Raw genomic sequence first — 57,671 nt, forward strand, 5'->3', positions numbered from 1 at the left:
CGATTGTAGCCAAAGCCGAAGCTGAATGGGGACAGAGAGAGCTGCTCCCAACCGAGCAAGTGCAGGCACTCACCGGATGGGGGATGGAAGGCATCATAGGCGGGGTGAAGTGGAAAATCGGTCGTACAAATGTACTGGATGGACCTAGTCCTCTGGCAGAGCCACAGTGGATGGAGAGTCGGGCCCGGCTGGAAGCTGAGGGCAAAACCGTATCCATTATCCTCGCGGATGATCGGATTGCCGGGATGCTGGCACTACGCGACGAGCTGCGTCCGCAGGCCCAAGAGTCCGTGAAACGCCTGCAAGCGCAGGGGATCTGGGTCGTCATGCTGACCGGAGACCGCCCAGAAACGGCTGCTGTGATCGCGGAGCAGGCCGGAGTCGACGCCGTATATGCTGGCTTAATGCCGGAGGACAAAGTCAGCCATATTCGCATGCTGCGGGAGCAGTACGGGCATGTCGTCATGGTCGGCGACGGTGTGAATGACGCTCCAGCGTTGACTGCGGCAACCGTAGGACTAGGCATGGGGATGCATGGCAGCGGAGCAGCGCTAGAGGTCGCTGACGTGGTACTGATGAACGATGGAATCGAGGAGATTGCTCCGACGATAGCACTGGCGCGCAAGGCGCAGCGGGTGGTCAAACAAAATATGATCTTCGCGGTAAGTGTTATTTTGCTGCTTGTGATCAGCAACTTTGTGCAAGATATAGCCCTGCCATTTGGGGTTATTGGGCATGAAGGCAGCACATTACTTGTCATTTTGAATGGCCTGCGCTTATTGCGGTCATAGGACTAATAATTACAAGATGACAAACAGGAAGGAGCATTCATACCTCTTAAAATCCAGGGGGATGAATGCTCCTTCTTTTGCAGTGCCAGCCTATCTGTCTGAAAGGCAAGTTCATCTCATACCTCTAGTTCGCTAACGCTGTACGTCTATCTTCGTCGCGGTGTAGACCGTCGCAAGAACAGGGAAAACAATAGCCCTGCAAGTGCAATCCCTGTAGCAATGATGAAGGCATCATTAATGCCATGGATCGTCGATTCCGTAACGGCACTTCGGTACACCTGTTGTAGCGCCAATGCTGAACCACTTTCTGTTGAAACACCCGCCGTTTGCGCGAGGGTTTGTCCCAACTGTGCTACTCCTTCGGTTAAAGGAACATTGGCGGTGGTAGCGACATTCGCATAATCCGCTACATGAATCGTGGTCCGGCTGCTCATTACAGTAATGAGCCAAGCGGTACCGATAGACCCAGCGATTTGCCGTACTGTGTTGGACATGGCTGTACCGTGGCTACCGAGATGGGCAGGTAGCTGGTTTAGCCCTTCCGTCTGGACGGACATCATCAGCAATGACATTCCGAAGCTGCGAATCGTATAGATGATCATAATATGTCCGTAGGTGGTGGCATCGGTCAGCAGACTGAATTCCCATGTCGTGACTGCCGTAATGATCAGTCCAATGATCGCCAACGGCCTCGCGCCGATACGGTCAAATACTGCCCCTGATATCGGTGACATCACACCCATCAGCAGTGCACCCGGCAACAGCAGCAGACCGGATTGCAGCGGTGTAAAGCCGCGTATATTTTGCAAATAGATCGGCAGCAGCAGCATCCCGCCGAACATTGTCATGTTGACGGTAGCACCGACTAAGGTCGATACAGTGAAAATATCATATTTAAACACACGGAACTCCAGCATCGGTTGTATCATGTTCAGCTCACGTACGATAAACATTACAATAAACACAATCCCGGCAGCGAGTGTAAGTATTACCGTATTGCTACTCCAGCCTTTGTCTCCAGCTGAACTAAAGCCATACAGCAGAAAGCCAAAACCAAGGGTGGAAAAGATGGTTCCCAACAGGTCAAAGTTCGGTTTTGTTAGCTTGGATACATTTTTGAGCCAGCGTATGGCGAACAGAATATCAATGATCGCCAGCGGAATAACCAGCAAAAATAGCAGCCGCCAGCTGTAATGCTCCACAATCCAGCCAGATAAAGTCGGTCCAATCGCCGGGGCAAACATCATGGCGATCCCCATGGTACCCATGGCAGCGCCCCGTTTTTCCGGAGGAAACACAGTCAGGAACACGTTCATGACCACAGGCATGATGATGCCCGCTCCGCTGGCCTGGATAACGCGTCCAACCAGCATAGGCGCAAAGCCGGTACTGGCAGCACAGACGACAGACCCGGCAGTAAATAACCCCATCGCGGATATGAACAGCGCACGTGTTCCGAATGACTCAATCAGAAAAGCGGTGATTGGAATCAAAATCCCGTTGGTTAGCATATATCCGGTGGATAGCCATTGAACGGTCGTTGCAGATACATTGAAATCATTCATCAAGTGTGGAATGGCTACGTTAAGCAGCGTTTGATTCAAAATAGAAATGAAGGCGCCTAGCAGCAGCACGGACAGAATACGTCCGACGGACATTTTTTGATCCATGACAGCCTCCTACTTGTGAACTCTGATGGTCGCACTCATTCCCGGGATAATACCCAGCCCTTTATAACCTTGAATGGAAATGTTGACAGGCACGACCTGTGTCACCTTGGTATAGTTGGCAGTGGTGTTAGAAGTGGGCAGTAGTGAAAAAGTTGATGCGGTCGCCAGACCGATCTTTTCGAGTTTACCGCTCAGGGACGTATCCGGGTAAGCATCAATATATACATCTACGGTCTGTCCTACTTGAAGATCCTGTACAGCCGTTTCGTCTATATTGGCGGTAATCCATAAATTGTTTAGATCAAAAGCCTTCGCTAAAGGCGTGCCTGCCCCAACAATCGAGTTATTGACCGCAGATTGCTGCACGATGGTACCATCGGTTGGAATCGTAACGGTAATTCGGCTTCCGCCTCCTTCTATATTCCCAAGCGTGCTTCCAGCGGTGTAGGTTTTACCAACTTCAGCATTCCAGCCTGTGAGCTTGCCCGCGCTTGGAGAGGCAACGGTAACCCCTTGTCCGCTCACTTGGGCATTATCGGTTTTTATGTAGTTGGCGGATTGATTATAGTAATAGGCGGCGGCTCCACCTCCTGCCAGAATAATGATAATAACTAGCAGGTTGACTAATATGGCGCGTGAATTCATGTGTAACATGCCTCCCTAGTTCTTGGATTTTCAAAGTATGCGTCAAACGATTCATAATATTCAGATGGATTTTGGGCAAGGTTAAGAGCGCATGCGAAAAGGATGATTTTGCTGACAAAGGATGATGCGCATAATGACGACCAGAATCATGATTGTATATGACAGTGAAAATGGGCATACCGAACGTCTCGCTCGCTCCATCGCAGAAGGCGCGCGCCTTGAGCACACGGAAGTGTTGCTAAAGCATGTGAACGAGGCCGATGTGAATGAGCTAGTGAGTGTGGACGCGATCATATGGGGTTGCCCGGGCCATTTTGGTACCATTAGTAGCGGTCTGAAAATCTGGATTGATAAGCTGGGGTATCTGTGGGCACAGGGCAAGCTGGTGGATAAAATCGGCGCTGTGTTTTGCACAACCGCTACCGTTCATGGTGGATTAGAATCCACACTTCTGAATTTGATTACTCCGATGCTTCATCAAGGCATGATTGTTGTAGGACTGCCAGCTAATATTACGGAAAATGCGTTATACGGCTCCTATTACGGCGTAGGGATAACATGTCCGGTGGAGACAGACCCCAATGGACCGCCTAATCTTCCAACGGGTGATGATCTTGCACTAGGTCGCTCTTTGGGCAAACGGGTCGCTGAGATAGCGGGACGGTACCGTAGCGCTGAAAGAGAATAGGAGGCCGCCGATGACCATTGCTTTTATCGTAGTAGCTGCGGTTGCCTTTATTTTTTTGCTGGTATTTAATACGAAGATGACACGCAAGTCTTCTCCCAAGACTCACCCCACCGAAGAGGATACACGGCAAAGAAGCAAACGTCCTTATCCTGTGCAGGTGGAACCCGAGGTGCGTGAATTGACAGATCATACGCGAGAGATGCAGCATAAAAATCTCGACGTCGAAGAACATCATGCGCAGGAACAACATAAGGTGCCTGATATCCAAACGGATAAGAAGGTAGAAAAGGATCGCGAGAACATCAAAGATGCTTACGGAGATCAGGATTATCGTGCGGCTTTACGTGGTTTTGCTGGAAAAGACGAAGAAAAGGATGGACGTTCCCAAATATCTAATGGAGAGAAGGAGACTCACAAAAGTGAGGATGAGCAGTACCGTGAAGCACTGCGCTCCATGAACCAAAAAAAATGAGGTATCTCTATGTGAACATACCAAAAAGGCTGCTTATCTGTCTGGATTACAGGCAGAAGGCAGCTTTTTTGTGTTGCTCGGCTATAGCCATTCGGTTAGCCCAATCATTGTAATCAAGCCGAGAATAAAAGAGAATGTGGCGATCCGCTGGTTGCCATCCCCGTGACTCTCGGGAATCAGTTCCTTGTAGACGATAAACATCATGGCTCCGGCGGCAAAAGCAAGCCCGTAAGGTACCAGTCCGTTCACCCAGCTACTCAAATAAAACCCGATTAGACTCGTTATGATTTCCACGGCTCCGGTGAGGGTAGCAATGCCCAATGCCTTGAAACGGCCAATGTTTTGATTCACAAGGAATAATGCTACGATAAAGCCTTCCGGGGCATTTTGCAGGCCGATAGAGAAGGCGATCAGATTGCCGAGATTGTGAGTCTCACTTGCATAGCTGACTCCAACGGAAAGCCCTTCTGGCAAATTGTGCAATGTAATAGCTGCGATAATGAGAAAAGATTTGGACTCCAGATGAAAGGTCTTGGAGTCCGGGTCCTCCAAATCCGCATGGGGAATGTACATTTCCATCACCAGTAATACGAGACAGCCGAGCAGGATTCCCGCAGTCAGCACGAACCAATTGGAATGCTCGATCGCTTCGGGAATGAGGTTATACACGGATGCAGAGGTCATAATTCCTGCGGCATAAGCCAACAAAACATCGCGAAGCCGATGCGTGATATTACGCATAAATAGTATGGGCACGGCGCCGAGTCCAGTGGACAGGGCAGAAATAAAGCTACCTACAAAAACGTCATTCATAATCGGGATAATCCCTCCATACCTGATTTATCTTTAAGCTTCGCTTCATGAAAACTTCATTTGACTGTTTACAGCTATTTCCGCATAATGAAATTAGGATTTAGAATCAGTCTAAGTCATAAGAACCTACAAAACAAGTGATTCGTTTTTGCAATATCCGGGTGTCCACATTTTGGGATAAGCTTCTGGTGGAATTACTTTTAGAGTATATGCAGCTGCCCAGCGCCCGGTACCGAAAACTCGTTATATAATACTTATGATATTTTAGGAGGAACCAAGATATGTACAAGTCCATTATTATAGGTACCGGCCCTGCCGGTTTGACCGCTGCAATTTATCTGGCACGCGCTAACATGAGCCCACTGGTGATCGAAGGACCACAGCCAGGCGGACAATTAACCACGACTACGGAAGTCGAAAATTTCCCAGGTTTTCCTGAAGGAATCATGGGGCCCGATTTGATGGATAATATGCGTAAGCAAGCAGAGCGTTTTGGCGCTGAATTCCGCACAGGTTGGGTAAACAAGGTAGACACAACTGCTCGTCCATTTACACTGGATGTAGAAGGGTTGGGTGAACTGGTTACCGACACACTGATTATTTCCACAGGGGCGACTGCCAAATATCTGGGTATTCCCGGTGAACAGGATAATATCGGACGTGGCGTAAGCACTTGCGCAACATGCGACGGCTTCTTTTTCCGTGGCAAAGAAATTGTTGTCATCGGCGGTGGAGACTCTGCATTGGAGGAAGCCAATTTCCTGACTCGTTTTGCTTCCAAAGTAACGTTGGTGCATCGTCGTGAAGAAATGCGCGCCTCCAAAATTATGCAGGATCGTGCTCGTGCGAACAACAAAATTGAATGGGCGCTTAATCGTACTCCTGTAGAAGTGATCGCTGACGAGAACGGAGTCACTGGCTTGAAAGTGCTGAATAATGCAACAGGCGAAGAGGAGATCATTACAGTTAGCGGCGTATTCGTGGCGATTGGTCACCATCCGAATACAGGCTTCCTCGAGGGGCAAATTACAACGGATGCGAACGGTTATATCGTCGTAAATCCGGGGACTTCCGAAACAAACGTGCCAGGCGTATTCGCTTGTGGCGACGTACAGGATACACGCTACAGACAAGCAATTACCGCAGCAGGTAGTGGCTGCATGGCTGCTATGGACAGCGAGAAATACATCGAAAGCTTGGAGCACAGCGCACTGGCCCTGTAATGATCTTCGCAAGGTTGAATAAATATGATGTAACAAAATAAATGATGAGGTGATATTCATGGAAAAAGCAATTGTATACACATCTACAAACTGCCCGCATTGCCGTCAAGTAAAAAGCTATTTGAGTGAAAAAGGCGTGGAGTACGAAGAACGCAACATTGAAACCAATGAAGCTTTTGCTCAAGAGGTTTGGGATATGGGCATTCGTGCCGTTCCATTGACTTTGATCGGGGAAGAACGTATTTCCGGTATGAACAAAACCAAGTTTGAAAAAGTGCTGAACGCTTAATCCAACCAACAGCAGATGACGGTCCTATGATCGTTATATGGTTTAATAAGACCCTCATTGCAGTTACATGCTGCGATGGAGGTCTTTTTACTTCTTTTTACAAAGAGAGAATTTTGTCGAAAAGTATTGCATCTGTAGATAATCGGTGCTATATTTTAATTGTAAGCGCTTAAAACCCGGGTTGCTTCTATGTAACAATTCATCAATGCACCATTAATTATGACTTCTAATTAACTAAATAGCACAATATCCAATAAAGGCGTGTTACTGTTCGGCAGGCAAGACCTAGATTGGGTAGGATATTTTTCCCTACCCTTTTTAGGTCTTTTTTTGTTCCTTATTTTAAGAAGGTAGGTGTAACTCATGAATTACAAAGATATCGCACAAGCCATTTTTAACAAAGTGGGCGGGAACGATAATATTAACAGTGTTATTCATTGCTCTACTCGATTACGGATGACGCTTCGTAAGCCGGAATTGGCACAAACAGATGAAATTAAAGCTTTGGACGGAGTTATGGGAGCCGTGAATAGCGGTGGACAATATCAGGTCATTATAGGAAATGATGTAGGCTATGTCTACAATGAGCTAGTCAAATTGCTGGACCCGAATCAATCGTCTTCCGATGAAGCCGAAAAAGTGAAGATGGATCGAAGCTTTAAGGGATTGTTCAATAGTTTTGCGAGCATGATTGCAGGTATTTTCCAGCCCATTATTCCGGCCATTGCTGCATCAGGGATGTTAAAAGCACTGCTCTTGCTATGCACAGTAACCGGAATCATGAGCAAAGAAAGCCAAACGTATATGATCCTAAGTGTAATCTCGGATGCGGCATTTTATTTTCTGCCTATGCTGCTGGCTTTCTCCAGCGCGCAGAAATTCAAGACTAATCCATTCGTATCCGTACTCCTAGGGGGTGTGCTACTTCATCCGAACTTAATCAGTTTGCTAGGAGGTGAGAAAGCTGTCACATTTGCGGGCCTGCCCGTAGCATCGGTACAATACGCTACCTCCGTTATTCCTATTATTTTGACCATATGGCTCATGTCATATATTGAGAAATTTGCTGATAAAATCTCTCCCGGACCTGTGAAAATATTTCTAAAACCATTAATCGTCATTCTGATTGTTGCACCTGTTTCTCTCATTGCCTTAGGACCTCTAGGTACGTATTTGGGCTTAGGTATGTCCAACGGTGTATTCTGGATTCAGGAACGAATCGGCTGGCTTACAGTCGTATTGATGTCTATCGTGATGCCGCTAATCGTCATGTTCGGCATGCACAAAGTATTCTATCCTATTATTTTTGCTGCGCTGGCTTCACCAGGATATGAAACATTGGTACTGGTTGCCATGTTGGCTTCCAATATGGCCCAAGGCGCGGGTGCATTTGCCGTCGCGCTGAAAACGAAAGATCCCAAGTTCAAACAAATTGCTTTGTCCGCAGGTATTTCAGGGGTATTCGGCATTACGGAACCCGCTTTGTATGGCGTACATTTACGCCTGAAAAAAACACTGTTCGCCTGTATGATTGGAGCCGGGGTTGCCGGATTGTTTGCAGGTCTTATGAATTTAAAAGCTTATGCAGCTGTGGGTCCAGGTTTTGCATCACTGCCGATGTTTATCAGTGAAGATCACTCTAACCTGGTATATGCGCTTATTACGATGGCCATTTCGATCATTGTGACGTTTATTGCAGTTTATATGATCGGCTTTCAAGATACGGTTACCGAACCGGCTAAAAAAGAAGCTCGTCCCGAGCCTGCTAAAGCACAAAGTATAAGTAAAAGCTTCAAATCTAAAACCGTTATTTTCGCACCTATGGAGGGCACCGTAATTCCCTTACAGCAGGTCAAAGATGAAGCATTCTCTCAGGAAGCAATGGGTAAAGGGATGGCTATTCAACCAAGTAGCGGAAAAGTGGTCGCACCTTTTGACGGCATCGTAGCAAATGTATTCCGCACCAAGCATTCCATAGCCTTAAAATCAGTTGAAGGCGTAGAACTGCTCATTCACATCGGTTTGGATACCGTTAAGCTGAAAGGCCAGCATTTTACTGTGCATGTACAGGAAGGGGACGAAATTAAGCATGGGCAGCTTCTGATTGAATTTGAACTTGAAGCCATACAAAGGGCGGGGTATGATACGATAACTCCGATTATTGTGACCAACACGGCGGACTATCTGGAAATCATGGGTCATGAAAGTTCAGAAAAGACAGGGCCGGAGAAGCCTCTAATTACTGTACTTTAACAGTGTGTTTGTTGGGGGAATCAAGCCTGGAAAGTGAGATGTCGCTGGATATGAAAGTAATTAAAGTTCTCAATACGAGTATTGTTCTTGCCAAACGTGAGGATCACAAAGAAATTATCGTGATGGGGAAAGGGATCGGCTTTAAAAGCAAACCTGGTGACTTCGTCGATGAGAACGAGATTGAAAAGATATATGTTCTTGAAAATGAAAGCATGTCTTCTGATCTGACGGCGCTAATGAAGGAAACACCCAAAGAGTATTTGATTCTGGCAGACGAAATCATATCTTATGCCAAAAATACACTATCCAGTCACTTGAACGAGCATTTATATGTATCCCTGACAGACCATCTGTATATGGCAACCAAACGATTTAAAGAAAATATGAAGATTCAGAATCGGATGCTGTGGGAGGTCAAAAAGTTTTATCCGGAAGAGTTCGGTATTGGCTTGTATGCGCTCTCCTTGATTGAAAAGCGTATCGGTCTAGAACTGCCTGAAGAGGAAGCGGCGAATATCGCCTTTCATTTGGTTAATGCTCAACAAACCGATAACAATATGAACCAGGTTTTATTGATGACCAATACGGTCAAAGACATTTTGAACATCATTAAACTGCATTACCAAATCGAACTGGATACCCACAGCATCAACTATTCGCGTTTTCTAACGCACCTTCAATTTTTTGTTCAGAGATTACTTGAGCATAAAATGTTAGATTCTCAAGATCCAGAATTAATGAGCCAAATTGTGAACAAGTATCCTGAAGAAGAGAAGTGTGCATTATCGATTCAACAATATATTGAAGCCAAATTCGAACTTTTGATCCCGGATGAAGAACTCATGTATCTGATCATTCACTTAAAACGAGTCATAAGCAGAAATTAAAGAGGAGGAGCTAGAGATGACAGAAATAAAAAGAACATTTCCGAAAGGCTTTTTATGGGGAGGAGCGATAGCCGCAAATCAGGTAGAGGGCGCCTGGAATGTCGATGGTAAAGGGATATCTACAGCAGATATGGCTATTTACAAAAAGAATGTGAGCAAAGCTGATTATAAAAAGCACAATTCAATGACTGAGGAGCATATCCAAAAGGCGATGCAGGACACGTCAGATCATGATTATCCCAAACGTCAGGGAATTGATTTTTATCACCGCTATCCCGAAGATTTAGCATTGTTTGGTGAAATGGGATTTAAAACGTTGCGAGTTTCTATTGCTTGGACGCGTATTTTCCCCAACGGAGATGAGGACAAGCCCAACGAGGCTGGACTGCAATTTTATGATCGGCTGTTTGATGAAATGCATAAAAACGGGATAGAGCCACTTGTCACCCTGTCCCATTACGAAATGCCGATGTATCTTGTAAACCATTACGGGGGCTGGACCCAACGGAAAGTTGTAGATTTCTTTATCCATTTTTGTAAGACTGTATTTAAAAGATACCAAAATAAAGTAAAGCACTGGATCACTTTTAATGAAATAGATAGTATCGTGCGCCATCCGTTTACGAGCGGTGGTATTTTACCGGAGCGCTTTGAAAATGTAGAGCTAGCGGTTTATCAGGGTCTGCATCATCAATTTATAGCTAGTGCTCTGGCCGTAAAATACTGTCACGAAATCATTCCAGATTCTAAAATCGGCTGTATGTTAACCCGGCTAACGACGTATCCGCACACCTGTAATCCGCAAGATATTCTGGCAGCGTTTAAAGATAATCAGTTCAACTATTTTTTCACGGATGTACAGGTTCGCGGAGCGTATCCCCATTATATGAAACGCTTCTTCCGTGAAAAGGAAATCGTGATTGAAAAGCTCGAGGGTGACGATGAAATTTTGAAGACGCATCCGGTGGATTTCATTTCCTTTAGTTACTATATGTCGTTGGTTGCTAGTGCGGATAGTGAAGGCATGGAAAAAGTCAGTGGGAATACGATTGGCGGCGTTAAAAATCCTTATCTGGAAACGAGTGATTGGGGCTGGCAGGTTGACCCGGTCGGCTTGAGACTTTCTCTGAGTGAGTTGTACAGCCGCTATGAAGTACCATTGTTCATTGTAGAAAATGGTTTGGGAGCATATGACAAGGTAGAGGAAGATGGTAGTATTCAGGATGATTACCGTATTGATTACTTCCGTGCACATTTTGAACAAATGCATGAAGCGATTCTAGACGGGGTTGAACTCATGGGTTACACCAGCTGGGGAGCGATCGACTTGGTCAGTTATTCCTCATCTGAAATGGAAAAAAGATACGGATTTATATATGTGGACAAAGACAATGACGGTAACGGGACACTAGAAAGAAAACGAAAAAAGAGCTTCTACTGGTATAAGGATGTTATCTCCAATAACGGGTTGTAAGAAGAGGATTTTGCAAAATCTCGAGAAAAGTGGGCGTACAGGAACTTGAGTGTTCCCGTACGCTTTTTTTCTTATAAAGATACGCGTACACGCCCGAGAAAAGGAGCTGTTGCTGCATAGGCGGCACCTAGCATCGTCGAACGGCTGCCAAGCGTGGAGAAACGAATCTGTAGTTGCCGACGGTGATAGGGCAGGGCACGTTCGTCAATCACTTCACGCATACTTTGCTCCAACCAAGGTCTGGCTTCCGCCAGTGGACCGCCGATGATAAGCATTCCGGGGTTGAGGCTGTTCACAATGTTGGTAATACCCACACCCAAATATCGCCCAATATCACTAAGGACGCTTAATGTACTCGCTTCACCTTGCTGAGCAAACGGCAGTAATTCCGCTGTATTATGTGCAGGCAGTTTCAATGTGGATGCTGCGTACGCCTTCTCCGAAGCATACAGCTCCCAGCAGCCGCGACTACCGCAAGAGCAGAGCCGTCCGTTCCAATCAATGGTCATATGACCCGTCTCTCCGGCGTACCCCCAAGCTCCTTGATACGGCTTGCCGTCAATGATAATCCCGGCCCCGATCCCGGACCCTGCACTGATGTAGACCAGATCCCGCACCAGCTGTCGGTGATCACCGTCCATACCATAGTACAACTCGCCCTGTGCGCCGACGTTGGCTTCGTTATCCACTACGACGGGCAGACCTAGCTCGGCCTCAAGCTGCCGCCGCAGCGGAACCTCTTCCCAGCCCAGATTGGGTGCGAACAAAACGGTTCCGGTTTCATCCACCATACCCGGTACCCCCAGCCCAATGCCGACGATACCATGAGGGGAGGGAGGAGTGACCTGCATGAGCTCCTGAACGAGCTTTCGAATCTGTTCCATAACAAAGGCGGGGTCATGCTGAGTTAGGGAAAAGGTAAGCTCGGTTTCAATGGTACCTGCCAGATCGGTCAGAGCGCCCTTGATGTACTGTACACTGACCTCAATACCGAGTACAAAGCCTGCACGGCTGTTGAACAGTAGCATCAAAGGCTTACGCCCGCCGCTGGATTCCCCTAATCCCGTCTCATACACAAGTCCATCGGTGATGAGCTCTGCCACCAGATTGGAAACGGTGGCCTTGTTTAATCCAGTTTGACTGGATAACTGTGCCCGGGATAGCGGAGCATGAAGGCGAATACGCTCCAGCACAATGGATTTATTCAGCTTTTTGACAAGCGCCTGATCGCCAGTGACATTCATGTTAATTCACTTCCTGTTGGTGTAATTCCTGATATTATATCATAAAAATAAACTTAGTTTAAGCAATAGACAAAGTCTTTTAGCTGTGCTAGAATCGTTTTTGTAAACGTTTACTATAAAGGAGGAACTTATAATGGCTTATTTCGAACAGGTATCTAAAATTAACTTTGAGGGCAAGCAATCCGACAATCCTTTTGCGTTCAAATTTTATAATCCACAGGAAATTGTAGCGGGAAAAACGATGGAGGAGCATTTGCGTTTTAGCATGGCCTATTGGCATACACTGGTTGCAGGCGGCTCTGATCCTTTTGGTGTAGAAACAGCGGAACGTCCATGGTCCAAGTTTACCGGGCTGGATTTGGCGAAGGCACGTGTGGAAGCTGCCTTTGAGCTGCTGGATAAGCTGAATTTACCTTATTTTGCTTTCCACGATGTGGATATTGCACCAGAAGGCGCGTCATTGAAGGAATTTTACAGCAATCTGGATACCATCGTGGATCTGATTGAGGAACATATGAAAGCTACGGGGAAAAAACTGCTGTGGAATACGGCGAACATGTTTAGCCATCCACGTTATTTGCATGGAGCTGCCTCGACTTGCAATGCAGATGTATACGCACACGCAGCTGCTCAGATTAAAAAAGGGTTGGAAGTGGGCAAACGTCTGGGCGCGGATAACTATGTTTTCTGGGGAGGCCGTGAAGGCTACGAAACACTGCTGAACACGGATTTGAAGCTGGAGCAGGACAATTTGGGACGTATGTTCCATATGGCCGTAGACTATGCGCGTGAAATTGGCTTTGACGCTCAGTTCCTGATTGAGCCAAAACCGAAGGAGCCAACTAAGCATCAGTATGATTTTGATGCGGCGACGACGATTGCCTTCCTGCAAAAATATGATCTGGATCAGCATTTCAAGCTTAATCTGGAAGCTAATCATGCAACTTTGGCGGGGCATACTTTTGATCATGAAGTACGTGTAGCACGGATTAACGGCATGCTGGGATCACTGGATGCAAATCAGGGAGATTTGCTGCTGGGCTGGGATACGGACGAATTCCCGGTTGATCTGTATGATGCCACACTGACCATGTATGAAGTGCTGCAAAATGAAGGCTTGGGCCGTGGCGGTATCAACTTTGATGCCAAGGTGCGCAGAGCATCATTTGAGCCAGAAGACTTGTTCCTTGCGCACATCGCAGGTATGGATACGTATGCGAAGGGACTGAAGGTAGCCGCCAAACTGATCGAAGATCGTGTGTTTGAAGACTTTATTGAGAAGCGCTACAGCAGCTTTAAAGAAGGTATTGGAGCAGACATCGTATCCGGAAAAGCAACGCTTGCTTCTCTGGCTGAATATGCTTTGGCGAACGAAACACCACGCAAAAACGTATCCGGTCGTCAGGAATATCTGAAAGCAACATTAAATCAATACATTTTAGCTGACTAATGCCAGAACTTATAAGGGTAGTACGATAACAGGGAAGGAGGAACTCCAATGCAGGAGAAGCTAAATCAGGAGCAGGAACGCTATGTCATCGGCGTAGATTTGGGTACCAGCGCGGTCAAAACGGTGCTGGTTAACCGCAAGGGGCAGGTGTCTTATGAAACCTCTCAGTCTTATCCGCTCCATCAGCCGAAGGCAGGGTATAGCGAACAGCACCCTGAGGACTGGGTCAGTGGCACGTTAGCATCACTGAAACAGCTTGTGGAGAAGGCCGGAATCGGCGGCACACATGCCGTAGACGGTATTAGCTTTTCGGGACAGATGCATGGGCTTGTGCTGACTGACAAGGAAGGCCAAGTGCTTCGTCCGGCTATTCTGTGGAATGACACGCGTACAACAGCACAATGCCGTCGTATTGAAGAAAAGCTCGGATCGGAGCTGCTGAACATCGCACGTAATCGCGCGCTGGAAGGCTTCACGCTGCCCAAGCTGCTGTGGGTGCAGGAGCATGAGCCAGACGTGCTGGCCCGTGCGGCACATTTTATGCTGCCCAAGGATTATGTGCGCTACTGTCTGACAGGAGAGCTGGCGACGGAGTATTCGGATGCGGCGGGCACGCTGCTGCTGGATATTGCGAACAAGCAGTGGAGCGAAGAGATTGCTGCCGCGTTTGACCTACCGTTGTCGCTGTTCCCGCCGCTGGTGGAATCCTTTGATCAGACGGGTACGCTACTGCCGGAGATTGCGGAGCAGAGCGGGCTTTCGCCTGAAACGAAGGTCTTTGCAGGTGGTGCGGACAACGCATGTGGCGCGATTGGCGCCGGCATTTTGAGCGAAGGCCGCACCCTGTGCAGCATCGGCACCTCAGGGGTTGTACTTTCTTATGAGGAACGCAAGGATATTGATGTGCAGGGGCGGGCGCATTTTTTTAATCATAGTGAGCAGGATGCTTATTATATTATGGGGGTTACACTCGCGGCCGGATACAGCTTGACCTGGTTTAAGGATACCTTTGCACCAGGGCATTCTTTTGATGCACTGTTGGCAGATGTGAACTCTATTGAGCCGGGCAGCCAAGGGCTGCTGTTCACGCCTTATATCGTCGGCGAACGTACACCTCATCCAGATGCAACCATTCGAGGCAGCTTTATCGGGATGGATGCGGGGCATAAGTTTGCGCATTTTACACGGGCGGTACTGGAGGGAATTACGTTTTCGCTCAAGGAATCCATTGATATTCTCAGAGGAACGGGCAAAACGGTGAACGAAGTCATTTCCATCGGCGGCGGTGCGCGTAATGAGGCATGGCTGCAAATGCAGGCAGATATTTTTAATGCGGATATCATCAAGCTGGAAAGCGAGCAGGGACCTGCCTTGGGGGCGGCCATGCTGGCTGCTTATGGTAGTGGCTGGTTTGAATCTCTGCAAGCGTGTGCTGAAGCTTTTTTGCGTGAAGCAGCGAGATATTCGCCAAACCCGGAACATGTGGCACGGTATGAAGGCCTATACGAACTGTACCGTGAAGTTTACCTGCATACGCGAGAGCTAAGTGAGCATTTGGCAGTATATCGGTGAATACGGTGAGTTTTGAGCGTAAATGAAAAGCGGCTTCGGGTGTAAGAAACCCCCGGAGCCGCTTTTTTTTCATGTGATGATGAGTTTGAATTAAATACTTTTCTCGATTTTCGCATGATCTTCATTCATAGAACTCCCGGCACAGCCAGGACATGACTTGCTCGACGAACACCCCGCACAGGCGCCTTGACGGCTTTTTCGCAAAAATCGTACCAGCACCCACGCACTATAACCGAGGATCGCCAATAAAATGATGATATTGATCATGGAATCCACTTCCTTTTATTTACTGTAGGGCCTGACTTAACCCCAACCTAATAATCTGCCACATTGATAGATCAAGACGGCGATGATATATGCGACGGTCAAAGGATAGATCACAGAAAATGCGGTCCAACGCCACGAAAGGGTTTCTTTACGAATGACCGCTACCGTAGCCAGACACGGAACATACAACAGAATGAACACCATAAAGCTAAAAGAGGCAAGCGGTGTAAAGGCCTGTCTGACTTGTAGTTCAAGTCCCTGCATATCGGGAACGTGGTAAATAATATTCATCGTTGATACGACAACTTCCTTGGCCATAAAGCCTGTGAGCAGGGAAGCTCCTGCTTGCCAGGTGCCAAAACCGAGAGGGGCCAGTAATGGAGCGAACCAACCCCCAACGGTGGCAAGCAGGCTGTCATCCATGTCTGCCCCGAAGCCCTGCGGACCGAAATTGGACAAGAGCCAGATGCCAACGGAACCTGCAAGAATAATGGTTCCGGCTTTACGGACGAAGCCTTTGACCTTCTCCCATGTGCTGCGGAATAGTGTAAGAGCCTGCGGCACTCGATAGGGAGGAAGTTCCACGATGAAGAGGGAGGGCTCACCCGACAAAATGGATACTTTGGAAAAAATTTTGGCAAGCATAAGTGAAACGATGATTCCTAACACATACATCAGCATGATGATGCTTGCCGCATGTGTTGGGAAAAACACACCCGCAAACAACGCATATACCGGCAGGCGGGCCGAACATGACATAAAGGGCACCAACAATGTTGTAATGAGACGTTCTCTGGGCTGTTCAATGGTGCGTGCTGCCATAATCGCAGGGACATTGCAGCCAAATCCGATGATGAAGGGAATGAAGCTTTTCCCGTTCAAGCCAACGGCTTGCATCAGGCGATCCATTAGTATCGTGACCCTTGCCATATACCCGGAGTCTTCGATCACTGAAATTATCAGAAATAAAATAGCAATTTGAGGCAGAAAAACAAGCACACCCCCGACTCCAGCCACGATGCCGTCCACGACTAGGCTTTGCGTAAAAGCGGACGCGTTCAAGTGAACGAGTAACTCAGAAATCCAAGTGCTGAGTGTCCCTGAAAAAAATCCATCCAGCATATCTGAAAGGATCGTACCCGCCCAATCGAAGGTGAACTTGAAGGTAGCGTACATCAGCAGCAAAAAGATCGGAATCCCCAGATACCGGTGAGTTAATAGTGCATCCAGCCTATCCGTCAGGCTGTGCGGTCTGAGTTTGGAGGTGTCGAGTGCCTTGGTGCACAGATCAGCAATCCATGCTGTTCGTACAGAACGAATATGCTGAGCAGGGGTGATGGCATGGCCTTCACCGAGAAGTTCTTCCTCGCAACGGTGGATGCGCACAGTTACTTGTTCACGCTGTACCTCATTCGTCATCCATTCCATGACGACAGGATTACCTTCCAGACATTGCAGTGCGGCCCACCGCAGTTGCGGCACAGGTGCATTTGGCAGCAAGTCGCAAATATCCGTAATAGCAGCTTCAACGGCAGGGCCGTAGTCCAATTGAAAAGTATTGGATGTACGTCTTACCTCCCGAAGAGAAGCGAGCATTTGCTTACTTCCACTGCCTGTACGCGCCACCATAGGAATGATGGGAACGTTCAACTGATCGGCTAACAATTCCTTGTTTACACGAAGACCCGTGGCATCGGCTACGTCAGTCATGTTTAAGCCAAGTACAAGCGGACGGCCATACTCCAGTAGTTGTACGGTTAGATAGAGATTACGCTGGAGCTGGGAGGCATCCACAATGTTGATCAGGGCCGTAGGTGGTTCTTCCAGCAAATATCGGGTTGCGACACCTTCATCCAGCGAAAGAGGGAGTAAAGAATAGGCGCCCGGCAAATCCACCAATACGGCGGACTTGTCACGCAGGATTCCTGTTTTCTTTTCCACTGTAACGCCGGACCAGTTTCCTACTTCTGCATACGTACGAGTCAGCTTGTTGAATAATGAGGTTTTTCCTGTGTTGGGATTACCGAATAGAGCGATCATGTCCATGTTGGAACAACCTCCAGTTGCTTCACTTGATTTTGACGGAGGCCAACCAGCTGGCCGTTGCATTCAATGACGATAGGACCGCCCAATAAACTGATTTTCTTTAATCGTATGATGGAACCTTCGTTGATACCCATATCTGTTAAGCGACGGCGCAATGAGGGATGAAGAGGGGCAAGAGATTGCAAACGCACAGTTTGACCTAATGGTGTACGAAGGAGTGAGATACATTCTGGCATGGTGCTCAGCCTTTCTGATCTAGAATGAGAATCAATATCATTTACTTCCGATGCCAGTACCATATCATGAGGAAACCTAGATTGCTGTGATAAAACTCTCTGCGAACGACAAGTCTGCTCGTTGTCCCATCTGTTATATAGGCGTGTATAATGTCACAACCTGTCTTGAACTGCTCCCTTACTCGTCTGCAACCGACAAAACTAGAGCGTTTGGGGCAACTGTTTTTATGGTAAGATATAGCTGTTTACAACTATGCTAAGAAGGGCAGGAACGCTCTGTATGAACAGAAAAATCGGGGTTAGGCTTGTAAAATGTCTGGTTGCGGGTGCAGCGCTGGCTGTGTTGCTGCCGCAGGCTGTGGAGTGGGGCAGCAATGTGTATGCGGCATCGACCAAGCCGGCTCCATCCGTATCATCGCAGCAGCTTCAGAACAAGCTTTTACAGGCAATGGCTACGCGGAGTGAAACGCTGACCTTTACATATCAAGGGCGAGTGAACGGTCTCAAGCAACAATTACAGACGGCCATCCAACAGGCCATGGAGAGTGATCCGTATGTGAATTATACGATCAAAAGCTACGCATTCAGCTATACAGGCACAACGACCTCCGCTCAGGTTACGATTCGTTTAAGCTACCGGGAGACTAAGGAACAGACAGCATATGTGGATAGCACAGTTAAAGCAGTGCTGGGGGATATTATTACGAAGGGAATGACGGATCATGAGAAGGTAAAGGCCATTCATGATTGGATCGTCGTTCGCCTGAAGTATGATGAAGCACAACAAAAGTACACAGCCTATGATGGCCTGAAAACGGGAAGCACGGTCTGTCAGGGTTATTCACTGCTGGCCTATAAAATGCTGGAACGTGCAGGCATTACGAACCGGATTGTGGAAGGAAGAGCAGGGGGCCAGCTGCATGCCTGGAATCTTGTTTTATTAGATGATCGATGGTATCACATGGATACGACATGGGATGATCCAATCCCGGATCGCGCGAACGAGGTAAGCACTTCATATTATCTGTTGACGGATACCGAAATGCGTCGGGATCACTCATGGGTTAAGCCGTATCCTCAGGCGAATACATCGTATCGTGAAACCTTATCAGTTCTGGTGGCTACCGGAGGATCAAAGGCTGCTGTGTATCAAAAACTGTACAATACCCTCGAATATCCGCTGCAAGACGGCAAGGGTCTGGTTAAAACATCCGCTGACATTAAGGAACAGGTGCGTAAGATTGTAAATAAGGGAGGGACGACACTTACCTTTGCCTATCAGGGAACGGAGCGAAGTCTCAAGGAGGATTTACAATCCTTATATCAACTCGGTTTGAAATCCATTTCCTATCAGATTACGGATCTAGGAAGTACCGGCAATCTTCGTGTAACCCTGAAGTGGACCTAATCATCTTGCTGTAAAAAGCTACATTAACAAAGGAGTATTCTATTTATATGCACAAGCGTTCCTTTACCTACTTGCTTGGCACGCAGACTATGTCCAATGCGGCCGACATTCTTTACATTATGGCACTTGTGTCTCTGGTTTTTCATGAAACGGACTCGATCTTCTCTTCGGTACTCGTCCCGTTGCTGCGAATGGGGGCACAGATGATCAGCGGCTTTTTAGCACCGCTCATTTTGGTCCGATTCCAGCTTCCTTTTATTTTATTCGTTTCTCAGTTCGGGCAATTGGCTTTCTTTGCTGTTCTGCTGGGCCACTTGTGGTCAGCGGGTACGGAGCCGATATGGGTGATGGTGTTTACGTTGGTGGCAGCCATGTCCTTTCTGGACGGATGGACCACGCCTGCGCGTAATGCGCTGATTCCCCGCCTTGCGTCTGGGGAAGGACTCATGCGGGCAAACAGTCTGGTATCGGTCAGCGATCAGACGGTGCAATTAGCGGGGTGGGGGCTTAGTGGTGTGCTCGTAGCCATGCTAGGCTCAGAAAAAACACTACTGGTGGCCGGCGGGCTGTATATGGTAGCAATGATCTTCACCAGTCTGATTCGAGATCCACTAGAGGGCAAAGCCCATTATTTGCTGCAACCTGGAACACGGGTGCGAGGTGGAGATGTCTCAGTTTCCGAAGCTGTAACTGAGTCCGGGCAAGGGCATCATGACTTGCCTCCTGCACGGTTGGAAGATACACTGTATGGCCCGGAATCAGAGAGCACCGCACTACCTCCCAAACGTAAAAAGGAAATACTCCGTGAAGGCTGGAGCCTCATCGGAGCCAGTCGCAGACTGAAAGCTCTTATTTTTATGGATATGATTGATCTTCTAGGAGGTTCGGTTTGGGTAGGCGCGTTCACGCTTGCTTTCGCTCAGCAGGTTTTGCACAAGAGCGAGGCATGGTGGGGATACATCAATGCAGCGTATTTTGCAGGAGCGATTGGCGGCGGCATCGTTGTTCTCGCCTGCGTCAAGCATTTGCAGCGCAGACTGCTGCCCGCCATGCTGGCGGGGATGGTAGGCTACGGGCTGCTGACAGCGTGGTATGCACTGAACACATTACCGCCGCTGACACTGCTTATCGTGTTGTTGATGGGACTACCTGCGGAAATGTCCGTCGTATCCCGCCGCACGATGATGCAAATGAGTGTGTCCGTACATGATTTGCCCAAGGTGCTGTCTGCCCAGGCCACACTGACAAGTTTGACCTTTTGTATATCGCTGCTGTTAATGGGCTGGATTGCAGATCATCTGGGCATCGTTAATTTGTACTTGTTTTCTGCAGTGCTGACGCTGATTGCTGTTATATACGGTATTTTTAGTCGTCGTGCCTTATCCATGTCTTTGTCAGCTTCTTCTTCCAAATAAACAGAAAAAGCCCGTCTCCGGGCATATACAGGTGAAAATGCGGATAAACGGTCTTGGACCAGGTTTACCAGCGTGTTTTTCCTGATATGTGGAGACGGGCTTTTTTTACTGTTTTCTATTATTTATCCGAAGAAGCATCTGGACTCAAATCACATTCTTTTAACGGAACGATTTTAGTACGTTTGGTCCATTTGTAGCCGAGCCACAGCAAAAGGAACAGCGGCACACTCATGTACGTAGCGATCATCGTTTTCCAGTCAATCTCCTGTCCGGTGAAGGCATCCGCCCCTTGCCCGATAATGACAATGATACACAGAGCGAAGGCGAACAACGGCCCAAACGGGAACCAGCGGGCTTTGTATGGCAGCTCACTTAGACTGTGACCCTGTGCAGTAAAGGCACGGCGGAAACGATAATGGCTGACCGCAATCCCGACCCACGTAATAAATCCACACATTCCGGAGGCATTCAGCAGCCAGTTATAGACTACACCGTCTCCATACAGAGAGGCGAGAAAGGCCAGCATACCGACAGCGGTCGTGATCAGCAGCGCGTTCATAGGAATGCCGCGTCTATTGATATGTCCGAGGAAACGCGGGGCTTTACCTTCCCGTGCCAAAGCGTACAGTACCCGAGTTGCCGCGTACATACCCGAGTTACCTGCCGACAATACGGAAGTCAGAATAACGGCGTTCATAACAGAAGCAGCAATCGCAAGCCCTGCTTTTTCAAATACGAGCGTGAACGGGCTGACCCCGATGTCACTGATATCTCCCCGCAGCAGATTCGGATTGGTGTACGGAATGATCAATCCAATCACGAGAATCGCGAGAATATAAAAGAACAGGATGCGCCAAAAGATTTGACGGATGGCGCGCGGCACATTTTCACGCGGATTTTCGCTCTCTCCAGCGGCTACCCCAATCAGCTCCGTTCCCTGAAAGGAAAAGCCCGCTGCCATGAATACGCCCAATACAGCAAAGAATCCGCCATGGAATGGGGCGTCTCCTACCGTGAAGTTGGCAAAGCCGATCGCAGGACCACCCATAATGCCAAAGATCATCAGCACACCTACAGTCAAAAAGATGACGACGGTCACAATTTTAATCATGGCGAACCAGTATTCAGACTCACCGTAGCCTTTGACGGTCAACGCGTTGAGCGCGAAGATTACGGCTAGGAATAACAGGCTCCACCAGGCAGAGTGGCTTTCCGGGAACCAGTATTTGATGAGCACGGTCGCTGCTGCCAATTCGGCAGCAATCGTCACTGCCCAGTTGTACCAGAAGTTCCAGCCCATGGCGAAACCAAAAGCCGGATCGACGAAGCGACCTGCATAGGTGTTAAAAGAGCCAGATTCAGGCATAAATGTAGCCAACTCACCGAGGCTGGTCATAAGGAAGTAGACCATGAGACCAACTGCTGCATAAGCCAGCAGGGCACCACCGGGTCCAGCTTCGGCAACCGCGCCTCCACTGGCGAGGAACAGACCTGTTCCGATAGAGCCGCCGAGGGCGATCATTGTCATATGGCGGGCTTTGAGACTTTTACGCAAGGTTGCGTCAGGTGTTGCTTTGTGTTGCACGTTCAAACACTCCTTCATGAAATTGTATTTCATGTCAGGGCAAGAGCCAGAAGGAGGGGGAGTATATAAATCAAAAAACCGCAGGGAATACGCCTGCGGTCTTGTCTATGCATTCCGCACCATACCTTCTTCTATAACAAGATAGCTCAACACACGTGTCTGTGTTAGGACAGCGTGTGACAGTTCTGCTCCTTTCGGTTAGCAGCCCCAGCATTCGGAGTATTTACAAAGAGTCAGCTCCGCATACTTCGGCGGGTGTACCTTTCCACTGGAATCTCAGACGGCTCTTATCGTCTCCTCCGGTGTACTGATTACATCCGCGACCTCTACCTCATCATAAAACAGGGTTGATGAGGTGTATGACATGATATTTTATTGTATAGCGAACTACAGTATATCGTACCTGTACATCTTCTGACAATCTACAATTTTTTGAAAATCACTCGTAGAATCTTAAATTAAGAGTTCCGCTTGGCCATCTGCTGCCAAACTGTTCCCGCGGCTTGTTCGCCTGATTCGATGCGCTCCAGCGCCATTTTAGCCTGTAGACTAACCTCGAATTCGGGATCATCGACGGCCTTCTCCAGCGCATCACGCGCATCCTCGGTTCCAACCTCGTATAAAAAACGTGCCGCCCGCCAGCGCACCAACTTGCTGCTATCCGATAGGGCTCCGATCATTGCGCTGGTAGCGACCGGGTCGCCGATGTCCGACAACGTGTCGCCTGCGGTGCGGCGTACTGCCGCTGAAGGATCGCGCAGTGCCTCGGCTAGCAGATCCATCGCCTCCGGTGAGCGAATATCGCCCAGATAGACGACGCCCAGCCGCCGCAGCTGCATTTTGTCGTCATGCAGCGCTTGCCGGATAAGCGGCAAATGCTCGGGCGTCGGTTCCAGCCGATCCAGCGCAGCGTAGCGTGTGCGCCAATCCTCGTGTTGCAGGGCCTGCCCCAACTCGGCATCGCTCCACTCGCGGCGTTCCTCCACGAATTCGCTGTTGTTTGCGCCGTGGGCAATCGCCTGTTGGATAATCTGCTCCAGCCGCTCTTGCGGAAAGGCAGCTTCCAGTTCCTGCTCGACCTCGCGTGCAATGTCCGGCAGTTCACCATAGCGGACGCCGTAATCACTCAGCTTGCGTTCCTTAATCAGCGTTGCACTCGCTACACGGGTAACGGCTTGCACAAAGCGGTCGGACAAGGAAATTCGTTCCTCCTGCTGCCCCGCCTTGACTCGAATTTGCATAGGAATGCCGCGAAAAAATTGCACAAAGACCTGTGCCTCGCCAAATGCTTCTCCAGAGGTTTCCTCTGGCAAATCCCAATTGGCGTCAGCGCCTTCCTCGCCTAGCCGATCCCGGACTTGACCCAAAATAGTGGACCAGTCTGCATTCCCTTTGCGGTCAAGGGCCACAAAGTCGGTCGTGTGAAACACGCTTTTGACCCCTTCAATGCCCAGCATGCGCCGGATAAATGGAGGAGCGGAACGCTCATTGTCCCGTGTATATGTTCTGCGGATACCCGCTTCCAGTCGCTCATCCAGATGCAGCATCATGGTGTTCGGACTGGGAGTTGGCTCGATAGATGTTATTTTCATAGCTCAGTACAGCCTCCTGTCAAAAGTTCTCCATATATAGCTTATCTGTATTGTAACTCATTCTGCGAATGTCTCCAAAGAGAAGTTCGTGTTTCTGAGGAAAACACAATGACATATCTCACACTAACTCACGTAAACATGGCTGATGAATATGGAGGTTTTTTTAATAAAAACAGGATGCTATATAAGCCGAACTCGAAAAATTAACATGAAAACGGAGTAGGTGGAATGGTGCTGTACAAGCGTAGCGGTGGCGATGGGAAGCACCATCCGACTGCGCAGTGGCGCTATAGGTAGCTTTTAAGTTTGGTTTATAGTTTGATGCTGTCTATGCATTCCGCTTCAGCGGATCGTTCTGGTGGCTGCGAATGAGCAGGGAGGCGATAAAGCCTAGAGACAGAACAGCTGCCAGCAGCATAAATGTAGTCGTCTGATTACCGCCATTATCCATCAAGCGAATGGAAAGCACAGGAGCTAGACTTGTACCAGCAAACAGGATGAAGGTATATAGTGAGACAGCTATAGCCCTCGCTGCACCGCCGAGCTGGCCGACGATTGCTATGAGTGAAGGAACACTCAGGGCAATGCCGCTGACAAAGCATACACTCAACACCACGATAGTCATAAGAGAGTGTGTCATTCCCATCAGCGCCAAACTCAGAATGGAAAGAATAAGAGCTGTACGTAATATAAGGTGCACACCGTATTTCTGGGCTAGCTTTCCGGCGAATGGTGAAAGGAGCATGCCGATGATACCAGCGGATCTGACATAAAGCATCTGTCGGCTATTCAGGCCAAATTCAGGGCCGCCAAGATAGCTACCCAAAACCGTATACATGCTCACAAAGGACATCAGGAGAACAAAAGCAACCGTATAGCTTAACCATAAAGGATACGAGCGCAGAACGGTCCCCAACTGACTGAAAGCTGCCCAAATGCGAACACCTCGTTGAGGGGAGGGGGTTTTAGGCAGGAAAAAAAGGACGATTAGGAAGGTAATTGCATACAAAATGCCTAGCATCCGAAATACCGTATTCCACCCCATTTGTTCGCTAATGACAATACTAAATACCTGACCAGCGATACCTGCTACTAGAAAACCGGTGCTGATAAAGCCGATAGCCGTTACCCGTTTTTCGGTCGGGAACATATCGACAGCGTATGCAAGAGCAACGGGAGAAAAGGTGGCCGCAGCTAAACCCTGAAGCAAGCGCAGTGTAACTAATACAGAATATTGACTGGTTAAGCTGATGGATAACGAAATAATCGTTAATGCGAGCAGTCCGGTGACGATAACCTGCTTTCGTCCAAAGCGGTCAGACAATCCACCATAAACAAGACATCCTGCCGCAAAGCCTAAGGAAAAGATACTGCCCGGCAGGGCTGCTTCAGCAAGTGTTTTTCCAAACACTTTAGCAAAAAGAGGGACCAAAGGGATCGTCACATACAGGCTGGACATAACGGCAACCGCTGACCAGCATAGGATTACAGTCATCCATGCATAAGGGAGAGCCACATTTTCTTTCTGTATAACGGTATGATTGGTTCGTAATTTACTCATCAATGAACACTCCTTGATCATAAAATAAACAGCTTGTTGATACGCGTAATTAATTATATTAGATAACCTAATTATATGTTTAAAAAAATTTATCTGCCCACCCCCAATCTGCCTTCCATATGATGATGGATTTTTTCTATAATCCGCGAAAAAACGACCTGCTCCTCTGGCTCCAAAATACTCGCTAGAGAAGCACAGGAAGACCAAAATACAGGGAGCACCTGCTGTACAAGATGAGTCCCCGCTTCTGTAATGCGTACATGAATTTTGCGTCGATCTGTAGAATTATGTTCTCTGATAATCCATCCTCGTTGCTCTGTCCAGTCCAAGATTGATGTAACAGATGCACGACGGATTCCCAGACGGTCGGCAATCATAGATGGGCTCATCTGAACCTGAGATTGGTGCAGTGTCAACAGCAACAACAGATCTAGCTTACTCTCTGTGAGGCCGTAGGCAGATAGATCTAGATCGATCGCGTCCAGCACGTTATCACCCGTCCACAGCAAGAAGAGACCAATGCGGGCAAGTTGTCGGTCCGTTCCTGCAAGGGCAGTTTGATCCATTAACTCCAGATAAGGTTCTGGACCCAGACGGGGAAGGGGTTGCTGGATGGTGTCCCGCTTACTTTGTTTTGGTGGCATAAGTTCACTCTTTTCATATAATTAGGTTATCTAACTATATATCAATATAACGTATTGAAATGCATAAGACAATATCTAAAAAGAAATACGGCTACATTCAATGTATAAGCAGGGTTAAAACTCGGAAGAATGAACCAAACTGTGAATAGGTTACCAAAATGCGCCAATAGATAAGTGAAGGAGGCGTTCCTATGTTCCGCAAGCAGGAAAGAACGCTCATTATTGTATGTATAGTAATTGCGGCCATTATGCTATATGCCGTAATTAAAAGCATAGCTCGCTTGACTCCTTAGTTGGTAATCCAGAGTGATCCGCGATGTTTAAAATGTGAAATGAAGGAGTGAAACCCATTTGTCTTCATTGGACCCTGTATTGCTAAGCCGGATGCTGACCGGAATTACCCTGTTTGTTCATATCGTATTTGCATCCATCGGCGTTGGCGTACCCTTAATGATTGCACTAGCAGAATGGCGTGGGCTGCGAACCGGTGATCCGCATTATACACTGCTGGCCCGACGGTGGGCGCGAGGGTTTGTCATTACCGTTGCCGTGGGTGTCGTTACAGGCACCTCCATTGGTCTACAGCTCAGCTTGCTTTGGCCCACCTTTATGCGGGTGGCTGGACAAGCGATTGCGCTACCTCTGTTTTTGGAGACGTTTGCTTTTTTCATCGAAGCTATATTCCTGGGCATCTACTTGTATACCTGGGATCGGTTTAAAAGCAAATATTTTCACCTGATGCTGCTCATCCCGGTAGCGATTGCCTCATCTGCATCAGCGGTTTTTATTACGACTGTGAACTCGTTCATGAACCAACCTCAAGGCTTTACACTCAAAAATGGAGTCATGACTGATATTCATCCCATCCAGGCCATGCTAAATCCGGCTACCCCGACTAAAGTTTCTCATGTACTGGCTTCTTCGTATACATTGAGCGCTGGGGTGCTGATGGGACTGGCGGCTTACAGCATGCTGAGGGGACGTAATCACCCTTATTTCAAAAAGGCGCTGAAGCTGACTGCTACCTGTACCATTGTGTTTGCCATCAGTACCGTGATGATTGGAGATGCATCCGGTAAATTTCTGGCCAAATATCAGCCAGAGAAGCTGGCCGCCGCCGAATGGCATTTTGATACGATGACGCACGCGCCCTTCGTATATGGCGGATATATGGATAAGAACGGTGAAATCAAGTATGCGCTGAAAGTGCCTTATGCACTTAGTGTGTTGGCCGGGAACCTGCCCAGTACGGAGGTCAAGGGCTTAAATGATTATCCCGTAGATCAGCGTCCGCCACTGTCTATCCATTATATGTTTGACCTCAAAATCACTACAGGGGTGCTGATTCTCGTCATTCCGCTGCTATATCTGATCCGCAAGCGTTTGCCAGGTCGCAAACCATACCCCAGATGGCTGCTGTTGGCGCTCATTCTGGTGGGGCCGATGGCGATGGTAGCTATTGAGCTCGGATGGATGTTTGCGGAGGTCGGTAGACAGCCGTGGATTTTACGCGGATATATGAAAGTCTCCGAAGCAGCGACCACTTCTACGAGTGTCGGGTGGATGCTGATGCTGTTTGTTATTTTGTATCTGGTGTTGTGTTTCTCGGCCATTAAGGTACTCAGCAAGCTATTCCGCAATAAGGATGCGGTAGAAGAGATAAGGCAGCTGGGCCTGGAAGGGGCTGAAGGCAAGTGAGCTATGAGATTGTAGGTATCGCCATTTTGTGGACGTTCCTGTTCGGATATTTGCTTGTGGCATCCATTGATTTTGGTGCAGGGTTTTTCAGCTTTTACAGTGTGTTAACAGGCCACCAGAACAAAATCCACAATATCATTCAACGGTATCTGTCCCCGGTGTGGGAGGTAACAAACGTATTTCTCATCTTTTTTGTGGTGGGATTAAACGGGTTCTTCCCGGATGCGGCATATTACTATGGTACGGCGTTACTCGTTCCCGGCAGTATTGCGATTGTGCTTCTTGCCATCCGAGGAGTGTATTATGCATACAATACGTATGGGCATTCCGGTAAAAATAATATCGTCTACATGGCGTTATACGGTGCGACAGGGTTGCTGATTCCGGCGGCACTATCCACGGTTCTTGCCATTTCGGAAGGCGGCATTATTGTAGAAAACAGCACAGGTGTTCATCTGCAATGGGGCCAGCTATTAAGCAACCCCTACACGTGGGCGGTTATTATTCTGGCGCTGGTGAGTGTATTGTATATCTCGGCGATGTTTTTGTCCTTTTATGCCAAAAGGGCAGGGGACAAGGTTGCTTTCGAAATCGTACGAGGGTACGCGTTGCTCTGGAGTGCTCCTACGATTTTGGCGAGTCTGCTCGCATTTTTTCAGATTAACAAACAAAATCCAGATCATTTTACCAATATGCTGAACATAGCCTGGATGTTTGTTGCATCCTTCATATGCTTTGCGGGAGCAGTTTATCTGGTATGGCAGCGGCGGCATCTAGGGGTTTCATTCATATTGGTGATGCTGCAATTTGCATTTGCCTGGTATGGCTACGGCCGCTCGCATCTCCCGTATGTTCTGTATCCCTACATTAATGTCTACGACAGCTTTACAAATTCTACGATGGCGTATGCATTGATTACGGCGTTTGTTGCGGGTCTGCTGGTGCTGATCCCTTCGCTAATCCTGATATTAAGATTGTTTCTGTTCGATGCAAAATATGTGCGCGGACATGAAGGGAAGAAAGGGTGAGTTAGAGTGGCTGCTTTCGAGCATTTTACGATTATGTACGAGTCACCTATCATTATTGTCGTGGCGATTGTGTTTTTGTTTATTTATTCGGCACGCTTTAAAAATCCACAAGACTGACAACAACAGGTGGAACAGGCCTTCCTGATTGATTCGGGAGGTCTGTTTTTGCTGTATTATCGCAGAATTTCCTTTACAGACGTGATTGAATTATACTTTACATATATCAGGATGTTGCATCATTTTATGTTCACACTCGAGTGACAATATATAGTTAAATTGAACCGATGCGTTTTTTGGAAAACGGGTTCATCAGGGAGGGAGCTGCATCATGCCCAAAGTTCGTTTTAACAATATGGATCATGTAAATACCGATAAAACAATCAAGCAATTCAGACAATGGCGGCAGGAGCGACGCAGCAAAATAAAGGATTATACGTTCGTTGTGCCAAACCATCCCCCGGAGCTGGAGTTCCTGCATAGCAATCGGGAGATGGCGACAGCGACCTGGGTGGGACATTCCACCTTTTTCATCCAGTATCTTGGGCTGAATATCGTCACCGATCCGGTATGGGCAGAGCGTATGGCTCTTGATAAAAGGTTGGCTCCGCCCGGCATTCGTATTCAGGATGTACCACCACTGGACATCATTCTGCTGTCTCATTCACATTATGATCATTTACATTTAGAATCGTTGCGGAAATTATATCGTGCAGATACGCTGATGCTCGTACCCACGGGGTTAAAGGCGAAAATGATCCGCAAAGGTTTTCGTAACTGTCATGAGCTGCAATGGTGGGAGCATTTTACGGTAGGAGGGGTACGATTTACGTTTGTTCCAGCCCAGCATTGGACACGACGCACGCCGTTTGATACAAACACTTCGCATTGGGGGGGATACGTTCTGCAAAATGAGCAGCAGGTGATTGGCTCTGCCACGTCCGTCACGGAATCCCATCCTCATTCGAATACAGATTCAGAGCATACACCGACGTTGTATTTTGTGGGAGACACTGGATATTTTCGTGGGTTTAAGGAGATTGGCGAGCGCTTTGCCATTGACCTGACCTTTATGCCGATTGGTGCGTATGAACCGGAATGGTTCATGACCTCGCAGCATGTGACACCGGAGGAGGCATTGCAAGGGTTTGTAGATTGCGGCGCAGATCAGATGATTCCGATGCACTACGGAGCCTTCAAGCTGGCGGATGATACGCCAAGAGAGGCGCTGGATCGTCTCGAAGCGGAGCGTGAGCGTATGGGTATTGCGAAGGAACGCATTCATGTTCTGGGGCACGGAGAGACGCTGAAAATTGGACGTCGCTGCTCAACTACAATCTGAGGAATTCGACATAATCCTTATAGAAAAAACGCTGACTCTGCGGACAATTGATATTGTCTGCGGAGTCGCTTTTTTTGTTTTTAGGCTGTGATGCAGGATTAAACTGCTTCCGTATCACTCGCCAAAGAGGAATCGCTGTTGGCGATGGGATGACGAACGATTTTAACTTCATAGAACGTGATTTTATTTTCAATAATATAGTCCGGAATTTGACGGTGGCTATGGGATTCGCGGAATGCTTCGCTTTTCGTCCAGCCTTGGAAGTTCTCCTTTTCTTTCCAGCGTGTACTGATCGTTACTTCCTCATAATCCTTCGTGTTTTCAGTCAGCAGCACTTCCAGACCGAGAAAACCTTCCATTTTTTCAACTTTTCCTTCTTTGTTAAATCTTTCGATGAGTAGATGTGCATTGCCCGGTGTGATTTTAGATGTATTTGTAACGATAACCATATTAAATTCCTCCTGAATGATGTGGTATGGTCGGTATAATAACCGGATAGCCATTCTCAAATTTGATGGTAGCGTTCATTTCATAAATGTCGCGAAGAAAAGCAGACGTCAAAATCTCACGGGGTTCGCCGGCAACGGCGATTCGTCCCTTTTTAAGCGCAATCATATGATGACAATAGGCCGCAGCTTGCTGCAAATCATGCAGTACCATAACAATCGTCAAGCCGGACTCGTGATTGATACGCCGCAGCATATCCATAACTTCAAATTGGTGGGCGATATCCAGAAAAGTGGTCGGTTCATCGAGCAAAAGAATATCCGTTTGTTGGGCCAAGGCCATTGCAATTCGTGCTTTTTGTTGTTCACCTCCCGATAGAGTATGGAACATCCGATCTGCATAGGGCTGGATGCCCGTGATCTTCATGACATGGTCCACGATTTGCTGGTCCTGTCCGGTATGGCGTACCCTCAAGCCCTTGGCATGAGGAGATCTTCCGTAAGCGACCAGCTCGCGGACCGTCAATAACGGCAGCATATCCTTCATTTGCGGTAGCATTGTAATCGTCTGGGCAAAATCACGCCGCTTGTATTCCTGCACGGGCTTGCCGAGGACGGAAACCTGACCCTGATCCTGCTTGAGCAGCCGGGTCATGATCCGCAAAAGCGTGGACTTGCCTGAACCGTTCGGTCCGACGATCGCAGTGAGCTGACCAGCGGGCAAGGTGATATTCACATCGTCCAGCTTGAAATACCCACGTTGTAAGGAGATATGCTCACCCTGAATGGCTGTCATCCGAAACTCCCCCGTTTCTTGAGCAGGATTAAGAAGAACGGTGCTCCGATGACGGCTAGCAAAATACCTACAGGCAGTTCAATCGGGTCAAACCAGGATCGCGCCACCGTATCTGCGAGAACAACCAGCGTTCCGCCGCCCACAATGGAAAGGGGAAGGAGGAACCGATAATCTTCCCCGATCAGCAGCCGTATGACATGGGGAACGACCAGTCCTACAAAGCCGATCAACCCGGCTACACTGACTGCTGTACCGGCAAGCAGGGCAGAAAGCAGGATAATGAGCATGCGTTGAAGCTCTACTCGCTGGCCCAGCAGCTGTGCTGAATCGTCGCCCAGCAGCAGTAAATTAGCAGGTTTAATCGCAAAGAAAGAGGCGATTAATCCAATGATGGCGTAAGGCGCCATGAACTCTAGATGATGCCAGCTTCGTCCGTTTAATCCGCCGGATAGCCAAGGAAGAACGGCCTGTACGCGGTCGCTGTACATGACCATTACGCCGTTGGTGAGTGCGCCCAGCAGCGCGTTGATCGCAACGCCAGCGAGCACAATTTTGACAGGCGATGCCCCTCGGTCCCAAGCCAGCAGATAAATGACGATTGCGCTCAGAAAGGCTCCCAAAAAGGCGGTTATCGGAAGAAGGTAGCTGAGCTGTGGAAGCATCACCATCGTAATGACGGCGGCAAGTCCACCTCCAGCCGATACACCAATAATGCCAGGGTCAGCCAATGGATTTTTCATAACACCTTGAAGAAGTGCTCCGGAAGCTGCGAGACAAGCTCCTACCAGTAAACCTACTAATACTCTGGGTAGCCGGAGATCCATCAGGATCGTGCGATATGTAGATTCATCATTATGTAGCAAAACATGATTAATTTCTTGAAGTGGAATCGACACCGAACCGTAGGCCAGACCGTACACAGAGACGGCCAGCAGTAGAATCGGAAGGGTAATCCAGGCGATGGTGCGTCTTCTGGCGCGCTGTAGTTTGTTCATCTCCATCGCCTATTTCGCCGGATACAGCTTTTGATGCATCAAATCCAGCGCTTTAGTGACACGTGTGCCCGGATTCGTACCGAACAGATCTGAAGGTAAAACCTCGACCTGATTGTTTTTGACTGCTCGGATTCCGTTCCAGGCTGCATTTTCCTGCATTTCTTTTATAAATGCGGCTTTAACATCTTCCGTATTGCCATGGGTCATGATGAAGATGTAGTCAGGGTCAGCCTGTATGATGCGTTCTGTGTTCAGCTGCGCATATTGCGGGAAATTTTGCAGGCCCGGAAAATCAGCGGCGATGTTAGAGCCACCCGCAGCTTCCAGAATGTTTCCACTCAGTGAATTCGGCAGTGCCGCCATATACGTAGCCGGGGCTCCGTAGACTAGCAACACCTTCGGTTTGGAGGCAGAAGCGGTTTCCTTTTGCAGCTTAGCTACTTGTTGGTCAATTCGCTGGTTCAGCTTCACGGCCTGAGCCTGCTTTTGCAGTAATTGTCCGAACAGCGTAATTTGCGACTGAATATCGTGAACTGAATTGGCTCCCGTCAGCAGCAGCTGCGAACCGACTCCTTCAATGGCTGGAATGTCTTTTTCATTCATAGGATAATTGCCTAGCACGACATCCGGTTTGAGCATCGTAATTTTCTCCAGATCGACTTCATGAGTGGAGCCTACTTGCTGAACGTTCTCAGCAGCAGGTACGATGGCAGGTCCATTGGAGTTGGGCCTGCCCACGGCAGTTCCACCCAATGCGTATATGATATCCAGATCGCCATTGCTGAGCGCAATGATATGTTGTGGGACCTTTTGAAACGCCAACGTCCGTTTTGAAAAATCAGTAACTTGAATCGCCGCACCGCTTGTCGTACCAGAAGTGGCAGATACGGATGCACTGGTTGGTTTGTGATCTGCGGTCGAGGCACCATTACTACATCCGGTAACTGCCAATAAAAGCGCTGCGGACGACCACAACATATAAGATTTCATGTTATTCCTCCTGCAATTTTCGAGTTAAACAATAATGATAATCATTTTCATTTATGTATAAGAGAATGATAATGAATATCACTGGGGATTGTCAATTGAAAAAAGCAAATTTTTAAATAAATTTTGAACTAAAAATAAAAGGGGTATATTCGAATTATAGAAGAAGGAACTACAAATTTTTCTTAAAAAATAGCATATATCAAGGGGTTATGTACATGCAAATACATATTGACATTTTCGAAAAGTGTAAGATATATTGGTGATGGGTTTACTTTATTTTGCGAAATTCTGGAATAGAAAGGTGGGAAGACACGGCTCAAAAAGAGCTATTTTTTTTAATTATCAATTGAGAATGATAATCAATTACTTAAATTCTCGTGGGGAGGGACTGCTGTCATAATGAAGAAGGGGTATTCTGCAATTATTGCTGTGTTTCTGCTGGTGAGTGTGCTGAGCTTTTGGCCAACTTCGTCATCTGTAGTAGCCGCTGCGGCTTCTCCAAAATTGGCGGATGGTACATACACGCTCAAATACAATATCCTCAAGGCAGAAAATGATTCGGTGTCCATGGCTAATGATTATTTTGAAAAACCAGCTAAGTTGTATGTAAAAAAAGGTCAAATGACCATGCAAATTAAGCTGAATCATAGCGAATGGACAACTGGGTTTAAAGTAGATTACAAAGGCAAAATCATCGATACAAAGGTCATCCATAAGGATGCCAAAACCGATACCCGCATCGTACAATTTCCAATTACGAGTGTGAACAGCCCGCTAATCTCTAAAATTCATGTTACTGTCCCTGCGTATAACTACGATCATGACTATACGATCCGCTTCGCTTTTGATTCCAAAAGCGTCAAAAAAATAGCAGCCGTCCAGTCAGCAAAATCAACTAAATCTTCCAAGAAGTAAATTCAAGCCATCTTTATCGTTCATAAAATCAACACAAATTGAAGCATAAAAAATTGAGGAGTGTGTGTAGATATGAATATGGTAATGAATCGCTTTGAGCAATTTTCTTTTAAGAAGGTATTTGTAGCATTGATCATGACAGCGCTTGTTTTTGCACTCGTTGCTCCATTCTCAGCTAAAGCGGCAGCAGCCGACGGCACGTATAACGTAGACTATACTGTTTTGAAGGATCAAACCAATGAAACTTCTCGATTGGATAGCTACCTGACGAAGCCTGCTCAGGTTACGGTAGCTAATGGCAAAAATGTCGTTCGTCTGACTGTGAAAAGCAGCAATCTGATTACAACGTTCAAAGTAGAGCAAAATGGCGTACTGCAAGATGCGACTGTAGTAAGCACAGATACTGCTAGCAACACTCGTGTAGTGGAATTCGAAGTTGCTGATCTGAATGCAAAAGTGAATGCTTACGCTGAGATCACAATTCCAGTAATCGGCTACACAGGCAAGTACGATGTACAACTGCAGTTCGACGAAATCTAATCCAAAATAAAACGTAAAAGGAGATTAAAAACATGAACATGATTATGAATCGTATGGAAAAATTGTCTTTGAAAAAAGTAATGCTTACTGTACTGATGGCAGCGCTTGTTTTTGTGGTACTAGCTCCATTTTCTGCCAATAAAGCGAATGCGGCTTTGCCTAATGGAACGTATCAATTGCCTTATACCGTTTATAAAGATGGAACCACTCAGCCATCCTACATGGATACAAATGGTTATGTGAAAAAACCAGCCACACTGATTGTTACGAATGGTCAATATAAAGTGAGAGTAGCTATTACCAAAAGTGCTTGGGTTACTGAATTCAAAACTCAACAAAGCGGTCAGTATGTGAATGCGACTGTAGTAAGCACATCAGGGGATACAAGAATAGTCGAATTCCCTGTAACTAGCCCGTCTCAAAAATTGAACGTTAAACTGCATGTAAGTGTGCCTGCAGAATACACTGGTGGTATTCCGTACGATCACGACTATGTGGTTCAATTCCAATTCGACGACAGCGATATCTAAGACTTCTTTTTGAAAATATAATTTTGAATTGAATACTCATTTGGAGCTTAGTTTCAAAGCTCCAAATGAGTATATTTTAAGTAGGGGGATACATCACCTTGAAAAGCCGATTTAACAAATTTATAACGACATTTGCTGCTGTTTTAATGTTGTTTTCTTTATTTTCACCGTACGTAGGAGCAACACCTGAGGATGAGTCCACTTCGTCGAATTTGCCCGATTTAAGCACTACAGTCACTAGTGCTACTTATGCTACTTATGAGATTCCGGTAGAAGTGCCCAGCACATATGCTGAGCCTACCAATGCTGTGACCACTACTGATGCGACCTATGCAGATGGAGAATACCTGATTGATTACAAACCTTTAAGAAAGACAGTCAGCGGTAGCACTAGGGATTCAAGCTTCAAAACAAACTATACCTATCCTGGAGATTTGATCATTAAGGATGGAAAATACCATTTTTCATTTAAGTTTGTGGAATCTCAAGGTCTTTCGAAATTTTTAGTTGAACAAAACGGGGAAACAGTTCCCGCAAAAATAGAGGTGGATTCTGGGAAAACTTCCGGGACTGTAAGCTTCGATGTTTATGATTTTCATCAAAATGTAAATACGGAGTTTGGATTTAATAGCAGTTCTCCATGGTATGTAGATACCGATCCAGACCGTTCAGTGAAGGAATGGATTGAGTTTGATCCTTCCAGTTTGAGACTTAAAAACTCAACGGAGAATCCAACGGTTCCACCTGTAACACCACCGGTAACGCCTCCTAATACAGGAGAGAAACTCGCTGATTTGGACTTTACCCTTTTGAAAGATGAAAGCAATGAAAAGTCAATGATGGATGGGTATACGGAGAAACCAGGCTCTCTAATTGAGCGTGGTGGTAAACGATATGTCCAATTTACATTAAAGAACAGTAAGCAGATTGATGGTTTCAAGGTAGAGCAAAATGGAGTGTTAACCGACACCTCTGTTGTAAGTGAAGATCAAACTGCGAATACACGAATGATCGAGTTTGAAGTAAAAGATCTGCCTGCCAAGCTCAACGCATGGGTGAGCATCAACTGGCCTGAGCTGGGTTACGTGAATACTTATAATGTAGATCTTCAGCTGGCCTCTGTACCCGTACCATCAGATTTGGCGGATGGAACGTACTCGATTAACTTTAACGCGCTGCATGCCACAAAAGATCAATCGTCAGCCATGGCACAATATCTGTTGTCTCCAGCGACTTTGACGGTATCGAAGGGGCAAAAAGAAGTTTCCTTTACCATTAAAGACAGCACCACAGTAACGGAGTTCAAAACAGAACAAAACGGAACGTTAACAGATGCGGATATTGTAAGTGAGGACAAGACAGCCAATACGCGTGTTGTGAAATTCAAAGTAGCGGATTTGGACGCGATTTTAAATGCACAAGTACATGTGAGCACGACCTATCCAGGTGGGGTTTATGAAATGGATCATAAACTTCGTCTTCAGTTCGATAAAAACAGTATCTCGGGAACGGACAACGGTTCATCTCCAGTAACGTCAAATCTGGACTTCACGCTGTTAAAAGACGGTTCAAGTGAAAAGTCAATGATGGATGGTTATACAGAGAAACCAGGCGCTTTGATTGAACGTAATGGCAAGAAGTATGTACGTTTTACATTGAAAAACAGTAAGCAAATTGATGGCTTTAAGGTAGAACAAAATGGACTATTAACTAATGTTGCTACAGTAAGTGAAGACAAAACTGCGAATACACGAGTTATTGAATTCGAGGTTAAAGAAATACCTGCTAAGTTAAGCGCATGGGTAAGCATCAACTGGCCTGAGCTGGGCTACGTGCATACTTATAATGTAGATCTTCAGCTGGCTTCTGTACCCGCACCATCAGATTTGGCGGATGGAACGTACTCGATTAACTTTAACGCACTGCATGCCACAAAAGATCAAGCGTCAGCCATGGCACAATATCTGTTGTCTCCAGCGACTTTGACGGTATCGAAAGGGCAAAAAGAAGTTTCCTTCACCATTAAAGACAGCACCACAGTAACGGAGTTCAAAACAGAACAAAACGGAACGTTAACGGATGCGGATATTGTAAGTGAGGACAAGAATGCTAATACACGTGTTGTGAAATTCAAAGTAGCGGATTTGGACGCTATTTTGAATGCACAAGTACATGTGAGCACGACCTATCCAGGTGGGGTTTATGAGATGGATCATAAACTTCGTCTGCAATTTGATAAGAGTAGCATCACTAATGCAACATCCCCGGTTGATCCTGGGACGCCAGGTACGCCAGGAAAAGTTTTAGCTGATGGAACGTATTCGATCCAGTTCAATGCATTGCACGCAACAAAAGATCAAAAATCGGCAATGGCGCAATATTTATTATCTCCGGCAACACTGACGGTATCAAAAGGCAAGTATGAAGCTTCCTTCACGATCAAAGACAGCGCCACAGTGACGGAGTTCAAAACAGAACAAAACGGAACGTTAACAGATGCAGATATCGTAAGCGTGGACAAGAAAGCGGACACACGTGTTGTGAAATTCAAAGTGGCCGATTTGGACGCTATTATGAATGCACAGGTACATGTGAGCACGACCTATCCAGGTGGGGTTTATGAGATGGATCATAAGCTTCGTCTTCAATTTGACCGCAGCAGCATTGCGGTAAAAGGAACAGACGGCGGCACAACTCCCGTGACTGAAAACGGCAGATACAGCATTGATTTCTCTGTACTTAAAAACGGAAGCAATGAAATATCTGTGATGGATGGCTATATGCAGAAACCAGCCACGCTGCTAAGACAGTCCGGTAAAAATGTGATTCAGATCAAAATGGACAAGAGCAGTTGGATTAAAACGTTCAAAGTAAATGGTGCAGAGGCTCAGGTTGTCGATCAATCGACCTCCGCAGATACAAGAACAGTACAATTTGAAGTGCCAAATCTCTCGGATAAAGTGACAGTGAATACGCATGTGATCGTACCTGGATTGGATTTGGGCGGCATCCCATATGATCACGTATATGATGTGCAATTTCAATTCGAGCCTGCTACTATTCGCAGCTTTGTCGAGCCTTCCTCTACAGGAGCTACAGATCCTATCGTAAAATTGGATTTTGACAAGCTTGTCAATGGGAAATATGCCTTGAAATTCAGCATTCTGTTGTCGGATGGTTCCACAGGAGTGGATTCTCCAGCTCAACGCTTTATCACTAATGAACCAGCGCAATTGGTCGTGGAAGGCGACAAACGATTTGTAGGTCTGAAGCTGCAAAACAGTAATGAAGTGAAGGCGTTGCGCATTTGGGACAACGCAAGCGGGGACTACCGAGACGCAGAAGTGACCCAGGAAGATGCAGCAAGCAATACGAAGCACGTTCGTTTTAGCGTAAATGACTTTAAAAACAATGTAAAAGGCCAACTAGTTGTCTATGAAGCCCCTAAAGTGGCAAGTGCCACTCCGATGGTCTTTAAGACTGAGGATCGGGTAGAGAAGGTATACGATTTTGAATTTAAATTTAACACCAGTGATGTTTCTTACTACAACGAAACTAAAGCAGACGAAGTAGAGCAAGGGAAAAACAACTTAGCGGATGGAGAGTACAGTGCGAACTTCCGTGTGCTTGCGAACGGAACGGACAAGGATTCTCTAGCGGCTCCTTTTGTACAAAATCTAGCGAAATTGATTGTGAAAAATGGTAAGGTTCAGGCCCATGTAACCGTTACGGACAACCAGGCTTTGAAGCTATTCCAAACGGATTTTGAAGGCCGTTATGCCAATCCGACGATTATGGGTTCGGACACCAAAGGTGATACGCACACTATTGCGTTCGAAGTGCCTGATCTGGATAAAAAGTTGAGTGTGTACACACAGGTATATCTGCCTGAGAAATACATTCTAAATGAGAAATTCGGCGGACAGATTCAATTTGACCGTGCATCGCTTAAAGGTGAGGGAGTCAATGCAGCTACAACTGCAACCGCTACTGAACCGACAGCGGCCTCTACGGACAAGGCAGCAGAAACGACCACACCTGTGGCTGAAACAAAACCAGTAGTTGAGCAACCGGTTCAAATGGCTCCTGAGAAGCAATACACGATTAATTACAACGTATTTAAAGACAAAACGAGTGAAGCTTCCGTTATGGACGGTTATCTCGACAAGCCAGCTACACTGATTGAAAAGGGAGACAAGCGCTATATTCAAATTACTTTGAAAAATAGCTCCTGGATGCCAGCTCTCCAAGTAGAGCAAAACGGTACCCTGAAAGATGTGGAAGTGATCTCGACATCCGGCGATACACGTGTCGTTCAATTCGAGGTAGGGGGCTTGTCCCAGAAAATCAGTGCTTACACACACGTCATTGTGCCTGGCTTGGTCCTTGGCGGAGTGCCGTATGATCACTGGTATACAGTTCAGTTTCAATTTGATGAAGCAAGCCTGAAAGCGAAGTAGCCTCAGGTTGTGATAATCAATGTAGTCTGAATAACAGCAAAGTTTGTATGCGAGCAAGTCTTGGTGCCCCGGCGTCAAGACTTGTCAGCATTTACATACCCGAGGAATTTTGCAAAAATCCAATAAGCGACTTCTAATGAACAATATGTAGATCGAAATGGTCTAGTTCGTCTATATATTGCACTTTGGAGCGACTGGAATCGAATTTTGCAAAATCCGGATACCCGAAAAGTTGGGGTTCCTAATGTTGTTCTATATTTTGAATTGAGGTGACTGGATTTTCATGAAACGGTATATAGCATTGACTCAAGGAAAATCGTTTTGTTTGTATATGTTAATCGGCATCGTGATCTTGTTGCTGGCTGGATGTTCGGGAGGGGCACAGGCTGGACAGAATCAGAGCGATGGTTCGAAATCAGCGGCAACATCTAATGCAACCGGAAAGTCGTCTGACGGTAAAGCTCAAGCTCCTCGTATTGTGGCGACTACGGTAGCCATTGCGGAAATCACGAATGCACTGGGCCTGGATTTGGCAGGCAAGCCGACAAGCACAAAAGTGCTGCCTGACCGTTACAAGGATGTGCCTGATGTGGGTAATCCGATGAGTCCTGATATGGAAAAAGTGATGTCATTGAAGCCGACGGACGTACTGTCGGTGACGACACTGAAATATGATCTGGAGCCTAAATTTAAAGATTTGAAAATCAATGCCGAATTTTTAAATTTTGAAAGTCTCGCGAATATGCAAAAAGAAATTCAAAAGCTGGGAGACACGTTTGGCAAAGCCGATAAGGCCAAAGAGATTAATGGAGCTTTGGATGCGAAAGTAGCCGAGATTCAACAAAAGATCAAAGGGAAGAAATCCCCTAAAGTATTGATTTTGCTGGGAGTACCGGGAAGCTATCTGGTGGCTACCGAGCATTCCTATATTGGGGATCTGGTTAAAATTGCAGGGGGAACCAATGTGGTTCAGGGCGAGAAGGTGGAGTTCATTGCCCACAATACCGAAGCCTTGCAGCAATCCAACCCCGATATCATTTTGCGCGCTGCACACGGGATGCCGGATGAAGTAGTGAAAATGTTCGATGAAGAGTTCAAAACTAACGATATCTGGAAGCATTTCAACGCTGTGAAAAATGGGCATGTCTATGATCTGCCTGAACCGTTGTTTGGCACAACAGGGAATTTAGCGGCAAACTCGGCGCTGGATGAGCTGATGAAAATGCTGTATCCTTCGAATTAAAGGAAGCTGATGACATGTCCAAAAAAGTATGGAGCCTTATTGTTGTAATTGTCTTGCTCGTTGGCGTCATGCTGTATTCAGCGATGACAGGCAGTCTCAAGGTGGATTTGAGTCAGTTGATGACCGGATTGTGGACAGGTACAGATGATCAGGTGAATGTGGTCAAGGACCTGAGACTACCGAGAATTTTCGTGTCCGTAATGGCAGGTGCAGCACTTGCAGTAGCGGGTGTTTTGCTGCAAGCCGTCATGAAAAATCCGCTGGCGGATGCTGGGGTTATCGGCATTTCTTCGGGAGCGGCTTTGATCTCGCTGATTGCGGTGACGGTCTTTCCTGCGCTTTATTTCTGGATGCCGTTCTTTTCATTTATTGGCGGGGCGTTAGCCTGTTTAATGGTTTATGGTTTTTCATGGAAATCTGGCTTGCATCCGATTCGTCTCATTCTGATCGGGGTGGCTGTGAACGCCATTTTTTCCGGCCTAGGTCAGTCGTTTAACTATCGAGGCAGTTATGCAGTCACTAGCATTAATCAGGTTACCACTTCAACCTTGTCTATGAAAAAATGGGTAGATGTCGAGGTTATTGTGACCTATGGCGGGATTGGGCTAATTTTAGCCATGCTCGTGTTCTCTTGGTGCAATTTCTTGTCCCTTCAAGATAAAACAGCTAAAAATCTGGGATTCAATGTAACGCGTGCACGACTTTTGATTTCTGTGATTGCAGTGCTGCTTGCAGCAACGGCTACAGCCATCGCGGGAGTGATTGCCTTTATCGGCCTGCTCGTTCCGCATTGTGCCCGCTACCTAGTTGGCTCGGATCATAAGTGGCTGATTCCATTTTCCGCTTTATGCGGCGGCTTGCTGCTGCTGCTCGCGGATACACTGGGGCGGACGGTGCTTGCACCCAATGAAATCCCGGCTTCTATTATTATGGCCGTCATTGGCGGGCCGTTCCTGATATTCCTGATCAGAAAGGCGGATCGTACCTATGGACATTAAGGATATAACCTTCTCATATGATCGGAAAACAGATCGTCTACATGCTATTAATGCTGTTATTGAGTCGGGACGGATCACTACCATTATCGGTCCCAACGGATGCGGCAAATCAACGCTGCTCAGCGTGATGTCCAACAATGCTGTTCCCCGCTTGGGCCAGGTGATTCTGGACGGCAAGGAGATAGCCCACTACAAGCCCAAGGAGCTGGCCCGTCAACTGGCGGTAGTCCATCAGCAGAACGAGGCACCTTCCGACTTGACTGTAGAAAAGCTCGTAAGCTTCGGCAGGTTGCCGCATAAGAACATGTTCACAGCGAGGCGTGACGAGGATGAGGAGGCGATTGAGTGGGCAATAGCCTGCACTAACCTGAACGAACGTAGAACTCGCACGTTGGATCAGCTCTCAGGAGGAGAACGGCAGCGTGTATGGATTGCAATGGCCTTGGCACAGCGGACGCCAATTTTATTTTTGGATGAGCCGACCACCTATTTGGATATGTACTACCAGCTTGAAATTTTAGAGCTCATTCGGCAGTTAAACCAGGAACATGGACTGACAATCGTGATGGTGCTGCATGATATCAATCAGGCTATTCGGTATAGCGATGTGATGATTGCCATGAAGGAAGGGCGTATTATAGCGAACGGCTCACCTACAGAGGTCGTTACATCTGAACTGATCCAGACGGTCTATGACGTGGAGGTCGTAATCAAACAGGATGATGAAGTCGGTATGTACCTCATTCCGTTAGGTGTCGGGGTTTCCTGACAATTACAAGCGCATGGAACATCAATGCCGCGACTGAATAACGCGTCTGTCCTAACGGCATCTCAACGAATTTAGAACATGAAAATGGTTCTGGTCCATGTGTTTGTCAGGTGACAATCGTGGAGACAGAAGCATTTTTTATTTTATTTATAAGATATTGGATGAGATTCAGGGGCGGTTATGCTTATACTACGGTTCGAATCCGATCTTTTGTGTGTTATACTATTGCCGTCGGTAATTTTGTGTTTAGCACTTTACTAATGATAAGGATGGTATGCTTATATGATCAGTACAAGCGGCGTAACGCTTCGTTATGGTAAACGCCCACTTTTTGAAGACGTAAATATCAAATTTACTCCTGGGAACTGCTACGGCCTGATTGGGGCGAATGGCGCAGGTAAATCCACCTTTTTGAAAATTCTTTCCGGTGAAATTGAAGCCAATTCTGGCGAGGTTCACATGACACCGGGTGAACGGATGGCAGTCCTCAAGCAGAACCATTATGAATACGATGAATTCCCGGTTCTGGAAACCGTTATTATGGGCCACACGCGTCTGTATGAAATCATGAAGGAAAAGGATGCGCTGTATGCCAAAACGGAATTTACCGAAGCGGACGGTCTACGTGCCGGTGAGCTTGAAGGTGAATTTGCGGAGCTGAACGGATGGGATGCCGAGCCAGATGCAGCTTCCTTGCTGATCGGTCTTGGTATTCCCCGCGACCTGCATGACAAGAACATGTCTGAGCTGAGTGGTAATGACAAGGTACGTGTTCTCCTGGCTCAAGCGTTGTTTGGTCGTCCGAACAATTTGCTGCTCGATGAGCCTACCAACCATCTGGACCTCGAATCCATTCAATGGCTGGAAAATTTCTTGATGGACTATGAAGGCACCGTCATCGTTGTATCCCATGATCGTCACTTCCTGAACAAGGTATGTACGCATATTGCGGATATTGATTTTGGCAAAATCCAGATGTACGTCGGAAACTACGACTTCTGGTATGAGTCTAGCCAGCTTGCGCTTGCCTTGACTCGTGATGCCAACAAGAAGAAGGAAGAGAAGATCAAGGAACTGCAAGCCTTTATTCAGCGCTTTTCCGCGAATGCTTCCAAGTCCAAACAGGCTACTTCACGTAAAAAACAACTGGATAAAATTACGTTGGATGACATCCGTCCATCGAACCGTAAATATCCTTTCCTGAACTTCAAGCCTGAACGCGAAGCAGGCAAACAACTCCTGACAGTAGACCGCCTCAGTAAAACTGTTGAAGGCGAGCAAGTGCTGAATGAGTTCAGTCTGGTTGTGAACAAAGGCGATAAAATCGCGTTTGTTGGCCCGAACGGCATGCCTAAATCGACGCTCTTCCAGGTGTTGATGAACGAGATCGAAGCGGATAGCGGAGAATTCTCTTGGGGGATTACAACTAGCCAGGCTTATTTCCCGAAAGATAATTCCACCTATTTTGAAGGTGTGGATATGAATCTTGTGGAGTGGCTGCGTCAATATTCCAAGGATCAGGACGAAACGTTCCTGCGCGGCTTCTTGGGACGTATGCTTTTCTCTGGAGAAGAAGCGCTTAAGAAAGCAAGTGTGCTGTCCGGGGGCGAAAAGGTTCGCTGTATGCTGGCGAAAATGATGCTGAACGGTGCCAATGTGCTGTTGCTGGAAGAACCGACCAATCACTTGGATCTGGAATCCATTACAGCGCTGAACAATGGTCTGATTGATTTTGACGGTACTATATTGTTCACATCCCATGACCACCAGTTTATTCAAACGATCGCGAATCGAATCGTGGAAATTACACCAAACGGCGTAATCGACCGTACGATGAGCTATGATGAATACTTGGAAAATGAAGAAATCACAAAATTGCGTGAACGTATGTATCCGGTAGAAATCGGCTAAATATCCAAACCGGCTAACTTCAACAACTAGATAAACGAAAGAGGAGCTCCTTCAGGCCATTAAGATGGCGGGGAGACTCCTCTTTTTCGTTTTTGTGTCATGCCCATAGCTTACTTGGTTCTGGCAGTGAGGTAAGATAGACTTCGCCAGACCTTTGGTACCCTATAAAGGCTATGAGGTGGCTTATGATCCGCCTGTACGACGACGTTGGTTGTTCGGCTTCTTCGTATTTTGGCTTTTCAGTGTTTTGGCGGAACCGCCTTGAAAGCCGCCCTGCTGTGAAGCGCCGGACTGCTGTTTTTTTTGTGCCAGCTTTTCCCGAATGGCATCTGCGAGATTAACTTTACGTGGTTCATTAGCATCGCTCATGAATAAATTCCTCCTGTTGCCGCCAAATTCATGTCAATCATGCTGGATTGAATAAAAACGCGGCTGTGTCCTCATTTTATACGTTTTTAAAAGAAGGGACAAGGGCAACAATGATAACACACATCTGGGGTGGGTTGGAAGAGAAAACCTCTGTTTTTTGCGTGAAGTAAAAAATGTTTTGTATAACCTACAGGAATGGGGCCTGGCAATACTTTTTCGTTGTTACTACAGCGATGCAGAGCGGAAAGACTGTTTCTCTAGACCCACACAAAGTTCGTCTGCTATCCTGAAAATAACAGTTAACCAAAGAAAATTGATATTATTCAGGGCAGCAACGCTGCTATTTTTATTTTTGGGCCCGGTGAGATCGTTCTGCTGGGAACTATATATTTGAAGGAGTGTCCTACGTTGTGGTAAATGTCTATGAAGAGATACGAAAAGGTGAGCGTGGGGCGTGGGTGAGCATTGCTGCTTATCTCTTGTTGTCCGCCTTTAAGCTGATTAGCGGATATATATTTGCTTCTAGCGCGTTGCGGGCGGATGGCTTCAATAATGTCACCGATATTGTAGTGTCGGTTGCTGTACTGGTTGGACTGAGAATTTCCCAAAAGCCACCGGACTCTGACCATGCCTATGGACATTTTCGGGCAGAAACGATCGCGGCGCTGCTGGCGTCCTTTATTATGGCTGTCGTCGGTTTGCAGGTGCTTATTGATGGGATCGGGAGCATTTTCAAGGGCGGAAAGCAAATACCGGATATCACCTCCGCGGGTGTAGCTGTGATTTGTGCAGTGATTATGCTGGGAGTGTACCTTTACAATAACAGACTGGCACGGCAAATTAACAATAAGGCTTTGCTGGCAGCGGCCAAGGATAATCTATCGGATGCACTTGTCAGTGTTGGGGCAGCAGTTGGCATTATCGGCGCACAGTTCGGCCTACCCTGGCTGGATACTGTAGCTGCGATCGCGGTAGGATTTATCATTTGTAAAACAGCGTGGGATATTTTTAAGGATTCCACGCACAGCTTGACCGATGGATTTGATGAGCAAGAGCTGTCTGACTTACGGAGTACGATTGCCTGTATACCTGGAGTAGAGGGGATTCGGGACGTTAAGGCACGTGTACACGGCAATCATGCGCTGGTGGATGTGGTCATTGAGGTCAATCCGCAACTCAGCCTGATTGAAGGGCATCGGATCAGCGACCGGATTGAGGAACGTCTGCAAGAGGTTCATAATACGATGCATGTCCATGTCCATGTAGAACCCAAATTATAGATTATTTATTGAATATTTAGTGTTAAAAGTGACTTTAGACCTATATGAAAAAGGCGTATACGCTTCCTTTTGTGACGTTTGGATTATATCTCTCTTCCTGCTGCTTTTACTATAATGAAGGCATGTCCGGCTATATTCGTCGGAATTGGATATGCTCTTCAAATTCGTAAAAACAGCCAGGAGGTGCAACATTGAGAAGACGCGTGATGGGAATGCTCATGACGTCAGCCGCGCTGTTGGCAGCAATTCATGTGGCGCCGGGTCAGGTTGACGCAGCGGCATCAACAGCATCCACAGGACAGAAGGCGGTTATTCAGGCGGCTGTAAAGCTTAGATCCGGTCCTTCGACTACAGGGGATGTAGTCAGCTTTATGAAGCAGGGAGAGGCCGTAACGGTATTGGAGAAAACGAACAGCTATTGGTATAAGATCAAGACTTCTGATGGAGTAACCGGATACACTAGCAGCTCTGACAAGTACATAAAAATTGGCGCTACCAGTGTCGCTGCTGCTGTCACCCCGTCTACCACTCGTAAATCGGAAGCCACAGAGTCAGTTAAAAATGTTTCAGCTAAAGAGGCTGTGGCCTCAGTGAATAGTTCTGCCGGTCAAACGAAAGCCACGATTCAAACGTCCGTTCGTTTGCGGGCGGAGGCATCCACTTCTTCCGAGGTTTTGGGCTATTTGAATGCAGGGGATGTCGTTACGATTACCGATCCAAGTAATGCTTATTGGTTCAAGGTTACCAATGCTGATGGTACAGTGGGCTACGTCAGCTCGTCTCCACAGTATATTCGTATTGGCGAGGGCGTTGTTGTGCAGCAGCCTGTGTCTGCTCCGGTGACAACCACTCCTGATACTACCGCAATACCTGTGACAGCATCTCCTGCATCAACTACGAACATGTTTTCCGGTGATGCAGCGGCTGCAATAGAGCAGGTTATTAATACGGGGATGACTTATCTCGGAACTCCATATGAATATGGTTCGGATCGTAACAGTACGGCTACTTTTGATTGCTCGGCATTTACCCGTCAAATTTTCCGTCAGGCTGTAGGTATCCAGCTTCCGGCAGATTCACGTTCACAGGGTGAGTGGATCAAGCAAAACAGTCAGCCGAATATGGACATGACTACGCTGAAGCGTGGCGATTTACTCTTCTTTACAAATTATAATGCATCTTCTGGGGCGTACACGTCCTTGGATAATTCCTCCCAAACGATTACACACGTAGCTGTATATTTGGGAGACAACAAGCTTCTCCATACGTTTTCTGTAGCGGGTGGCGGTGTAAAAGTTACGGATTTCAGCAAGCCTTGGCAGGACCGTTTCCTGTTTGGGGGCAGCGTGATTCAATAAAAGCGCCGTTAACCTTAAAAAAGCTGCATCAAAAAAGGATGTTCCACAGCCCTGTTGACCAGGGTGGGAACATCCTTTTTTTATAAACATTAGAATATTGCTTTTGTACAGCTAGCATCCGATAACTATGAAACCCGTCTTCTTCCGGTAAAGAGTGAAATGACGAACAACACCAGAAATATCACAAATAATATTTTAGCGATTGTAGCAGCTATGGACACGACGATACCAAAAAAACCTAAGATTCCGGCGATCACAGCAAAAATTAAGAATAAAGCGGACCATTTTAGCATGTTCTGTATCCTCCTTTAATTGTATATAATGTGGCATACTCACGCCCCGATAGAGCGTGGTTGCAGATGACGGTGACTTCTATAGATTACTCGTGGCTGTGCCATCGTTATATGTTGTTTTAAACGGTGCGAGAGTCCGTGAATCATAACGTTTGGAGCGGAGAAGAAGCCAGCCTGGACGTTGTTTCGTGTCTGAATCTAAAGGGTAACTATGCAGTAATCATAAACATCATCGTGAAAGACGAAAGAGAGGTTACGCCATGTTAACACAGGTCAGCATTTTTATTATTGCTATCGCATTTGCAGTTCTCGTTATTTTCCTCATTAAAACGTTGAAAGCAGCACAAGGCTCACTGGATAAGGTGACTCAAACCTTACAGGATGTGCAAAAAACGGTAGATGAACTGAGTTATGAAGTAAAACAAACGGTTCGACATGCGAATGACATCACCGCAGATGTTGATCATAAATTGAAGCAAGTGGAGCCAGTGATGGAATCGGTTAGAAACTTGGGGGAGGTACTCAGCGAAGTGACGCTGGCTGCCAAGCAGGCTTCAACAGCGTTAATGACACGGTTTCAGAAATCGCATAGCGCTGCGAGTAATACTTCCAGAACGGATAATGCGATTAAGGCAACGACACCGAGTAGACCTTTGACCGCAACGGAGCGGACGGTTCAGAGCTACAATGCGACTTATGAAGAGCCTGCGGCCAAGCCGGGTAAAAACTGGTTGGGTTATGTAGACATCGCTGCTGGGGTGTGGCAGAAAATGCGTCAGTAGCATAGTGGCTGAACCGTAAACTACAGGAAATTCATTGAAAGGGTGAGATTTATGATGAAGACGTTATTACTAGCTGCTGGTTTGCTCACTCCCTTTTCCGGACAGGATACGGTTCAGCAAACCGTTTCCCCGCAAACAGCGGGGCATATGGTTAGGACTGTGCAGACGATACCCGCTCCACATGCTGTACCAGCAGATTTTCATACCTTAAATGGCATATCTTTGGATGATACACGTGCCGATGTATTGAAAAAGCTGGGCAAGCCACTACGAGTCAAAAAGGATATGCTGCTGCTTTCTACAGAATACCAATATCCAGATGTTGTAGTTGGTATGCGTGAGGACGTCGTTTCTTATGTGCATGTAGACCCTGCTGCCGGTCGAATCAAGGTAAATGATGAGTGGCTGCCACTGCAACGGAAAACGCTGGATCAGGCGCTGGGTGGCTCGCAATTCACGGCGGAAGACGGAGAGGTCTATGTACGTGGACAACGTGCAATCAAAGTGTTTATGGATGAGACGTCTGATAAACCTAAGTATGTTGAGTTTTTTGATGAAACGGAATGGTAATTGATTTTTCCGAGGCGTGACATAACATGGAAGTTTCAAATGGATGTGTGAAGTGTAATAGTCAGAGAAGTCAATCCTTAAAGGAGCGTGAGAAACATGAATCAGACCAATCATAAATCTTATGCCAAAGTGGTAGATAACGGTGTACAAGCCGTTGAAGCAGTAAATGAGTTGCGTAACACGGGCTATCGTTATGAGGATGTGTTCGTGCTCGCTCATGATCAGGATCGGACAGATCGTATTGCGGATACAGTGGATGCCAAGGAAATCGGGATTAAGGAAGAGGGCGTTTTCGACTCATTAGCCAACTTGTTCCGTTCCCGCGGCGATGAGCTTCGCGCTAAAATTACTTCCTTGGGATTTACAGATACCGAAGCTGACTTTTATGAAAAAGAACTGGATCAGGGTAAAGTGCTGGTCATTGCTAAAAAAGCGTGATATTGCTGTTCACCATAAAAGCAGAGTGGCATTAGATTCGAAAAAGAGGATGTTGACCGCAGCACAAGTGTTTCGCGGGTCCTCCAAAAACATAGATAAGGAATGGGGTTCCAGCCTCATTCCTTATCTATGTTTTTGGAATGCCTTCTTACGGAAACACTACTTCTAATGAACAAGGGTGTTGCCGTTTAAGCAGGTATAGTATAATACATGAGTTACAGATAAGGAGAGGCCAATGAGAATTCTAATTGTTGACGATAACCCGACGAATGTCATTATTATTCGTGAAATACTGAAAAAAGAAAATTATCGGGATGTGATCTCTGCTAGCTCGGCCGCAGAAATGTTGGAGCATCTGGGAATCGGCGATCGTACCATTAGTCTTCGACCCCGTCCTTCAGATATTGATTTGGTGCTGCTGGACATGATGATGCCTGAAATGGACGGCATTGAAGCTTGCAGTATTGTGCAGGAATATGAGCATTTAAAAGATATCCCGATTATTATGGTAACGGCAGTAGGCGATTCCAAAAAATTGGCCGAAGCTCTGGATGTGGGAGCCGTCGATTATGTCACGAAGCCGATCAACAAGGTAGAGCTAATGGCGCGAATCCGGTCTGCTTTGCGTCTCAAACAGGAGAAGGACTGGCATAAGGATCGGGATCAGCGAATTCAGGATGAGTTGAAGCTGGCCGCGATGGTGCAGCAGGCGGTGCTTAGTCCTGCCATTCAGGACCCGGTACTGCAAGTGAATGCGCTCTATCAGCCTTCCTTTGAACTGGCAGGGGATTTATATTCATGGTATCCGTTAGGGGAGGGGCGATATGCCATCATTTTGCTTGATATGATGGGGCATGGCATTTCTTCCTCGCTGTTCTGCATGTTCATTGCGTCTGTACTTAAGGATACGGTGACCACATATGTGGAGCCTGAGAAAGTCATACAAGAGCTGAATCGTCGTTTTAATCAACTGGATCTGGGCAAGCAGCTGGTACAGTATTATTTTACGGCGATTTATATGGTGATTGATACCCGTTCACGGCGAATTGACTATGTAAATGCGGGACATCCTCCCGGTTTGCTGTTCAACCAGGATGGCAGCATTACCAAATTTGACCGTGCATGTAGCCCGGTTGGTTTGTTTGATAAGATTGATGCAGAAATGCACACGATTCATTATGAAGGAACTGGACATATCGCTTTGTATACGGATGGCTTGCTGGAAGCGGTGGAAGGTGAATATGAAGAGCAGTTGGAGTATCTGACTGAGTGTCTACGTAAGTATGAGGATTGGAATGAAGAAGCGATGCTGGATGCATTTTTTCGTAATGAGGCGCCACAGGATCGCGATGATGATAAGTGCCTGATCTGGATTTCATTGAAAGAGGGAGAGAGCTTGCATGAAAATCAGAAATAAACTGCTGATCGGCTTTGGATCGCTTATGGCGATCCTCCTTGTGCTGACGCTAATCAGCTATGACCGTATGGGGAGCCTGAATGAGCAGCTGAATCAGGTTTACCAGGACCGATATGTGAAGGTCCGGAAAACAACGGCTATTCGCGGTCAGGTGAATGATATGGCCAAAGTTATGGCCAACCTGATTTTGAATCCGGGCTCCTCCGTCGGCGAGGCCAAACGTGAGCTCGATGATATTTCCGCTACTGGAACGAAAGTGCTGGCAAGTCTGCAAACAAACTCAGGCACCAGTGAAGAGCAGCAGCAGGTTGATCGGGTAGCCGTCGCCTGGAATGAATTTCTAAGTTACGAACAAAGGTTAGTTTCCTTGCTGGGACAAGATCGCATTGATGAGGCTAACGCTTTCCGCAATAGTACTGGTTTGCCTGCTCAAGAGGAGGCAATGGACAGCATTAATGCCCTTGCCGTTTTTCAGGATCGGGAGATTGATAACGACATGAAGCAAGCCAATCAGGCCTATGAGGAATCTGTACAGATTACCACAATTCTGATGGCCGCCGGTCTGATCATGGGCTTACTGGTTATTTTGTGGGTGCTCCCAAGCATTGCCAAAGGTCTAAATATCGTTAGTCTCATGATTAATGGTTTTGGCAAGGGAAAGTACAGGGCCATCAGCCGAATGAGTGTTGCCTCCAAAGATGAAATCGGTGAGGTCGCTCGTGTATTTCAACAAATGGCCGGGGACTTGGAAGAAAAGCGGAAATTCGAGCATTCTGTCCTTCAAACGCAGAAGGATCAAACTTGGCTTAATGCCAATACTGCTCGGGTGACTGAGCTGTTCCGTGGTGTGAATTCACTGGAGCAGGTTGCTCAGATGTTCATTAGTGAGTTTACGCCCATCTTGGGAGGCAGCTATGGAGCCATCTATTTGCAAGGAAAAGATGTAGAAGACAACCGTTTTAAGTTATACGGCTCCTATGCAAAGGTGACTGGCGAAAATTCGATTAGGGACGTTATCCATGTGGGCGAAGGATTGCTCGGACAATGTGTTCTGGATCGTAAGCCGATCTTGATTACAGAGGCTCCTGACGGATATTTGTCCATAGGCTCTGCCTTAGGAGAAAGTAAGCCAGTGGGAATTATGATTTTCCCTATTTTGTTCGAGGATGAGTGCATCGGTGCTATAGAAATAGCGTCACTGGATCGCTTCAGTGATCTGGAAACGAAGCTATTTGCTCAATTAGTAGAGAGCTTGGGGATCATTCTGAACAATATCAAGGGACGGATGCGTGTAGAGCAATTGCTGCGCGAATCCCAGGCACTTACTGAGGAATTGCAATGCCAGTCCGAGGAGCTGCAAACTCAGCAAGAGGAACTCAAGCGCTCCAACGAAAATTTGGAGGAGCAAACAGAGGAGCTCAAGCGTTCAGAGGAATTGTTACAGCGTCAACAGGAAGAATTGGAGCATTTTAATACTGAACTGATTGCCAAAACTAGAGCGCTGGAAGAACAAGTTCGAGAAGTGGAAGAAAAGAACGATGAGATTGAACATGCACGAGCTCAGTTGGAGCAACAGGCCATGCAGCTAGGAATCACAAGCAAATACAAATCTGAGTTTTTGGCCAATATGTCTCATGAGCTGCGTACTCCGCTAAATAGCTTGCTTATTCTTTCTCAGCTCTTGTCTGAGAACAAGGAAGGCAATCTCAAGCCAAAGCAGGTGGAATATGCACAAACCATTTATATGTCAGGCGCGGACTTGTTGAAAATGATTGATGAAATTCTGGATTTATCCAAAGTGGACGCTGGAAAAATGGATATTAACCATGAAGCGGTCCATTTGAAGGAACTGGAACTGTTTGTGGAGCAGAATTTTGCTCCGGTCGCAGCCAAACGTGAGCTTCAACTGCATACCGAAATCGAAGAGAACTTGCCAGATGCCATTATCAGTGACGGTTATCGTCTCAAACAAATTTTACGTAATTTGCTGTCTAATGCCTTCAAGTTCACCACGGAAGGTTCTATTAGTTTCATTGTATCTCGGGCAAACGGAGAGCAGCTTCCTGGTCTGCTAAATCCACGAAGATCCTATCTGGCTCTATCTGTGCGTGATACGGGCATTGGGATTGCTTCCGATAAAACGGATCTGATCTTCGAAGCCTTCCAGCAGGTAGACGGTACAACCAGCCGGAAATATGGGGGGACAGGACTAGGTCTGTCGATCAGCCGCGAGCTTTCCAGATTGTTGGGCGGCGTTATTACGGTGGAATCCGAGCAGGGACAGGGCAGTTGTTTTACATTGTATTTGCCGGAACAAACACCAACGGCTGAGGATATGGAGTCTCATTCGAGAGAGGAATTTAACGGTGCGGATGTGAATTCGGATTTTGAGAGTGTCGCAGCCTCGGTAGAAACGGACCTTCCCATGATTATGCCTGCTAAACGGTTGCCATTATATCAGATGCCTTCGAAAAACAAAGCGGAGGACATTATACATCCGGGGGACGACCGAAACGAGATTACCTCGCAGGATAAAGTGCTGCTGATTATTGAGGATGATATTAATTTTGCTAATATTTTGTACGATATGGCCCGTAGCCGGGGCTTTAAAGCACTGATCGCTCTCCAAGGAGACGATGGGCTCAACATGGCTCAATCTTATTTGCCGGACGCTATTATACTAGATATTCAATTACCTGTAATGGATGGATGGTCCATTTTGGGTGAGCTAAAAGGAAATTCATCAACACGTCATATTCCAGTGCATGTTATTTCGGTCATAGATGATGTGAAGCAGGGCTTAATGATGGGCGCGATTGCCTATCTCAAAAAGCCTTCCTCGAAGGAAAGTCTGGATAAGGCATTTTCACATATAAAATCGTATACGGACCAAATGGTCAAACGTCTCCTTGTGGTTGAAGATGATGATAATCAGCGTAAATCCATTATTGAGCTGATCGATCATGATGATGTTGCCATTACGGCGGTATCGACAGGTCAGGAAGCACTGAATGAGCTGGCTACTCAGCGGTATGACTGCATGGTACTGGATCTGATGCTGAGCGACATGACTGGTTTTGAACTGCTGGATCGTATTCGAGAGAACGAGCAGCTAACTGATCTGCCGATCATTATTTATACAGGCAAAGATCTGGATAGCAAAGAAGAAACGCAACTTCGCAAATATGCAGAGTCTATTATTATTAAGGATGTTAAATCGCCGGAACGGCTTTTAGACGAAACAACGTTGTTCTTGCATCGTGTAGAGGCGAATCTTCCTGAGGATAAACGCAAAATTTTGCAGAAGCTATACAACAAGGAAGAACTGTTTGAAGATAAAAAAATATTGTTGGTAGACGATGATATTCGCAATGTATTTGCTCTGTCCAGCGTGCTGGAAAGCTATCGTATGGAGGTTACCTTTGCGGAAAATGGAAGAGAAGCACTGGAACTGCTGGAACAGACACCTGATTTTGATCTGGTTCTGATGGATATGATGATGCCGGAAATGGATGGATATGAAGCGATGCGACGTATCCGGCTAATGCCACAATTCGAGAAGTTGCCTATTATTGCCCTGACAGCCAAGGCCATGAAGGATGATCGTTCCAAGTGTATTGAGGCAGGCGCTTCCGATTATGTAAAAAAACCGATTCAAACCGAACAGCTTTTATCATTAATGCGGGTGTGGTTGTATTCGTAACCCAAAAAATTGGGTAATATAAATCGACACATGATTGGAGCGGCACAGGCAAAACCTATTTAGGAATTGGAGAGAGATTATGACATCTAAGGATATGGCGGATAATGCTGCTAATGAAGTGAAATCGAATGATACTGAGCGGGAATTGATTGAGATTGAGCTGTTGCTGGAAGGTATACATCGGCTGTACGGCTACGATTTTCGTAACTACGCTCTGCCATCGATTAAGCGGCGTGTTTATTATCATGCGCAGTCCGAGAATGTAAGCACGATATCAGGACTTCAGGAGAAGGTGCTGCATGATCGCAGCGCCTTCGATAGACTGGTGCAAAGCCTTTCCATTCCGGTGACCGAGATGTTCCGTGACCCGGAGCTGTTTCTGAATTTTAGGCAGAAAATCATTCCTATTTTGCGAACGTATCCGTACATTCGAATATGGCATGCAGGTTGCTCCACAGGTGAGGAAGTATATTCTATGGCGATCTTGCTGCATGAAGAAGGCTTATATGATAAGGCCCGCATTTATGCGACGGATATGAATAACCTGTCTTTACAGCAGGCGAAGGAAGGCGTATACGGGATCGACAGAATGAAGCTGTATACCAAAAATTATTTGGAGTCCGGGGGCACGCAATCGTTCTCTGAATATTATACAGCCAAGTATGATTCAGTGATGTTTCATCCTTTTTTACGGAAAAATATTATTTTTGCGGAGCACAACTTAGCGACTGACCGGTCCTTTAACGAGTTCAATGTTATTTTTTGCCGGAATGTCATGATCTATTTTAACGACGAACTTCGCAACCACGTGCATGGGTTGTTTTATGATAGCTTGAGTCATTTTGGTGTGTTGGTGCTTGGGGCCAAGGAATCCATACATTTTACCGATTATAGTGATTCCTACGAGCCGCTGGACCGGATAGAAAAAATTTACCGGAAGATCAAATAGAGATGCTTAGGAGGATTCCATGGGGCTTCATGAACCGATTCATATATTGCTGGTAGATGACAGACCTGAGAACCTGCTCGCTCTTGAGGCGGTGCTGGAGAGTGAACAATATAATTTGGTAAAGGCCACATCCGGGGAAGAAGCGCTGCGATGTCTATTAAAAGATGAATTTGCAATCGTAGTCCTGGATGTGCAGATGCCGGGTATGGATGGAATTGAGACCGCAAAGTTAATCAAGGCCAGAGAGAAAACAAAGGATATTCCGATTATCTTTATTTCAGCTAACAGCAAGGAAGCGGAGCATTTATTTGCGGGGTATTCAGCGGGCGGTATTGATTATATGGTGAAGCCGTTCATCCCTCAAATTCTCAAGTCCAAAATTGAAGGCTTCGTGCAAATGTATCTGACAAACAAGCGCTTGAAGACACAGTCCATGCTGCTTCATCAGAAGACCCAGCAGCTGGAGAAGATGAACAGCGAACTGATTGCCGCCAAGGAGGCAGCAGAGATTGCTGCCAATGCCAAAACGGAATTTCTGGCGATGATGAGCCATGAGATCCGCACACCTATGAACGGCGTCATTGGCATGATTGATTTGCTGATGGAGACGGAGCTGCAAAGTGACCAACAGGAATATGCCGATATCATCCGTCGTAGTGCAGACGCGCTGGTAGCAGTCATTAATGATATTCTGGACTTCACTAAGCTGGAGTCAGGCAAAATGGAGGTAGAGGAATATCCTTTTGATCTGGTTTCCTGTATCAAGGAAGTTTTCAGCCTATTTACGGTAGAGGTGAACCGAAAGAACTTGGAACTGGTTTATTTCCTCGATGAACAGATGCCTCCTGTGTTATATGGAGATATGGGAAGATTGCGTCAAGTATTGATTAACCTGGTATCCAATGCCGTCAAATTTACAGACCGGGGCGGGGTGTATGTCTTCGCATCTGTCAAAGAGCAAAGCGACAATGGACTTACCGTTGAGTTTTCTGTGAAGGATACAGGCATTGGTATTGATCCCGCTAAGGTTGGAAGGCTGTTTCAGCCCTTTTCCCAACTGGATTCTTCAATGACGCGTAAATATGGTGGAACCGGGTTAGGACTCGCCATTTGTAAAACCTTAGTGAATATGATGGGCGGAGATATCCGTGTAGATACGAGCGGAGAACAGGGCGTGACGTTTCATTTTACAATGAAGCTTGGCTTTGCTCAGGAAAATGAACTGGAGGGGGAGTCCAGCCACGACTGGGAAATTCCACATCGGGAATCTCCAAGCCGTAAACCTGTACTGGTCGTAGATGATCATCCGATTAACCAGAAGCTGATGGTTAATATACTGGATAAGCTCGGTTTAGCTTCAGATGTGGCAGCAGATGGGCAACAGGCGCTTGATATGGTCATGGCGAATCAGGACTATGACTATATCTTTATGGACTTGCAGATGCCTGTGATGGACGGTCTGGAGTGTACGGGTAGAGTGCGTGAGCAATTGGCGGGAAGATCCCAACCTGCCATTATCGCCATGACGGCTAATGTGATGGAGGGTATTCAGCCTCGATGTATTGAAGCTGGGATGAACGATTATATCAGTAAGCCCGTTAAAATCAGCAGTGTAAAACAGGCGTTGCT

The 57,671-nt window shown here is 46.8% G+C and carries 50 protein-coding genes and 1 riboswitch (2 of these 51 running past the window's edge); of the genes, 33 read left to right on the forward strand and 17 right to left on the reverse strand.

The genetic code is table 11. The features are described from left to right. Positions 1-791, forward strand: the 3' end of a protein-coding gene (locus NSS66_RS22920) for a heavy metal translocating P-type ATPase (protein WP_305728700.1). 1,192 nt of this gene lie to the left of the window's left edge; only the last 791 of its 1,983 coding nucleotides appear in the window; its start codon lies off the left edge, out of view; the stop codon is at positions 789-791. A gap of 146 nt (positions 792-937) precedes the next feature. Here the strand turns inward: NSS66_RS22920 and NSS66_RS22925 are convergent, their stop codons facing one another. Both NSS66_RS22925 and NSS66_RS22930 read right to left on the reverse strand, forming a co-directional pair. Next, complete coding sequence (locus tag NSS66_RS22925) at positions 938-2,461, reverse strand: DHA2 family efflux MFS transporter permease subunit (RefSeq protein ID WP_023990320.1); 1,524 nt, start codon at positions 2,459-2,461, stop codon at positions 938-940. Between the two features lie 9 nt (positions 2,462-2,470). Beyond that, positions 2,471-3,106: an HlyD family efflux transporter periplasmic adaptor subunit gene (locus NSS66_RS22930; protein WP_340959852.1), complete on the reverse strand. Its 636-nt coding sequence runs from the start codon at positions 3,104-3,106 to the stop codon at positions 2,471-2,473. A 133-nt stretch (positions 3,107-3,239) separates the two neighbouring features. On the opposite strand from NSS66_RS22930, the gene NSS66_RS22935 reads away from it, so the two are divergent. Together NSS66_RS22935 and NSS66_RS22940 are read left to right on the forward strand one after the other, a co-directional pair. Further along, entirely contained in the window at positions 3,240-3,794 is a 555-nt protein-coding gene (locus tag NSS66_RS22935) for an NAD(P)H-dependent oxidoreductase (protein ID WP_076160729.1), read from the forward strand. Positions 3,795-3,804: 10 nt separating this feature from the next. Further along, a complete protein-coding gene (locus NSS66_RS22940; RefSeq protein ID WP_340959853.1) occupies positions 3,805-4,266 on the forward strand; it encodes a hypothetical protein in 462 nt (153 codons plus the stop codon). An 81-nt stretch (positions 4,267-4,347) separates the two neighbouring features. Here NSS66_RS22940 and NSS66_RS22945 read toward each other — a convergent pair whose 3' ends face one another. Then, positions 4,348-5,079 carry a ZIP family metal transporter gene (locus tag NSS66_RS22945; protein WP_053326102.1) on the reverse strand — a complete coding sequence of 244 codons (732 nt, stop codon included), beginning with the start codon at positions 5,077-5,079 and terminating at the stop codon, positions 4,348-4,350. A gap of 281 nt (positions 5,080-5,360) precedes the next feature. Here NSS66_RS22945 and trxB point away from each other — a divergent pair, with 281 nt between their 5' ends. The 5 genes from trxB to NSS66_RS22970 all read left to right on the forward strand — a co-directional run bounded on the left by trxB (position 5,361) and on the right by NSS66_RS22970 (position 11,205). Further along, entirely contained in the window at positions 5,361-6,302 is a 942-nt protein-coding gene (gene trxB, locus NSS66_RS22950; protein ID WP_023990316.1) for a thioredoxin-disulfide reductase, read from the forward strand. Positions 6,303-6,360: 58 nt separating this feature from the next. Further along, positions 6,361-6,591, forward strand: coding sequence for a glutaredoxin family protein (locus tag NSS66_RS22955; RefSeq protein ID WP_007432162.1), 231 nt, complete (start codon positions 6,361-6,363; stop codon positions 6,589-6,591). A 363-nt stretch (positions 6,592-6,954) separates the two neighbouring features. Further along, positions 6,955-8,844: a beta-glucoside-specific PTS transporter subunit IIABC gene (locus NSS66_RS22960; protein WP_340959854.1), complete on the forward strand. Its 1,890-nt coding sequence runs from the start codon at positions 6,955-6,957 to the stop codon at positions 8,842-8,844. 50 nt (positions 8,845-8,894) lie between these two features. Continuing rightward, positions 8,895-9,731 (forward strand): BglG family transcription antiterminator LicT, encoded by an 837-nt coding sequence (gene licT / locus NSS66_RS22965; RefSeq protein ID WP_028541828.1) that lies wholly within the window; start codon positions 8,895-8,897, stop codon positions 9,729-9,731. A gap of 16 nt (positions 9,732-9,747) precedes the next feature. Further along, positions 9,748-11,205 carry a glycoside hydrolase family 1 protein gene (locus NSS66_RS22970; protein ID WP_071558242.1) on the forward strand — a complete coding sequence of 486 codons (1,458 nt, stop codon included), beginning with the start codon at positions 9,748-9,750 and terminating at the stop codon, positions 11,203-11,205. 71 nt (positions 11,206-11,276) lie between these two features. Here NSS66_RS22970 and NSS66_RS22975 read toward each other — a convergent pair whose 3' ends face one another. Then, on the reverse strand, positions 11,277-12,449 hold the full coding sequence (locus NSS66_RS22975; RefSeq protein WP_076264987.1) for an ROK family transcriptional regulator: 1,173 nt from the start codon (positions 12,447-12,449) through the stop codon (positions 11,277-11,279). 133 nt (positions 12,450-12,582) lie between these two features. Here NSS66_RS22975 and xylA point away from each other — a divergent pair, with 133 nt between their 5' ends. Together xylA and xylB are read left to right on the forward strand one after the other, a co-directional pair. Next, positions 12,583-13,899, forward strand: coding sequence for a xylose isomerase (xylA, locus tag NSS66_RS22980; protein ID WP_013311966.1), 1,317 nt, complete (start codon positions 12,583-12,585; stop codon positions 13,897-13,899). 48 nt (positions 13,900-13,947) lie between these two features. Then, on the forward strand, positions 13,948-15,471 hold the full coding sequence (gene xylB / locus NSS66_RS22985) for a xylulokinase (protein ID WP_340959856.1): 1,524 nt from the start codon (positions 13,948-13,950) through the stop codon (positions 15,469-15,471). 90 nt (positions 15,472-15,561) lie between these two features. Here xylB and NSS66_RS22990 read toward each other — a convergent pair whose 3' ends face one another. From NSS66_RS22990 to NSS66_RS23000, 3 genes are read right to left on the reverse strand one after another with little or no spacing between them, the layout of a single operon-like run. Continuing rightward, entirely contained in the window at positions 15,562-15,738 is a 177-nt protein-coding gene (locus NSS66_RS22990) for a FeoB-associated Cys-rich membrane protein (RefSeq protein ID WP_023990309.1), read from the reverse strand. A 36-nt stretch (positions 15,739-15,774) separates the two neighbouring features. Beyond that, positions 15,775-17,784 (reverse strand): ferrous iron transport protein B, encoded by a 2,010-nt coding sequence (feoB, locus tag NSS66_RS22995; RefSeq protein ID WP_340959858.1) that lies wholly within the window; start codon positions 17,782-17,784, stop codon positions 15,775-15,777. Further along, positions 17,775-18,020, reverse strand: a complete 246-nt coding sequence (locus tag NSS66_RS23000; protein ID WP_016820309.1) for a FeoA family protein — start codon at positions 18,018-18,020, stop codon at positions 17,775-17,777. The genes feoB and NSS66_RS23000 overlap by 10 nt, the downstream gene beginning before the upstream one ends. A 280-nt stretch (positions 18,021-18,300) precedes the next feature. Between NSS66_RS23000 and NSS66_RS23005 the strand changes: the two genes are divergently transcribed. After that, complete coding sequence (locus NSS66_RS23005; protein ID WP_069080523.1) at positions 18,301-19,428, forward strand: transglutaminase domain-containing protein; 1,128 nt, start codon at positions 18,301-18,303, stop codon at positions 19,426-19,428. A gap of 47 nt (positions 19,429-19,475) precedes the next feature. Then, entirely contained in the window at positions 19,476-20,843 is a 1,368-nt protein-coding gene (locus NSS66_RS23010; protein WP_076264989.1) for an MFS transporter, read from the forward strand. 118 nt (positions 20,844-20,961) lie between these two features. Here NSS66_RS23010 and NSS66_RS23015 read toward each other — a convergent pair whose 3' ends face one another. The 4 genes from NSS66_RS23015 to NSS66_RS23030 all read right to left on the reverse strand — a co-directional run bounded on the left by NSS66_RS23015 (position 20,962) and on the right by NSS66_RS23030 (position 26,225). Further along, on the reverse strand, positions 20,962-22,428 hold the full coding sequence (locus NSS66_RS23015) for an amino acid permease (protein WP_023990305.1): 1,467 nt from the start codon (positions 22,426-22,428) through the stop codon (positions 20,962-20,964). Positions 22,429-22,562: 134 nt separating this feature from the next. Further along, positions 22,563-22,765, reverse strand: a riboswitch (Lysine riboswitch). 121 nt (positions 22,766-22,886) lie between these two features. After that, complete coding sequence (locus tag NSS66_RS23020; protein ID WP_023990304.1) at positions 22,887-24,020, reverse strand: virulence factor; 1,134 nt, start codon at positions 24,018-24,020, stop codon at positions 22,887-22,889. Positions 24,021-24,348: 328 nt separating this feature from the next. Continuing rightward, positions 24,349-25,581 (reverse strand): MFS transporter, encoded by a 1,233-nt coding sequence (locus NSS66_RS23025; protein WP_023990303.1) that lies wholly within the window; start codon positions 25,579-25,581, stop codon positions 24,349-24,351. An 89-nt stretch (positions 25,582-25,670) separates the two neighbouring features. After that, positions 25,671-26,225, reverse strand: coding sequence for a MarR family winged helix-turn-helix transcriptional regulator (locus NSS66_RS23030; RefSeq protein WP_339200901.1), 555 nt, complete (start codon positions 26,223-26,225; stop codon positions 25,671-25,673). Positions 26,226-26,576: 351 nt separating this feature from the next. Here NSS66_RS23030 and NSS66_RS23035 point away from each other — a divergent pair, with 351 nt between their 5' ends. The 4 genes from NSS66_RS23035 (at position 26,577) to NSS66_RS23045 (ending at position 30,290) form a co-directional block, all read left to right on the forward strand. Then, positions 26,577-27,923, forward strand: coding sequence for a cytochrome ubiquinol oxidase subunit I (locus NSS66_RS23035; protein ID WP_339200900.1), 1,347 nt, complete (start codon positions 26,577-26,579; stop codon positions 27,921-27,923). Beyond that, the gene (locus NSS66_RS23040; RefSeq protein ID WP_023990300.1) at positions 27,920-28,951 is read left to right on the forward strand and encodes a cytochrome d ubiquinol oxidase subunit II; all 1,032 of its coding nucleotides are present in this window, start codon (positions 27,920-27,922) and stop codon (positions 28,949-28,951) included. The genes NSS66_RS23035 and NSS66_RS23040 overlap by 4 nt, the downstream gene beginning before the upstream one ends. A 6-nt stretch (positions 28,952-28,957) precedes the next feature. Then, entirely contained in the window at positions 28,958-29,068 is a 111-nt protein-coding gene (gene cydS, locus NSS66_RS26870) for a cytochrome bd oxidase small subunit CydS (protein WP_007432143.1), read from the forward strand. A 211-nt stretch (positions 29,069-29,279) separates the two neighbouring features. Further along, positions 29,280-30,290, forward strand: coding sequence for an MBL fold metallo-hydrolase (locus tag NSS66_RS23045; protein WP_340959860.1), 1,011 nt, complete (start codon positions 29,280-29,282; stop codon positions 30,288-30,290). Positions 30,291-30,388: 98 nt separating this feature from the next. Here the strand turns inward: NSS66_RS23045 and isdG are convergent, their stop codons facing one another. Genes isdG through NSS66_RS23065 form a run of 4 tightly spaced genes read right to left on the reverse strand, consistent with a single transcriptional unit; the run spans position 30,389 to position 33,517 of the window. Then, positions 30,389-30,739, reverse strand: coding sequence for a heme oxygenase (isdG, locus tag NSS66_RS23050; RefSeq protein ID WP_023990297.1), 351 nt, complete (start codon positions 30,737-30,739; stop codon positions 30,389-30,391). A gap of 1 nt (position 30,740) precedes the next feature. After that, a complete protein-coding gene (locus NSS66_RS23055; protein WP_076160742.1) occupies positions 30,741-31,532 on the reverse strand; it encodes an ABC transporter ATP-binding protein in 792 nt (263 codons plus the stop codon). Further along, on the reverse strand, positions 31,529-32,527 hold the full coding sequence (locus NSS66_RS23060; RefSeq protein WP_175405192.1) for a FecCD family ABC transporter permease: 999 nt from the start codon (positions 32,525-32,527) through the stop codon (positions 31,529-31,531). The genes NSS66_RS23055 and NSS66_RS23060 overlap by 4 nt, the downstream gene beginning before the upstream one ends. A 9-nt stretch (positions 32,528-32,536) precedes the next feature. After that, positions 32,537-33,517, reverse strand: a complete 981-nt coding sequence (locus tag NSS66_RS23065; protein WP_340959861.1) for an ABC transporter substrate-binding protein — start codon at positions 33,515-33,517, stop codon at positions 32,537-32,539. 399 nt (positions 33,518-33,916) lie between these two features. Between NSS66_RS23065 and isdC the strand changes: the two genes are divergently transcribed. The 8 genes from isdC (at position 33,917) to NSS66_RS23105 (ending at position 44,883) form a co-directional block, all read left to right on the forward strand. Beyond that, positions 33,917-34,432 (forward strand): heme uptake protein IsdC, encoded by a 516-nt coding sequence (isdC, locus tag NSS66_RS23070; RefSeq protein ID WP_023990293.1) that lies wholly within the window; start codon positions 33,917-33,919, stop codon positions 34,430-34,432. A 72-nt stretch (positions 34,433-34,504) separates the two neighbouring features. Then, positions 34,505-34,972, forward strand: coding sequence for an NEAT domain-containing protein (locus NSS66_RS23075; RefSeq protein ID WP_029519187.1), 468 nt, complete (start codon positions 34,505-34,507; stop codon positions 34,970-34,972). Between the two features lie 32 nt (positions 34,973-35,004). Beyond that, complete coding sequence (locus NSS66_RS23080; protein WP_053326092.1) at positions 35,005-35,502, forward strand: NEAT domain-containing protein; 498 nt, start codon at positions 35,005-35,007, stop codon at positions 35,500-35,502. A 98-nt stretch (positions 35,503-35,600) separates the two neighbouring features. After that, the gene (locus tag NSS66_RS23085; RefSeq protein ID WP_340959863.1) at positions 35,601-39,962 is read left to right on the forward strand and encodes an NEAT domain-containing protein; all 4,362 of its coding nucleotides are present in this window, start codon (positions 35,601-35,603) and stop codon (positions 39,960-39,962) included. Positions 39,963-40,245: 283 nt separating this feature from the next. After that, positions 40,246-41,205 carry a heme ABC transporter substrate-binding protein IsdE gene (gene isdE / locus NSS66_RS23090; RefSeq protein WP_340959865.1) on the forward strand — a complete coding sequence of 320 codons (960 nt, stop codon included), beginning with the start codon at positions 40,246-40,248 and terminating at the stop codon, positions 41,203-41,205. Between the two features lie 14 nt (positions 41,206-41,219). After that, positions 41,220-42,203, forward strand: a complete 984-nt coding sequence (locus tag NSS66_RS23095) for a FecCD family ABC transporter permease (RefSeq protein ID WP_028541843.1) — start codon at positions 41,220-41,222, stop codon at positions 42,201-42,203. After that, positions 42,193-42,972, forward strand: a complete 780-nt coding sequence (locus NSS66_RS23100) for an ABC transporter ATP-binding protein (protein WP_340959866.1) — start codon at positions 42,193-42,195, stop codon at positions 42,970-42,972. Before NSS66_RS23095 ends, NSS66_RS23100 begins: the two co-directional genes overlap by 11 nt. Positions 42,973-43,254: 282 nt before the next feature. Next, complete coding sequence (locus tag NSS66_RS23105) at positions 43,255-44,883, forward strand: ABC-F family ATP-binding cassette domain-containing protein (protein ID WP_023990284.1); 1,629 nt, start codon at positions 43,255-43,257, stop codon at positions 44,881-44,883. A 183-nt stretch (positions 44,884-45,066) separates the two neighbouring features. Here the strand turns inward: NSS66_RS23105 and NSS66_RS23110 are convergent, their stop codons facing one another. Further along, complete coding sequence (locus NSS66_RS23110) at positions 45,067-45,252, reverse strand: hypothetical protein (protein ID WP_013311941.1); 186 nt, start codon at positions 45,250-45,252, stop codon at positions 45,067-45,069. 410 nt (positions 45,253-45,662) lie between these two features. On the opposite strand from NSS66_RS23110, the gene NSS66_RS23115 reads away from it, so the two are divergent. Together NSS66_RS23115 and NSS66_RS23120 are read left to right on the forward strand one after the other, a co-directional pair. Next, positions 45,663-46,532, forward strand: coding sequence for a cation diffusion facilitator family transporter (locus NSS66_RS23115; protein ID WP_028541844.1), 870 nt, complete (start codon positions 45,663-45,665; stop codon positions 46,530-46,532). 191 nt (positions 46,533-46,723) lie between these two features. Next, entirely contained in the window at positions 46,724-47,890 is a 1,167-nt protein-coding gene (locus tag NSS66_RS23120; RefSeq protein ID WP_340959868.1) for a C40 family peptidase, read from the forward strand. A 125-nt stretch (positions 47,891-48,015) separates the two neighbouring features. On the opposite strand, the gene NSS66_RS23125 is transcribed toward NSS66_RS23120, so the two are convergent. Continuing rightward, on the reverse strand, positions 48,016-48,183 hold the full coding sequence (locus tag NSS66_RS23125; protein WP_023990280.1) for a DUF1328 domain-containing protein: 168 nt from the start codon (positions 48,181-48,183) through the stop codon (positions 48,016-48,018). A 260-nt stretch (positions 48,184-48,443) separates the two neighbouring features. On the opposite strand from NSS66_RS23125, the gene NSS66_RS23130 reads away from it, so the two are divergent. The 7 genes from NSS66_RS23130 to NSS66_RS23160 form a co-directional block, all read left to right on the forward strand. Further along, positions 48,444-48,965, forward strand: coding sequence for a DUF948 domain-containing protein (locus tag NSS66_RS23130; RefSeq protein WP_339200896.1), 522 nt, complete (start codon positions 48,444-48,446; stop codon positions 48,963-48,965). A gap of 51 nt (positions 48,966-49,016) precedes the next feature. Then, the gene (locus tag NSS66_RS23135; protein ID WP_034095094.1) at positions 49,017-49,535 is read left to right on the forward strand and encodes a hypothetical protein; all 519 of its coding nucleotides are present in this window, start codon (positions 49,017-49,019) and stop codon (positions 49,533-49,535) included. Positions 49,536-49,631: 96 nt separating this feature from the next. Next, entirely contained in the window at positions 49,632-49,973 is a 342-nt protein-coding gene (locus NSS66_RS23140; RefSeq protein WP_023990277.1) for a general stress protein, read from the forward strand. Between the two features lie 235 nt (positions 49,974-50,208). Next, positions 50,209-51,390 (forward strand): PP2C family protein-serine/threonine phosphatase, encoded by a 1,182-nt coding sequence (locus tag NSS66_RS23145; protein WP_023990276.1) that lies wholly within the window; start codon positions 50,209-50,211, stop codon positions 51,388-51,390. Beyond that, a complete protein-coding gene (locus NSS66_RS23150; RefSeq protein ID WP_316244191.1) occupies positions 51,374-55,093 on the forward strand; it encodes a response regulator in 3,720 nt (1,239 codons plus the stop codon). Before NSS66_RS23145 ends, NSS66_RS23150 begins: the two co-directional genes overlap by 17 nt. Before the next feature lie 79 nt (positions 55,094-55,172). Further along, a complete protein-coding gene (locus tag NSS66_RS23155; protein WP_023990274.1) occupies positions 55,173-56,042 on the forward strand; it encodes a CheR family methyltransferase in 870 nt (289 codons plus the stop codon). Positions 56,043-56,061: 19 nt separating this feature from the next. Further along, on the forward strand, positions 56,062-57,671 hold the 5' portion of the coding sequence (locus NSS66_RS23160; protein ID WP_023990273.1) for a response regulator. The gene runs 61 nt beyond the window's last position; only the first 1,610 of its 1,671 coding nucleotides appear in the window; its start codon is at positions 56,062-56,064; its stop codon lies off the right edge, out of view.

Origin of the sequence: Paenibacillus sp. FSL R10-2748, assembly GCF_038005565.1 — a bacterium.
In the GTDB taxonomy this organism is placed as follows: domain Bacteria; phylum Bacillota; class Bacilli; order Paenibacillales; family Paenibacillaceae; genus Paenibacillus; species Paenibacillus polymyxa_B.

What these genes read in the sequence shown, in the direction of transcription:
- NSS66_RS22925 (WP_023990320.1), bottom strand. Translation starts at nt 2,461, where the DNA reads ATGGATCAAAAAATGTCCGTCGGACGTATTCTGTCCGTGCTGCTGCTA.
- NSS66_RS22930 (WP_340959852.1), bottom strand. Translation starts at nt 3,106, where the DNA reads ATGAATTCACGCGCCATATTAGTCAACCTGCTAGTTATTATCATTATT.
- NSS66_RS22935 (WP_076160729.1), top strand. Translation starts at nt 3,240, where the DNA reads ATGACGACCAGAATCATGATTGTATATGACAGTGAAAATGGGCATACC.
- NSS66_RS22940 (WP_340959853.1), top strand. Translation starts at nt 3,805, where the DNA reads ATGACCATTGCTTTTATCGTAGTAGCTGCGGTTGCCTTTATTTTTTTG.
- NSS66_RS22945 (WP_053326102.1), bottom strand. Translation starts at nt 5,079, where the DNA reads ATGAATGACGTTTTTGTAGGTAGCTTTATTTCTGCCCTGTCCACTGGA.
- trxB (WP_023990316.1), top strand. Translation starts at nt 5,361, where the DNA reads ATGTACAAGTCCATTATTATAGGTACCGGCCCTGCCGGTTTGACCGCT.
- NSS66_RS22955 (WP_007432162.1), top strand. Translation starts at nt 6,361, where the DNA reads ATGGAAAAAGCAATTGTATACACATCTACAAACTGCCCGCATTGCCGT.
- NSS66_RS22960 (WP_340959854.1), top strand. Translation starts at nt 6,955, where the DNA reads ATGAATTACAAAGATATCGCACAAGCCATTTTTAACAAAGTGGGCGGG.
- licT (WP_028541828.1), top strand. Translation starts at nt 8,895, where the DNA reads ATGAAAGTAATTAAAGTTCTCAATACGAGTATTGTTCTTGCCAAACGT.
- NSS66_RS22970 (WP_071558242.1), top strand. Translation starts at nt 9,748, where the DNA reads ATGACAGAAATAAAAAGAACATTTCCGAAAGGCTTTTTATGGGGAGGA.
- NSS66_RS22975 (WP_076264987.1), bottom strand. Translation starts at nt 12,449, where the DNA reads ATGAATGTCACTGGCGATCAGGCGCTTGTCAAAAAGCTGAATAAATCC.
- xylA (WP_013311966.1), top strand. Translation starts at nt 12,583, where the DNA reads ATGGCTTATTTCGAACAGGTATCTAAAATTAACTTTGAGGGCAAGCAA.
- xylB (WP_340959856.1), top strand. Translation starts at nt 13,948, where the DNA reads ATGCAGGAGAAGCTAAATCAGGAGCAGGAACGCTATGTCATCGGCGTA.
- NSS66_RS22990 (WP_023990309.1), bottom strand. Translation starts at nt 15,738, where the DNA reads ATGATCAATATCATCATTTTATTGGCGATCCTCGGTTATAGTGCGTGG.
- feoB (WP_340959858.1), bottom strand. Translation starts at nt 17,784, where the DNA reads ATGGACATGATCGCTCTATTCGGTAATCCCAACACAGGAAAAACCTCA.
- NSS66_RS23000 (WP_016820309.1), bottom strand. Translation starts at nt 18,020, where the DNA reads ATGCCAGAATGTATCTCACTCCTTCGTACACCATTAGGTCAAACTGTG.
- NSS66_RS23005 (WP_069080523.1), top strand. Translation starts at nt 18,301, where the DNA reads ATGAACAGAAAAATCGGGGTTAGGCTTGTAAAATGTCTGGTTGCGGGT.
- NSS66_RS23010 (WP_076264989.1), top strand. Translation starts at nt 19,476, where the DNA reads ATGCACAAGCGTTCCTTTACCTACTTGCTTGGCACGCAGACTATGTCC.
- NSS66_RS23020 (WP_023990304.1), bottom strand. Translation starts at nt 24,020, where the DNA reads ATGAAAATAACATCTATCGAGCCAACTCCCAGTCCGAACACCATGATG.
- NSS66_RS23025 (WP_023990303.1), bottom strand. Translation starts at nt 25,581, where the DNA reads ATGAGTAAATTACGAACCAATCATACCGTTATACAGAAAGAAAATGTG.
- NSS66_RS23030 (WP_339200901.1), bottom strand. Translation starts at nt 26,225, where the DNA reads ATGCCACCAAAACAAAGTAAGCGGGACACCATCCAGCAACCCCTTCCC.
- NSS66_RS23045 (WP_340959860.1), top strand. Translation starts at nt 29,280, where the DNA reads ATGCCCAAAGTTCGTTTTAACAATATGGATCATGTAAATACCGATAAA.
- isdG (WP_023990297.1), bottom strand. Translation starts at nt 30,739, where the DNA reads ATGGTTATCGTTACAAATACATCTAAAATCACACCGGGCAATGCACAT.
- NSS66_RS23055 (WP_076160742.1), bottom strand. Translation starts at nt 31,532, where the DNA reads ATGACAGCCATTCAGGGTGAGCATATCTCCTTACAACGTGGGTATTTC.
- NSS66_RS23060 (WP_175405192.1), bottom strand. Translation starts at nt 32,527, where the DNA reads ATGAACAAACTACAGCGCGCCAGAAGACGCACCATCGCCTGGATTACC.
- NSS66_RS23065 (WP_340959861.1), bottom strand. Translation starts at nt 33,517, where the DNA reads ATGAAATCTTATATGTTGTGGTCGTCCGCAGCGCTTTTATTGGCAGTT.
- isdC (WP_023990293.1), top strand. Translation starts at nt 33,917, where the DNA reads ATGAAGAAGGGGTATTCTGCAATTATTGCTGTGTTTCTGCTGGTGAGT.
- NSS66_RS23075 (WP_029519187.1), top strand. Translation starts at nt 34,505, where the DNA reads ATGAATATGGTAATGAATCGCTTTGAGCAATTTTCTTTTAAGAAGGTA.
- NSS66_RS23080 (WP_053326092.1), top strand. Translation starts at nt 35,005, where the DNA reads ATGAACATGATTATGAATCGTATGGAAAAATTGTCTTTGAAAAAAGTA.
- isdE (WP_340959865.1), top strand. Translation starts at nt 40,246, where the DNA reads ATGAAACGGTATATAGCATTGACTCAAGGAAAATCGTTTTGTTTGTAT.
- NSS66_RS23095 (WP_028541843.1), top strand. Translation starts at nt 41,220, where the DNA reads ATGTCCAAAAAAGTATGGAGCCTTATTGTTGTAATTGTCTTGCTCGTT.
- NSS66_RS23100 (WP_340959866.1), top strand. Translation starts at nt 42,193, where the DNA reads ATGGACATTAAGGATATAACCTTCTCATATGATCGGAAAACAGATCGT.
- NSS66_RS23105 (WP_023990284.1), top strand. Translation starts at nt 43,255, where the DNA reads ATGATCAGTACAAGCGGCGTAACGCTTCGTTATGGTAAACGCCCACTT.
- NSS66_RS23110 (WP_013311941.1), bottom strand. Translation starts at nt 45,252, where the DNA reads ATGAGCGATGCTAATGAACCACGTAAAGTTAATCTCGCAGATGCCATT.
- NSS66_RS23125 (WP_023990280.1), bottom strand. Translation starts at nt 48,183, where the DNA reads ATGCTAAAATGGTCCGCTTTATTCTTAATTTTTGCTGTGATCGCCGGA.
- NSS66_RS23130 (WP_339200896.1), top strand. Translation starts at nt 48,444, where the DNA reads ATGTTAACACAGGTCAGCATTTTTATTATTGCTATCGCATTTGCAGTT.
- NSS66_RS23135 (WP_034095094.1), top strand. Translation starts at nt 49,017, where the DNA reads ATGATGAAGACGTTATTACTAGCTGCTGGTTTGCTCACTCCCTTTTCC.
- NSS66_RS23140 (WP_023990277.1), top strand. Translation starts at nt 49,632, where the DNA reads ATGAATCAGACCAATCATAAATCTTATGCCAAAGTGGTAGATAACGGT.
- NSS66_RS23145 (WP_023990276.1), top strand. Translation starts at nt 50,209, where the DNA reads ATGAGAATTCTAATTGTTGACGATAACCCGACGAATGTCATTATTATT.
- NSS66_RS23150 (WP_316244191.1), top strand. Translation starts at nt 51,374, where the DNA reads ATGAAAATCAGAAATAAACTGCTGATCGGCTTTGGATCGCTTATGGCG.
- NSS66_RS23155 (WP_023990274.1), top strand. Translation starts at nt 55,173, where the DNA reads ATGACATCTAAGGATATGGCGGATAATGCTGCTAATGAAGTGAAATCG.